The organism is Fusicatenibacter saccharivorans (assembly GCF_027667425.1).
GTDB classification, from domain to species: Bacteria; Bacillota; Clostridia; order Lachnospirales; family Lachnospiraceae; genus Fusicatenibacter; species Fusicatenibacter saccharivorans.
This window is the reverse complement of sequence record NZ_JAQEGR010000016.1, coordinates 489-58,159: the sequence shown is the minus strand read 5'-3', so window position 1 is coordinate 58,159 and position 57,671 is coordinate 489. Positions and strand designations below refer to the sequence as shown.

Here is a 57,671-nt window from a genome sequence, read left to right as displayed (position 1 = left end):
AATCCGGGGAGCGAAAGAATGAGTAAAAAGAAAAATACGTTACTGAGAAATACTTCTATCTTGATGGCTGCAACGATTATCTCGCGTGTGATCGGTCTTTTATACCGGTCGCCGCTCGGCGAAACCATCGGAAATGAGGGACTTGGTTATTACAGTACAGCGAGCAATCTGTATACGATCCTGCTGCTGATCTCGTCCTACAGTATTCCGATGGCAGTATCGAAAATCGTATCCGAACGCCTAGCATTAAAAGAGTACCGGAACGCACACCGCGTTTTCCGCGGAGCCCTCCTTTATGCCGTAATCGTGGGAGGAATCGCTGCACTGGTGGCGTTTTTCGGCGGAAAATTCCTTCTGCCATATAACCAGCAGAATGCCATCCTGGCCCTGCGCGTACTGGCACCGACCATCTTCTTCTCGGCGATTCTCGGCGTCCTGCGCGGCTATTTCCAGGCCCACAGCACGATGATGCCGACTTCGATTTCACAGATCATCGAGCAGATATTCAACGCTGCTTTCAGTATCGGTGCAGCCTGGTTCTTTATCCAGCAGTTTGCGACAAATGACACCGAGCGTGCGAAATTCGGTGCTGCCGGCGGAACCCTCGGAACGGGAGCCGGTGTGCTGGCAGGCCTTTGCTTTATGCTGCTCGTTTACGGGGTAAACCGGAAAAGCATTCTGCGAAAAGCAGCCAAAGACACACGCCACCGCGAAGAATCCTACCGCGAAATCTTTCAGGTACTCTTTCTGATGGTAACACCGGTCATCTTCACGACCTTTATTTATAACTGTAACGCTTACCTGGACAACTATCTGTTCTTTACCATCCTCGGATGGCACGGCGAAAACCAGAAAGCGCTGAACGCTGCATACGGCGAGTTTTCCAACTATTACGTTACGCTGATTAACGTCCCGCTTGCCATGGCAAGCGCATCCGCATCTGCGATGATGCCGGAGGTGTCTTCCTGCTACGCAACCGGTGACCTCGACGAGGCAAACGACAAAATTCTGGAAACGATCCGCCTGACCATGTTCATCTCCATTCCGGCTGCCGTCGGCCTTGGAGTTCTGGCATTCCCGATTACAGGCGTTCTGTTCCCGTCAAGCTCAAGCCTTTCCGGCAAACTGCTGATGATGGGTGCCGTATCGGTTGTCTTTTCTGCACTGTCCACCATTACCAACAGTGTACTGCAGTCGATCGGGCAGCAGAAGAAAGCCCTGCACAATGCGGCAATTTCCCTTGGGATGGATCTTATCGTTCTGGCGCTGATCCTTGCAGTTTTCCCAAAGACAAACATTTATGCTGTCGTCTTTGCGGGAATTCTGTTCTCCCTTAGCATGTGTGTATTGAATAACCTTTCGATCCGCAAGCACCTGAACTTCCGCAATGAGTTCAAAAACACGTATGTAAAACCATTGATCGCCGCTGCCATCATGGGTGTTGTAACCTGGGTTGTTTATTATGGCCTGTTCGCCATCACAAAACGCCCGTCGATCAGTATGCTGGCCGCAATTCTGATCGCAATCGTGGTATACCTGATTGCTTTCGTAGTCGTAACCGGCACAACCGAAGCCGAAATGCGCCGCATGCCAATGGGAACCAAACTGGTAAAAGTTCTCCGTATCCTGCGGATTTACTGATAAAAACAGAAGATACACCTTAACAAAGAAGACCCCGGTCGGAAAACATGAAAAACTGTTTTCCGACTGGGGTCTTTTGAAATGAAAAAGGATTATGTAATTTTTTACGCGTTTTTCTCTCCGTCAAGTTCCTGTTTCAGGTTCTTGTTCGCGGTAGAAAGCATCAGCTTAATACGGTTCAGCTGGTTAACCTCCGAAGCGCCTGGATCGTAGTCAACTGCCACGATATTTGCCTTCGGATACTCCTTGCGAATGGCTTTAATAACACCTTTACCGACAATATGATTCGGCAGGCACGCAAACGGCTGGATGCAGACGATATTGTAAACGTCGCTGTGGATCAGCTCCATCATCTCGCCTGTCAGGAACCATCCCTCACCTGTCTGGTTACCACAGGAAACAATCGGAGAAGCATACTTCGCCAGATCCCGTACATCAGCCGGCGGATCAAAGTGTTCGCTCTTCTTGAACTCTGCAACTGCCGCGCTCCGCAGCCAGTTGATCAGCTTAATGCCCGTATTTCCGAGCATCGAAGAGCTCTTCTTGAATCCAAGGTGCTCTACCTTGAAATTCGTATTGTAGAAGCAATAGCAGAAGAAATCGATCAGATCCGGCACAACCGGCTCGGCGCCTTCGCTTTCGAGAAGCTCCGCCAGATGGTTATTGGCCGCCGGAAGGAACTTAACCAGAATTTCGCCGACAATACCGACACGCGGTTTTTTCTCGTCCGTAATCGGAATATGGTCAAAGTCGCGGATCATCGTGCGGCAGATCTGTTTAAACCGGGTATGGCTCAGGTGTTTGGAAGAAATGAAATCAATACAGATTTTCTCCCATTTTTTGTGAATCCGGTCTGTTGTACCCTTCTTCTGCTCATAAGGACGCATCCGGTAAATACATTTCATCATGATATCGCCGAATTCTGCCGCATAGCAGAGACGGATCGCAAGATCCGGTGTAATCTTAAAGCCCGGATTTTCTTCCAGACCGCTTAAGTTAATGGAGATTACCGGAATCTGTGTCATATCGGCTTTCTCCAGGGCACGGCGGATAAATCCGATATAGTTCGAAGCACGGCAGCCGCCGCCGGTCTGGCTCATGATGACAGCCACTTTGTTCAGGTCATACTTGCCGGAGAGCAGCGCCTGCATAATCTGTCCGACTACCATCAGAGACGGATAGCAGGCATCGTTGTTAACGTATTTCAGTCCGACATCAACCGCCTCTTTGTTGTCGTTCGGAAGCACTTCCAGATTGTATCCGGCTGCGTTGAACGCCGGCTGCAGAATCGAGAAGTGGATCGGTGACATCTGCGGGCAGAGGATGGTGTAGTCTTTCCGCATTTCTTTCGTGAAGACCGGTTTCTGGATCGAGGACGGAAGAATCTCGCGTACCGCCTGTTTCCGGTCATGTGCACGGAGGGCAGCGAGCAGAGAGCGGACACGGATTCTGGCAGCGCCGAGGTTGTTGACCTCATCAATCTTCAGGCAGGTATAAATCTTGCCGCTTCTGGTCAGAATCTCATAAACCTCATCGGTGGTAACGGCGTCGAGACCGCAGCCGAACGAGTTCAGCTGAATCAGGTCAAGATCGTCGCGTGTCTTTACATAGTTTGCAGCTGCATACAGACGGGTGTGGTACATCCACTGGTCATTGACACGGAGCGGACGCTCGAGCGGTGCCAGATGGGAAACAGAGTCCTCCGTCAGCACGCACAGTCCGTAGGAGTTGATCATATCCGGGATACCGTGATGGATTTCTGGATCGATGTGGTACGGACGGCCGGCAAGCACGATGCCTCTGCGGCCGGTTTCTTTCATATACTGAAGCGTTTCCTCGCCTTTTTTCTGCATATCGCGTCTTGCAGCGCCAAGCTCTTCCCATCCGGCATGAACAGCAGCACGGACTTCATCCTCCGGCAGACCGGAGAACTCTTTGACAAGACCATCGGCAAGCACCTTTTCACTCGTAAACGCAAGGAACGGATTGCGGAACGTAATGGAATCGTCCTGCAGCTCGTCCACGTTGTTTTTGATATTTTCCGCATACGAGGTAACGATCGGGCAGTTGTAGTGGTTGATGGCTTCCGGGAACTCGGTGCGCTCGTACGGGATACACGGGTAGAAGATGAACTTCACACCGTGGCGTAAGAGCCAGGTCACATGGCCGTGCGCCAGTTTGGCCGGATAGCACTCGGATTCACTTGGAATCGACTCAATACCGAGCTCGTAGATCTTGCGGCTCGAGGTCGGAGAGAGTACCACGCGGTATTTCAGCCGCGTAAAGAAGGTGTACCAGAACGGATAATTCTCAAACATATTGAGGACTCTCGGAATGCCGACCTCTCCGCGGATCGCTTCATCCTGCGGCAGCGGCTGGTAGCCGAAGATCCGTTTGTATTTGTATTCGAACAGGTTCGGAATATGATCTTTGTTTTTCTCTTTTCCGATACCGCGCTCGCAGCGGTTTCCGCTGATGTACTGACGGCCGCCGGAGAATTTGTTGATGGTCAGACGGCAGCTGTTCGTACATCCCTTACAGTTTGCCATCGTGGTCGAATATTTCAGCTCGTTGATCTTTTCAATGGAGAGCATCGTGGTCTCCTGATCGGCGGAGTAGCGCTCTCTTGCGATCAGCGCCGCACCGAACGCACCCATGATGCCGGCGATGTCCGGGCGGATGGCTTCGCAGTTGGCGATCCGCTCAAAGCTTCGGAGAACAGCGTCGTTGTAGAATGTACCGCCCTGTACGACGATGTGGCGTCCCAGCTCGGTGGCATCCGAAACTTTAATTACCTTATATAATGCGTTTTTAATAACGGAGCAGGCAAGTCCGGCAGAAATATCGGCGACGGATGCGCCCTCTTTCTGCGCCTGTTTTACCTTGGAATTCATAAATACGGTACAGCGGGTACCAAGATCGATCGGGTGTTTTGCAAACAGCGCCTCATGCGCGAAATCCTGCACGCTGTAGTTCAGGGACTGCGCGAACGTCTCGATGAAGGAACCGCAGCCTGAGGAACATGCCTCGTTCAGCTGTACGCTGTCTACGGTGCCGTTTTTGATCTTGATGCACTTCATATCCTGGCCGCCGATGTCGAGAATACAGTCGACTTCCGGATCGAAGAATGCGGCAGCGTAATAATGGGAAATCGTCTCTACCTCACCCTCGTCCAGCATCAGTGCAGCTTTGATGAGCGCCTCGCCGTAACCGGTCGAACAGGACCAGGCGATCTGTGCGGAATCCGGCAGTTTGGAGTAGATCTCCTGGATCGCGCGGATCGATGTGCCGAGCGGATTTCCGTGGTTGTTGCTGTAGAAGGAATAGAGAAGAGCACCATCTTCGCCGACGAGAGCAGCTTTGGTCGTCGTGGAACCGGCATCAATACCGAGATAGCAGTTTCCTTCGTAGGTGGAAAGATCGGCGGTCACGACGTTGTTGACACTCTGGCGCGCCAGAAATTCGTCATACTCGGCCTGATCTTTAAACAGCGGCTCAAGACGGGCAACCTCAAAATCGATAGCAACTTTCTCTTCGAGCCGTTTTTTCAGTGCGAGAAGGGAAATTTCGGTTTTTCCGTCTGCATTCATCGCAGAACCGATGGCTGCAAACAGGTGGGAGTTGTCCGGTACGATTGTATGCTCGTCATCCAGTTTTAAGGTACGGACGAATGCTGTCTTTAATTCCGAGAGGAAGTGCAGCGGGCCGCCGAGAAAGGCAACGTGGCCGCGGATCGGTTTACCGCAGGCAAGACCAGAAATGGTCTGGTTGACAACTGCCTGGAAAATGGAAGCGGAAAGATCCTCTTTTGTTGCACCGTCGTTGATGAGCGGCTGGATATCGGTTTTTGCGAATACACCGCAGCGTGCTGCGATCGGATAAATCGCCTGGTAATGCTTCGCGTATTCGTTGAGTCCGGTTGCATCGGTCTGCAGAAGAGAAGCCATCTGGTCGATGAACGAACCGGTGCCGCCGGCGCAGATACCGTTCATACGCTGCTCCACATTGCCGCCTTCAAAATAGATGATCTTGGCATCCTCACCGCCGAGCTCGATGGCAACGTCGGTCTGCGGAGCGAGTGCTTTTAACGAAGTGGAAACCGCGATAACTTCCTGCGTGAACGGGATGCCGAGGTGGTTGGCAAGAGCAAGTCCGCCGGAACCAGTGATGACCGGCTGCAAGGTCAGTTCGCCCAGCTTTTCGTGTGCTTCCCCGAGCAGGTGGGCAAGGGTTTCCTGAATGTTTGCAAAATGGCGCTCGTAATCGGCAAAGAGAAGCTGGTTCTCTTCGTCGAGGATCGCAATTTTAACAGTGGTGGAACCGATGTCGATTCCGAGAGTATATTTTTTATCAGTCATGAATCAAACTCCTTTTATAATAAGAAACAATCTCAACCCATTATACGACAAAAAATAAGGAAATACAATTGGAAAAAAGGCGATGTCTTATGAAAAAAGTATAAAGCCCTTGTGAAAAATGGAGAAACCAGGAGGGAAAAAGGCAGAAAAAAGAAAATTCAGGCATTGTCAAAAACGGGTTTTGCCTGTATACTAAAAATAGTATGCCCTGTATGAAAAACAGGCGGCAGGGATCATGAGAAAGGATGAAAAGCGTTATGTATAAAATTCTGAAAATGGAAGGAAGAGCGAAGCGCGCCCACATGGAAACCGTGCACGGCAATATCGAGACGCCGGTATTCATGAATGTCGGAACCGCGGCAGCGATCAAGGGAGCCGTTTCCACTGAGGATCTCCAGCAGATCGGCACGCAGGTAGAGCTCTCCAACACGTACCACCTCCACGTGCGTCCGGGCGATGAGGTTGTAAAGAAGATGGGCGGACTCCACAAGTTTATGGTCTGGGATAAACCGATCCTGACCGACTCCGGCGGATTCCAGGTATTCTCTCTTGCAGGCCTTCGGAAAATCAAGGAGGAGGGAGTTTATTTCCACTCCCACGTAGACGGAAGAAAGATCTTCATGGGACCGGAGGAGAGTATGCAGATTCAGTCCAACCTGGCATCCACGATTGCGATGGCCTTCGACGAGTGCCCATCGAGTGTGGCGGACCGCCGTTATGTGCAGAATTCCGTGGACCGTACGACAAGATGGCTGCAGCGATGCAAGGATAAAATGCAGGAACTGAACCAGAGAGAGGATACCATCAACAAGCACCAGCTGCTGTTTGGTATCAATCAGGGAGCAATCTATGAAGATATCCGTATCGATCATGCAAAACGGATTTCCGAGATGGGTCTTGACGGATATGCCGTCGGCGGTCTTGCGGTAGGAGAGACACACGAGGAGATGTATCATATTCTCGATGAAGTGGTTCCGTATCTGCCAAAAGAAAAACCGACATATCTGATGGGTGTCGGAACACCGGCCAATATTCTCGAGGGTGTAGAGCGCGGCGTTGATTTCTTCGACTGTGTATATCCGAGCCGGAACGGACGTCACGGTCACGTTTATACAAATCATGGAAAAATGAATTTGTTCAACCAGAAATACGAATTGGATCCGCGTCCGATCGAGGAAGGCTGCCAGTGCCCGGCGTGCCGTCACTACAGCAGAGCCTACATCCGTCATCTGCTGAAAGCAAAAGAGATGCTCGGCATGCGGCTCTGTGTTCTGCACAACCTGTATTTCTACAACAATATGATGACAGAAATCCGGACCGCGCTGGACGAGGGCAATTTTGCTTCCTACAAACGGGCAAAACTCGCAGGATTTGAGGAATACGACAAAAAGTAATCGGGAAAGTATGAAATCTTTGGAAAATATCCGAAAAAGACTTGCCCATCGGTTCCGGATTGTGTATTATGATAGGTGTGTCTAAAGAACGGGATGTACTCTCGAATAACAGGAGGAAAGAAAATGTTTTTAGCAACAACAACAGCAGCAAACAGCGGTGTGATGAGCACTGGTATGTTAATTATGTGGCTGGTCATCATGTTCGGTATGATGTATTTCTTAATGATCCGCCCGCAGAAGAAAGAGCAGAAAAAACTGCAGGCAATGCTGAATGACCTCGCAGTCGGCGATGCAGTCATCACAACAAGCGGTTTCTACGGCGTAGTCATCGATATCACAGACGACGATGTCATCGTAGAGTTCGGAAACAACAAAAACTGCCGTATCCCGATGCGCAAAACAGCCATCACAGAGGTTGAAAAACCGGAGACAGCAGTCGTTGAAGAGAAAACAGAAAAGAAAAAATAATTTCACACGGCGAAAAGCCAGGAAAAACGCAGGTATTCAAAAAGAACGAATGCCTGCGTTTTTTTCGCCCCCGAAACTTCTTCGGCGGAACACGGCGAAAACGGGGAAAAATGCCGCGTATTTTTCTTTTAAATGGCAAAAAAGCAAAAAGATTATTGCGTTTCGTCCGATGCAAAGAAATTTCGTGTTGAAATTACCGGAAAAATGGCGTATAATTTAGAAATGCTATAGACGCAGAGAAAATAGAACGGTTTTTCAGCCGGAAGAAAAGAGGGAGAAAGATATGGAATACCGTATTGGATTAATTCACGGTGACGGAATCGGACCGGAAATTGTAAAGGAAGCAAAAAAAGTTCTGGACGCTGTCTGCGAGAAATATGGACATAAGTTTGAATATACCAACCTTCTGCTGGGCGGAGCCTCCATTGATGTGCACGGCGTGCCGCTGACAGATGAAACCATAGAAGAAGCAAAGAAATGCGACGCTGTCCTGATGGGCTCCATCGGAGGAGATGCAAAAACATCCCCATGGTACAAATTAAGCCCGGACAAGCGCCCGGAGGCAGGACTCTTAAAAATCCGGAAATCGTTAGGTCTGTTTGCAAACCTGCGTCCGGCTTACCTGTATCAGGAATTGAAAGATGCCTGCCCGTTAAAAGAAGAGATCATCGGCGAGGGCTTCGACATGCTGATTATGCGTGAGCTGACCGGCGGCCTGTACTTTGGAGAGCGCAGCACTGTAGAAGAAAACGGCATCCGGAAAGCAACCGATACGCTGACCTACAGCGAGACCGAAATCCGCCGCATTGCAATCCGTGCATTCGACATCGCCATGAAGAGAAAGAAAAAAGTAACGAGTGTAGATAAAGCAAACGTTCTCGATTCCTCCCGTCTGTGGAGATCCGTGGTAGAGGATGTTGCAAAAGATTACCCGGAAGTTACCTTAGAGCATATGCTGGTCGACAACTGTGCGATGCAGATCGTCCACAATCCGTGCCAGTTTGACGTCGTTCTGACCGAGAACATGTTCGGAGATATTCTTTCCGATGAGGCAAGTATGGTAGCAGGCTCGATCGGAATGCTTTCTTCCGCCAGCCTGAACGAGACAAAATTTGGTCTGTACGAGCCAAGCCACGGCTCTGCACCGGACATCGCAGGAAAGAACATCGCAAACCCGATTGCAACGGTTCTGTCCGCAGCCATGATGCTCCGCTATTCCCTGGATCTCGATCAGGAGGCAGAGGCAGTCGAAAATGCTGTACAGAAAATTTTAAAAGACGGATACCGCACCGTAGACATTATGTCTGAGGGATGTACCCAGGTATCTACATCCGAAATGGGAGATCTGCTGGTAAAAGCACTGGCATAAAACTGTAAGATAAGAAAAGAGGAAAAAATCATGAGAAGTGATGCTGTAAAAAAAGGAATCGCACAGGCGCCACAGCGTTCTCTGATGCGTGCGCTGGGTCTGACCGAAGAAGAAATGAAAAAACCGCTCGTAGGAATTGTAAGCTCCTACAATGAGATCGTACCGGGTCATATGAACCTGGATAAAATTACAGAAGCTGTAAAAATGGGCGTTGCCATGGCAGGCGGAACACCGATCGTGTTCCCGGCCATTGCAGTCTGTGACGGTATTGCCATGGGCCACATCGGAATGAAATATTCCCTCGTTACCCGTGACCTGATCGCCGATTCCACCGAGTGTATGGCAATGGCTCACCAGTTTGATGCACTGGTATGTATCCCGAACTGTGATAAGAACGTACCTGGCCTTTTGATGGCAGCAGCAAGAGTCAATGTTCCGACCGTATTTGTCAGCGGCGGTCCGATGCTTGCCGGCCATGTAAAAGGTGAGAAGAGAAGTCTTTCCAGCATGTTCGAGGCGGTTGGATCCTACGCAGCCGGAACTATGACAGAGGAAGATGTTTATGATTTTGAGTGCAATGCATGCCCGACCTGCGGTTCCTGCTCCGGTATGTACACGGCAAACAGCATGAACTGTCTGACCGAGGTTCTCGGCATGGGCTTGAAAGGAAACGGAACGATTCCGGCCGTATATTCCGAGCGTCTGCGCCTGGCCAAGAGAGCCGGTATGCAGGTTATGGAGCTGTTAAAACAGAATATCCGTCCAAGAGACATTATGACAAAAGAAGCATTCTTAAATGCTCTGACCGTCGATATGGCACTTGGATGTTCCACCAACAGTATGCTGCATCTGCCGGCCATCGCGCATGAGGCAGGCGTAGAGCTGAATCCGGAGATGGCAAATGCCATCAGTGAGAAGACCCCGAACCTCTGCCATCTGGCTCCGGCAGGATACCACTACATCGAGGAGCTGAACGAGGCCGGCGGTGTTTATGCCGTTATGAACGAGCTGAATAAACTAGGACTTCTGCACACCGAGTGCATGACCGCAACCGGAAAGACCGTTGGCGAGAATATCAAAGGCTGTGTCAACAAAAACCCGGAGATCATCCGTCCGGTAGAAAATCCATACAGCAAGACCGGCGGTATTGCTGTCCTGAAAGGAAACCTGGCACCGGATACCGCAGTCGTCAAACGTTCTGCCGTTGTACCGGAGATGCAGGTTCACGAAGGACCGGCCAGAGTCTTCGACTGTGAGGAGGATGCCATCGAGGCAATCCGCGGCGGCAAGATTGTGGCAGGCGACGTTGTTGTCATCCGTTATGAGGGACCAAAGGGAGGTCCTGGTATGCGTGAGATGTTGAATCCGACCTCTGCGATTGCAGGTATGGGACTTGGCTCTTCCGTAGCTCTGATTACAGACGGCCGTTTCTCCGGCGCATCCCGCGGTGCATCCATCGGCCATGTCAGCCCTGAGGCAGCAGAAGGCGGTCCGATCGCGCTCGTTGAGGAAGGCGACCTGATCCGCATCAATATTCCGGAGCACAAGCTGGAGCTTGCCGTATCGGATGAAGAGCTGGCACGCAGAAAAGCTGCATGGACTCCGAGAGAGCCGAAAGTAACCACAGGCTATCTGAAACGCTACGCAAAGATGGTTTCCAGCGCAAATAAGGGAGCCATTCTGGAGTTCTAATAGAAAAAAATCATATCAGCCGTCCGAACGTGCATTTTCATCGGATGGCTGATTTCATACACAAAGCCAAAAGATAAGGAAGGAATCATACAGACATGGAATTAACTGGATCACAGATTGTTATTGAGTGCCTGAAGGAGCAGGGCGTGGACACCGTGTTCGGCTATCCGGGGGGAACGATTTTGAATATCTATGATGAGCTTTACCGTCATCCGGAAATCCACCACATCCTGACCTCCCACGAGCAGGGTGCTGCCCATGCGGCAGACGGGTATGCGCGTGCGACCGGAAAAACAGGCGTATGTATGGCAACAAGCGGCCCTGGCGCGACAAATCTTGTCACTGGAATTGCAACTGCCTACATGGATTCTACCCCGATGGTAGCCATCACCTGCAACGTAGGAAAGGCACTGCTTGGAAAAGACAGCTTTCAGGAGATTGACATTGCAGGCGTTGCGATGCCGATCACAAAATACAGCGTGATCGTAAAAGATATCACGGTTCTCGCAGACACGCTGCGCCGTGCGTTTTCGATTGCAAAGAGCGGAAGACCGGGCCCGGTTCTGGTGGATATCACGAAAGATGTCACGGCGGCAACGTATGAATATGAGCCAAAGACACCGGAAGCAATCGCACCGTCTACCGAAAAAATCACAGAAGAAGGACTGGATCACGTTGTATCTCTGATCCGGGAGTCGAAAAAACCGTATATTTTCGTGGGCGGCGGCAGCATCATCTCCGGTGCGGCCGAGGAAGTGCGTGAACTGGCACACCATATACAGGCGCCGGTCTGCGATACCCTGATGGGAAAAGGCGCTTTTCCGGGAACCGATAAGCTGTACACCGGTATGCTCGGTATGCACGGAACAAAAACATCGAACTATGGCGTGACGAAGTGCGACCTGCTGATCGTGCTCGGTGCAAGATTTTCCGATCGTGTCACCGGAAACGCCGCAAAATTTGCAAACAATGCAAAAATCGTTCAGATCGATGTAGATGCGGCAGAAATCAACAAGAATGTTGTTGTCGAGTCGAGCATCATCGGAGACGTCAAAGAAGTCTTAAAACGCCTGAATGCGAAGCTGGAGCCGATGCATCATGACGAGTGGATTGCCGAAATCGAGGCAATGAAAGAAAAATTCCCGTTAAAGCATGAAGAAGGCCTTACCGGACCGTTCGTGATCGAGGAGATCTATAAGGCAACCGACGGCCAGGCTGTCATCACGACCGATGTCGGACAGCATCAGATGTGGGCGGCGCAGTATTATCGGTATACGAGCCCGAGAACCCTTTTAACCTCCGGCGGTCTTGGAACCATGGGATTCGGTCTTGGAGCTGCCATGGGCGCCAAAATGGGACGCCCGGACAAAACCGTTATCAACATCGCAGGCGACGGCTGCTTCCGCATGAATATGAACGAACTGGCAACCCTTTCGAGACACAACATTCCGGTGATCGAAGTCGTTGTCAACAACCATGTACTCGGTATGGTACGCCAGTGGCAGACACTGTTCTATGGAAAACGGTATTCCAACACTGTTCTGCAGGATCAGGCGGACTTTGTCAAGGTTGCTGAGGCGCTCGGCGTAAAGGGCATCCGCGTGACGAAGAAAGAGGAGATGGGACCTGCCATCCGTGAGGCGATTGCGAGCGGAAAACCGGCACTGATCGACGTATGGATCGACTGCGATGAAAAAGTATTCCCGATGGTTCCGGCCGGAGCACCGATTGAGGATGTCTTCGATGCAGAGGATCTGGCAAAAAAGGAACAAGAAAAGGATTGACATATTTCTAACAAAGAGGTATCATAGTTTCAACGTGGTAAAGTAATACCGTATTACCATATGAATTGCAGACTTGTAAGAAAAACTGCAATACAGGTACAAACGATTACAAGGAAAACCACCGGCATAGGAACGGTGGTTTTCCAGTAATATAAAGTAGCAAGAGAAACAGGAGGATGAAAAATGAGCAGAGTTTATAATTTTTCCGCAGGACCGGCAGTTCTGCCAGAGGAAGTGTTGAAAGAAGCCCAGGAGGAAATGCTGGATTACCGCGGATGCGGCATGTCCGTCATGGAGATGAGCCACCGTTCCAAAGTATTCCAGAATATCATCGATGAGGCAGAAGCAGACCTTCGTGACCTGATGGGAATTCCGTCAAATTACAAAGTTCTGTTTCTTCAGGGCGGTGCCTCCCTGCAGTTTTCCATGATTCCGATGAACCTGATGAAAAACGGTGTCGCTGATTACATCGTAACGGGACAGTGGGCAAAGAAAGCATATGCAGAGGCGCAGAAATACGGAAAGGCAAACAAAATTGCCTCCTCTGAGGATAAAACATTTTCCTACATCCCGGACTGCAGCGATCTTCCGATCAGCCCGGATGCCGATTATGTTTATATCTGTGAAAACAACACCATTTACGGAACCAAATACAAAAAACTGCCGAATACCAAGGGCAAAACCCTGGTGGCAGATGTCTCCTCCTGTTTCCTCTCCGAACCTGTTAATGTCTCCGATTACGGCATCATCTACGGCGGTGTCCAGAAAAACATCGGACCTGCCGGAATGGTCATCTCCATTGTCCGTGACGATCTGATTACCGACGATGTCCTGCCGGGAACACCGACCATGATGAAATTTAAAACGCATGCAGATGCCGGCTCTCTGTATAACACGCCGAACTGCTACTGCATCTACATGTGCGGCAAAGTGTTCAAATGGCTGAAGAAAATGGGCGGACTGGAAGTCATGAAACAGCGCAACGAAGAAAAAGCAAAACTGCTGTATGATTTCCTGGATCAGAGCAAGCTCTTCAAAGGAACCGTTGTACCGGAAGACCGTTCTCTGATGAACGTTCCGTTTATCACCGGAAATGCAGATCTGGATGCCAAATTCGTCAAAGAGTCCAAAGAAGCCGGACTTGAGAACCTGAAAGGTCACCGTACCGTCGGCGGTATGCGTGCAAGCATCTACAATGCAATGTCGAAAGAAGGCGTAGAAGCACTCGTAGCCTTCATGAAAAAGTTCGAGGAGGAAAATCTCTAATGTTTCAGTATCATTGCTTAAATCCGATTGCAGGCGTAGGCCTTGCAAATTTTAATGAAAACTATCAGCAGAGTGAAAGCCTGGAGGGAGCCGATGCGGTTCTCGTCAGAAGTGCAGCCATGCACGGTATGGAGCTGCCGAAAAGTATTCTTGCCGTAGCAAGAGCAGGAGCCGGTGTCAATAACATTCCGCTTGCCGACTGCGCAGAGCAGGGTATCGTTGTATTCAACACACCGGGAGCCAATGCAAATGGCGTCAAAGAGCTGGTGCTTGCCGGCATGCTGCTTGCATCCCGCGATATCGCAGGCGGTATTGAGTGGGTGAAGAGCGACAAAGAAGACGGCGACATTGCAAAGACAGCAGAAAAACAGAAAAAGAAATTTGCCGGCTGTGAGATCAGCGGAAAGAAGCTCGGTATCATCGGACTTGGCGCGATCGGTCAGCTTGTAGCAAATGCAGCAACCCATCTTGGCATGGAAGTATACGGATACGATCCGTACATTTCTGTCGATGCGGCATGGAATCTGTCCCGTGACATTCATCATATCCAGAACGTGGAAGATATCTACCGTACCTGCGATTATATCACCATCCATGTTCCGCTGATGGACAGCACAAAAGGTATGATTAACAAGGCAGCGATCGATGAGATGAAAGACGGCGTGGTTCTTCTGAACTATGCAAGAGACCTCCTGGTTGATGAGGATGCTGTTCTGGAAGCATTAAAGGCCGGAAAAATGAAAAAATATGTGACTGACTTTGCGAACCCGAAGGTAGTCGGCGCAGAGGGAACCATCGTTACTCCGCATCTTGGAGCATCGACCAAAGAATCCGAAGATAACTGTGCTGTCATGGCAGTTAAAGAAATCCGTGATTTTCTGGAGAACGGAAACATCAAAAACTCCGTCAACTTCCCGAACTGTGATATGGGTGTATGCACAGGAGCAGGCCGTGTGACCATCTGCCATAAGAATATTCCTGGTATGCTGGGTGCATTTACCACCGTTATGGGTAACGCCGGTGTCAACATTAGCGACATGACAAACAAAGGTAAAGGCGATTACGCTTACACCATGATGGATCTGGAAAGCGAAGCAACAGAAGAGATCGTAAAAGCGCTGGAAGCAGTAGACGGCGTGTTAAGGGTTCGTATTATTAAATAAAGAAACAGCCATCCGAAAGAAACAAAAAAGGCGGTATCCGGAAAATGGATGCCGTCTTTTTTTCGATGCCCTGCATCCGAAGGAAGCCGCAAGCAGCAGGTGAAAAAGCATAAAAAAGAGAACTGCCGCATCAGAGCAGTTCTCTTTGGAAGAAGTTTAATAGAAAGTGCAGCCGCGTTTTCACAGGTAATATACTGGTCGGTTGTTGCTTTCAGCACATGAAATTCCCTGTTTCCTTCGTAGGAAATGAAGAAGAAAATCAGAGTTCCTCTTTCGTGCAGATCAGATCCGTTTCCAGACGGCTCCGCCGCGTACATCAGCAACTTCAATGCCCTGGGATTTCAGGTCATCGCGGATTTTATCTGCTTCTGCAAAGTTTTTGGCTTTTTTTGCCTCATATCGTTTCAGAACAAGAGCATCAATTTCCGGATCTCCTTCGCCGGTAATCTGATAGCCGGACGCGGTGGAAGCAGAAGTTGTCTTTGCAGCCTCTTTTCTCTTCGCATCTGCATGAGCGAGAAGGGAAAGACCGAGTACCTGATCGAAACTGTCGAGAAGCGCCAGCTTTGCAGCATCATGCATGTCTGCTTTTAACACATCGTACAGCGTTGTGATGGCAAGCGAGGTGTTGAGGTCGGCATCGAGCGCTTTCTGGAATTTCTCTTTTAAAGCAGTCATAGAAGCTTCCTCGGCCGGTCCGTCTTTCGGGTCTAAAGCGGCGATGCGGGCGATCAGCTTGTCGTAGGCAATTTTGGCGTTGTCCAGGTTTTCCCAGGTGAAGACAAGCGCCTTACGGTAATGGGACTGGAGGCAGAAGAAACGGTAGACGAGAGGATCATAACCTTTTTCCTCAAGAAGAGAAACGGTTAAAAACTCACCTTTCGATTTCGACATCTTTCCAGTCGATGTATTCAGGTGATGCACATGGAACCACTGCGGGCACCAGGCGTGGCCGAGGTAGCTTTCGGACTGTGCGATCTCGTTCGTGTGGTGCGGGAATGCATTGTCTACGCCGCCGCAGTGCAGGTCAAGGTATTCGCCATTGTATTTCATGGAGATACCGGAGCACTCGATGTGCCATCCCGGATAACCGACGCCCCACGGGGAATCCCATTTCAAGGCCTGGTTCTCAAATTTGGATTTCGTAAACCAGAGAACGAAATCATTTTTGTTGCGTTTGTTTGTATCTTCCTCTACGCCCTCACGCACACCGACCGCGAGGTCATCCTCGTCGTGATCGTTGAACACATAGTAGTGGTCGAGACGGCTGGTGTCAAAGTAAACATTTCCGCCGGCAAAGTAAGCGTAGCCGGTGTCCATCAGTTTTTCAATGATTTTGATATATTCGTCAATGCATCCCGTTGCCGGCTGTACGACATCCGGGCGCTTGATGTTCAGCTTTTTGCAATCCGCAAAGAATGCATCGGTGTAATACTGTGCGATTTCCATGACTGTTTTGTGCTCGCGCTTTGCACCTTTGACCATCTTGTCCTCGCCGGTGTCCGCATCGGAGCTTAAATGGCCGACATCGGTGATGTTCATGACACGGTTGACGTCGTAGCCTTCATAGCGGAGTGCCTTTTCCAGGACATCCTCCATAATATAACTGCGCAGGTTTCCGATGTGCGCAAAATGATAAACGGTAGGTCCGCAGGTGTACATTTCTACACGGCCCGGTGTGTGTGTCAGGAATTCAGCTTTTTTATGGGTTGCAGAATTATAAAGATACATAAAAGAAGTCTCCTTTTTTCTTTTCGTGCGGATACGGATGCAGAAGTGATGATACACAAGAAAGCAAAAAAGCGTCTGCTGTATCCGACAAGGATATCAGAGACGCCGCGTGCGGTGCCTGTTTTCCGTGTACTGCACTGGTTCCTTATTAAAATTAATATTAGCAGGATTTTTTTTTGATGTCAATAGTCCGGAGACTGTCGAAGACAAAAAGTAAGAAAGTGTTACTGTTCACACGCTACTATCCCGCGAGGCGTTTTGGCATGAATATGTCAAAATCCCGAGACATACAGCGCGAATTTATGCGGTTAGCATAAATTCTGTGCATCGCGAAGCGTGTTACTGAGAACGGAGTGAACAGTAACAAGAAAGTGATTTCGGTGTGAGCGGTCTTCATGGAAGGCTTTGCTTTGTAAAAGAAGGAAACGAAAGTAAAAAACGAAAGTAAAAAACGAAAGTAAAAAACAGTATGACGCTCTTAAATAAGAAGAAATGTGATTTTCAGAAGTCTGTTTTTGCGTCCGGCAGGATTCTTTCCCGGAGCAAAATCTGAAACAAATACAAAAAGACAGTGCTGCAGAACGCAAATGGAAAGAAACAATTATTTGTGTAATCTTTTTTTATTATAAAACCGAAGAATACAGGAAAATAGAAAAACAGCATCAGAACAATACCCAAAAAGAGGAAAATAGAGGATTTTGATGACTTTAAATGCAGTTTATACACTTTTCTCCTGCATCGGATATTGACAAACAGAGAGAGTTCTGGTTATAATGAACCCAGTTGTTTTTGGACAAACGGACAAATGTACGGGCATGAGGGATGAAGAAAACAAATCTTGTTGGACGCATCTCCTTTTTGTACTATTCGTTTTGATGTGGTAAAGTGCCAAAATGAAAAACGGTGGAATGGCGAAGCCGTTCCGGTAAATGTCCGGATGATGCAAAAACAACGCGAATCCATGAAAGGAGTTAGGAAGAAATTATGAAAAGAAAAATTGTAAGCGCATTACTTGTTATGAGTATGACTGCAAGCCTGGTTGCCTGTGGAAATTCCGGCAGCGGAAGTTCTGATCCGGCGGATGAGAGTGTAAGCGTAAGCAGCAGCGCATCTTCCGAAAGCAATGCAAGCGCATCTGCAAGCAGTGAGAGCGAAGCCGAGGCAGAGGAGTCCGAAATGCCGGAAGGATACGATGAGACCAGCACAGAGCTCTATAACGAGGCACTGGGCGATTTCAACGATGCACTTGCTACTGCAAAGGAAGCAGAAACGGTGGATGAGAGATATGCCCTGATGGCAGTTGCCGAGGGAAAACTGATGGAGTCCGCCATGATGTACCCGCTCACCTCAAGAGGTGGTACGTACGCGATGTACAGAATGGCTCCGCGCACCAAGGACTATACCCTTTGGGGAAGCGATAAAGACCGTTATCATCAGTATGTTGTAACAACTGACTTTATCAAGGCAGAAGATTACAACGAGATGAGAGCAAAATGGGATGAGCTTAAAGGAACAGGAACCTATGAGAGCTGGGTAAAAGAATATCTGGCAGGAAAAGGTTACACCTTAAAAGACAGCTTCTCCATGCCGTATGCGAGCGATCCGGTAACATGGGACGGACTTGCAACTTCCCGTGCGGCAGATACCGATGCGATCATCAATACCTATGACGGACTGATGGAGTACGATGTAGAGGAAACTCTGCAGCCGGCACTGGCAGAATCCTATGAAGTATCTGATGACGGACTGACCTATACCTTCCACCTTCGTAAAGATGTAAAATGGACCGATTCCCAGGGACGTGAAGTGGATACTGTAAAAGCAGATGACTTCGTGGCCGGAATGCAGCATATGTGTGATGCACAGGGCGGTCTGGAATACCTGGTACAGGGCGTGATCAAAAACGTATCCCAGTACATCAGCCGTGAAGTTACCGATTTCGACGAGGTTGGTGTAAAAGCTGTTGATGACTATACCGTAGAGTACACACTGGAAGAGCCATGCAGCTACTTCATGACCATGCTTGGCTACACCATCTTCATGCCGATGAGCAGAAGCTACTATCAGTCCCAGGGCGGTAAATTTGGTGCTGAGTACGATTCCTCCGCAGCAGATTATCAGTACGGAAAAGATTCCAACTCGATCGCATACTGCGGACCGTACCTGGTAACCAACGCTACAGCGAAAAATACCATCGTATTTAAACTGAGCGATTCTTACTGGAACAAAGACAACGTAAACATTAAAACCCTGACCTGGCTGTTCAATGACCAGTCTGATGTTACCAAAATGTACACAGATGCAAAAGCAGGTACCGTTGACTATGTAAACCTGAACACCTCCACTATGGAGACAGCAAAATCCGAAGGTCTGTACGACCAGTACGCAGTAGTTTCAGATACCGATGCTACTTCTTTCATGGCATTCTACAATATCAACCGTACTGCGACTGCAAATGCCAACGACGGAACAACAGCAAAGAGTACAAAGTCTGACGAAGAAATCCAGAGAACGAACAAAGCACTGCAGAACGTTCACTTCAGAAGAGCGATCAGCTTTGCAGCAGATCGTGGCGCTTACAATGCACAGCAGGTTGGCGAGGATCTGAAGTATACTTCCCTTAGAAATACCTTTACCCCGGGATATTTCGTAAGCCTGTCAAAAGACACTACCATTCAGATCAACGGAACCGACACAACCTTCCCGGCAGGCACCTACTATGGTGAAATCGTACAGAAACAGATCGACGCCGACGGCGTGAAGATCAAAGTATGGGATGCCGAAAACAAGACCAGCGATGGCTTTGATGGATGGTACAATCCGGAAAACGCAGTAGAAGAACTGAATACCGCAATCGAGGAGCTCGCAGAAGAGGGCATCACCATCGATGAGAGCAACCCGATCCAGATGGAATATCCATATCCGTCTGCAGTAGAAGTTTACACCAACAAAGCAAACTCCTACAAGAAATCAGTAGAGGCTGCCCTTGGCGGAAAAGTTGTGATCAATCTGGTTGATGCCGTAGACCTGGATGGATGGTACTATGCAGGATACTATGCAAACTATGGTTATGAAGCAAACTACGACGTATACGATGTCTCCGGATGGGGTCCGGACTTTGGTGATCCGTGCTCTTACCTGGATACCATGCTTCCGGACTACGAAGGATACATGACCAAATGTTTCGGTATCTTCTAATTTTGGAAAAGGTAAAATTGGAAAGATCAGAACAGTTGAAAGCCAATGAATAAACCGGCAGGGGGATGGGAACAAAAAAAGCCATTCCCCTGTCATATTGTGTTAAGGAATGAGAGAATATGACAAAATATCTTTTTAAGCGTTTGTTGCATGGCCTTGTTTCCGTAGTAATCGTTGTTGGATGCGTTATGACTATGATTTATTCTCTGATGGACCGAAATCTGATTTTCGCACAGGACGCCACCTATTCCCATCAGAGCAATAACCAGAAAAAGGTGTACAAATATCAGAAGTGGGAGACATACGGATATCTTGATTATGTAACCTATGCAGATTATTTGAACGCTCTCAAAGCAAAAGGCGAAATTGACGAGGATACGAGATCCAAAGCAGTAGCATTCGGAAGAACGAAAGACCAGGATTCAGAACTGGTATCTGAATATGTAAAAAAATTTACAGCTTATTATAAAGCAAAAGGTTACACCGTAAGAAGATACGATGCGATCATGATGGGTAAGAAAAAATATGCCAACGGCGGACAGCAGCAGCTGTTTGCATACAGGGATATTCCGCTTGCAACGCGTCTCGGAAAATATTTTTCCGGTTTGATTGACATCGACAGCATTCACGATGCTGCAAAGGTAGAAGGTAAGAGGGGGATTACATTTACCTTACACGATCCGGTATATGGGGGAAAGAAATTTTCACCGGCCATCATGGGAAATGGCACAACACACAAGTACTTGATGTACTTTGACTCAAAATTCCCATACTTCCATCAGAATATAATCACCATAAATTTAGGAAAGTCCTATTCCGTAAATGAGGGTGTGGATGTAGCACTGACCATGACCCGCGCGCAGGGATCCTACGTAAAATCGGAGATTACCTACCCAAGCGGTCTGGTGGAATACAGTGCAGACGATCTGCACAGCGCAACGTATATGAGCGAATCTCAGGATGCAAGCGCTGTTCATTCCGATCGGTTCACAGATGACTATACCAACGTGGATACAATTAAGAGTGGTAAATCAAAAATCGGCTATTCCTTTGTAATCGGTATCATTGCCGTAATTCTTTCCTATCTCATCGCGGTGCCGCTTGGCATTCTGATGGCGAGAAAGAAAGACAAACTGGTTGACCAGCTTGGAACCATCTATATTGTATTCATTATAGCAGTACCTTCACTGGCCTATATTTTCCTGTTTAAGGCAATCGGAGGAAAAATGGGTCTGCCAACCACCTTTGACATGGATTCGAAGAGCAAGCTGATGTATATTCTGCCGATCGTTTCTCTGGCACTGCCGCAGGTGGCAAACCTGATGAAATGGCTGCGTCGATACATGATCGACCAGATGAACTCCGATTACGTAAAATTCGCAAGATCCGGTGGTCTGACAGAGGGAGAAATCTTTACGAAACACATTTTGAAGAACGCAGCGATTCCGATCGTGCAGGGTGTTCCGGCGAGCGTACTGTTCGCACTGACCGGAGCCATCATCACCGAGCGTGTGTACGTAGTACCTGGTGCCGGTAATCTGCTGACCGAAGCAATCAGCAAATATGATAATGGTGTTATCGTAGGTGTTACACTGTTCTACGCAGTGCTCTCCGTGATTTCCATCATCCTGGGCGACGTTTTGATGTCCATGGTGGATCCTCGAATCTCATTCTCAACGAAAGACAGGTAGGGACTTATGAATTATGATTTAGATAAATTCGGTCTGTCTGAGGAAGAACTGTTTTCTCCTGTAGATAACAGCTCCCTGGAGTCTGAGAAAATTACGGCTCCGAGATATTCCTACTGGCATTCCGTGTTCCGCGTATTTTTTAAGAAAAAAATCAATATTGCCGTACTTTGCCTCCTGGGTGTGATTCTGCTGATGACGTATGTGTATCCGCTCTTTGTGGAGTACGACCGTTTCGCCAATCTGATGAACGGCGCGACAAAACATCTGTCTCCAAGCAAAGCATTGCAGCAGCTTGGATTCAATATTCACTGGATTTTAGGATCCGGTGCTTCCGGACAGTCGACATTTGACGCTGTCTGGTTTGGTTCCAGAATTTCAGTTTCCCTGGCGTTTATCTGTGCGCTCATCAACCTTTCGATTGGTGTGATTGTCGGATCTGTCTGGGGATTTTCGAAGAAGGTTGACGTTTTCATGATGGAGGTTTACAACATCGTCGGAAATATTCCGTATGTACTTCTGATCTCCGTCCTGGTGCTTATTTTTTCTCCGAGCTTCTGGACCATGGTATTTGCACTGACCGTTACCGGATGGCTTGCCATCGCGTACTTTATCCGTACGCAGGTCGTTATTATCCGGGACAGAGAGTATAATCTGGCATCGAAATGTCTTGGAACTTCGATTTTCCGCATTGCGATGAAGAATATTCTCCCGTTTATGACATCTGTCATTGTTACTCTGGCGGCAACTGAGATTCCGTCCTACATCTCTTACGAGGTGTTCCTGGCTTACATCGGTATGGGACTTTCTGACATGTCTCTGGGAAGACTGATTTATGAGGCTGAGGGTGCCATGCTGACACCGGGATGGGGATTCGAGTTCTGGAGCCCGGTTGTTGTCGCTTCAATCATCACCGTAGTATTATATGTAGTTGGACAGAACCTTGGAGATGCGTCCGACCCGAGAACACATATGTAGGAAGGAAAGCCGCATGGAAGATAAAAAAGTATTATTATCGATTAAGGACTTACAGGTAAAATTCCGTGTCCGCGGCCGTATCCTGACGGCAATCCGGGGCGTAACGCTGGATATTTACGAGAATGAGTCCATTGCTATCGTAGGAGAGTCCGGCGCCGGTAAATCCGTATTCACAAAAGCGTTTGCGGGAATGCTGGACAGCAACGGCTTCATCGACCAGGGAGATATCATTTTTAACGATGCCGAGCTGAGCGATACCGTTGTGCCGCTGAACTCTTATGCGAAAAAGACCATCGCATCCACCTTGGAAAAGCTGAATGACTATTCCAAACTGGAATATGGTTCAGAAGTATTTTTGAAAATGAAGGCTCTGGAGCAGGAAAAAGAAGAAAAAATGACACTGAGCGAGGAAGAGCGTGAGAAAGCAGATGCTGAAATCAGGGAACTCGTAGTAAAGAGAACCGAACTTTTCAACTACAAGCAGACACTCGATACTTCCAAAGAAAAAGCGAAGGTTAAAGAGACATCTGCCGAGATTTCCAGACTGGATGGAGAAATTAAGGCTCTACAGAAAGCAAAAGAGGAAAAAATCAAGGCTCACAAACAGGCTGCCATGAACGATACGGCCTACAATCAGGCATATGATGCAAAAATGGCAGAGTACAAAAAAGAGTACGCCGGCCTGACAGCAAAAGAAATTACGGACGAGGCGAGAAAGAGAAACGAGATTCTTGCCAAAGAGATCTATCTTTCTGTCGGACGTTATAAACTGCGTAAAAAGGTTCGCATGATCAAGAAGCTGCACGAGGCATTCAAAGCTGCGATGGAACGCGGTGTGGATCTGAATGACGAGCAGAAACGGAACAGCGTTTTCGACCAGGCAACTTTCCGTGTACGCTATCTGGATGAAACGCCGGAGCAGCTTCATGGAACCTGTATCATCAACCTGGCAAAAATCCAGGATCCGAATGACTGGGGTCAGATCCGCGGTAAGAAAATTGCAACTGTATTCCAGGATCCGATGACTTCCCTGAACCCGATTATCACAATCGGAAAACAGATTACTTCTGTTATCATGAAGCATCAGAATGTCAGCGAGGTGGAGGCGAGAGCACAGGCGCTTGAGCTGATGGAAAAGGTTGGGATTCCGAACGCAGAGCAGCGTTTCGATGATTATCCGTTCCAGTATTCCGGCGGTATGAGACAGCGTATCGTTATTGCGATTGCACTTTCCTGCCGTCCGAAGATTCTGATCTGCGATGAGCCGACAACTGCGCTGGACGTTACGATTCAGGCACAGATCCTGAAGCTGATCAAGGATCTTCAGAAAGAGTACAACTACACCATCGTGTTTATTACCCACGACCTTGGTGTCGTAGCGAATATCGCAGACCGTGTTGCCGTTCTGTACGCAGGACAGATCATCGAGTTTGCAAACGTAGAAGAGCTGTTCTACGATCCGCGCCATCCGTACACCTGGGCACTGCTTTCTTCCCTGCCGCAGCTTGCGGAGCGGAATACAAAGCTGTTTTCCATTACCGGTACGCCGCCGTCTCTGTACAATAAGATTATCGGAGATCCGTTTGCACCGCGTAACCAGTACTGTCTGAAGATTGATACTCTGGAGGAGCCGCCGATGTTCAAGGTAACGGATACCCACTATGCCAAGACATGGCTGCTGGATCCGAGAGCGCCGAAGACGGAGAAGCCGGAAGCTATTCAGAATATTCACGAAAAACTGTTAAAAGCATATAACTTATAGGAGAGTTTGAAAGTGTCTACAAAGCAGGAAAGCAAGACCACTGTTTCGCATCTGCCGGAGCATGGTCCGATTGACGAAAATGGAAGAGAAATCTTACTGCAGGTAAAAAATGTAGATATCACTTTCGGCAAGGGCGATGACGCAGTCAAAGCGGTAAAAAATGCTTCTTTTGACATCTACAAGGGAGAGACCTTCTCCCTCGTAGGCGAGTCCGGTTCCGGAAAGACAACGATCGGCCGTGCGGTCATTCGTGTCAACCCGTGTTCCGCAGGAGAGATCCTGTACAAGGGTGTTAAAATTTCCGGCAAGATTCCGCATTCCCTGGACCGGGAGGTTATCCGAAACATTCAGATGGTATTCCAGGATCCTGCCGCATCGTTAAATGAGCGTGCGACGGTCGATTATATCGTATCCGAGGGTCTTTACAACTTCCATCTGTACGAGAACGAGGCAGACCGTGTGAAGAAGGTAGAGAATATGATCAACGAGGTTGGTCTTCTGCCGGAGCATCTGACCCGTTATCCACATGAGTTTTCCGGCGGACAGCGCCAGCGTATCGGTCTGGCCCGTGCCATGGTTATGGAGCCGGAGCTGGTTGTAGCCGATGAGCCGATCTCCGCACTGGACGTATCGATCCGTGCCCAGGTCCTCAATCTGCTGAAGAAATTCCAGAGAGAAAAACAGGTTACCTATCTGTTTATTGCTCATGACCTTTCCATCGTACGGTTCATTTCCGACCGTATCGGTGTTATCTACAAAGGAAACATCGTAGAGGTTGCGGACGCAGAGGAGCTGTTCAACTTCCCACTGCACCCGTACACGCATTCCCTGATCTCTGCCATTCCGATTCCGGATCCGCAGCTCGAGAAGAATAAGGTGCTGTACACCTACGACCCGTCCATTCACGATTATTCTGTGGACAAACCGGAGTTCGTGGATATCGGACACAACCACTTTGTATATGGAAATAAAAAAGAGATCGAAGAGTACAAGGCACTCCGTGAAAAGGGAGAGCCGTTGCAGCCGATCACCATCCGAAAGCCTGGCGAGGAAGTAAAAGAGGAGAACCACGAGGTTCATCTTTCCAAGGCAGAAGACGAATTCCTGAAAACTCCGGTTCACGATACCGGAAGCGTCTGGTACAAAGTGCTGTCATTCTTCTTCCCGATCATCGGTATCATCGCAGCGATGGTATACAAAAAGAAACAGTACTATCACAACTACAAAGCATGCAAGCAGGGCGCGCTGTACGGATTTGCTGTACTTGCCGTGATTCTCCTGATCTTTATCATTGCATTGATTTTAGTTGCCCTATAGTGGACAGGAAAGAAAAAGTGGCCCGGAACCAGGAAAAAGGTTCCGGTGCCGCTTTTTTTGATTTACGCTAGCAACGAGCCAAAGTCCGTGCTTGCACGAGACCTTGGCGACTGCCGCGATAACTTGAGAAACTCGCGGAGCGTGTTTCTCATAGTTTACAGGAAACTTCGTTGAAATTTTCTGTAAATTAAAAAAGTTGTGGCTTCCGGAACGAAGTGCGAGATGAATTCCGTTCCGATTTTACTTGACGGGCGATGTGTTTTTTGGGACAATAAATCACAGCGGAAAAGGAAAATTAGAATGAAAGAGGAGCAAAAAAATGGGAAGAACAGTAAAAGATCCGAACAGACGGCTGCCAAAGCCGGTACAGAAGGTCTGGCTTTCCGAAAAAAATGTCGGACGGCGCATCCTGCTTGTAGTACTGCTTCTGGCGATTGGATCCGGTTTTCTGGTGTATGGTTTTATGAACTTTCTGCATGGAGATTCCGGCTGGCGTGAGATCAGTGTAAAGGCAGGCGCGGATTTGAACTGCGGTGAGGATTTTACCTTGAAATATAACGTTGGCGCAAGCGGGGTTTCTGCAGGCGGGGAGGCAAAGGCGCTTTCGCTGCTTTACACAGATGCGGCAGTGAAAGGCTACCGGCTTTTCAATATAGATGAGAGCTTTGAGGATGTGACAAACCTGTATGATATCAACCAGCATCCAAATGAAGTGCTGACGGTAGATCCGGTTTTATACGATGCACTGAAAAAAGTATCCGATGCCAATTGCCGGGAAATTTATCTGGGACCGCTGTATGCGTCCCTGGAAAATCTCTGCGCCAGCAATGATGATGCGGCTGCAGCGCAGTTTGATCCGAACCGGAACGATGCGGCAGCAGAAGAAACGGCAGCAGTTGCTGCCTTTACACAGAACCCGGATGATATTTCACTGGAGCTGTCAGGGGAAAACCAGGTCTGTCTGCATGTGTCAGACGCGTATCAGGCGTATGCCGCAGAGATGGGCTATACCGCATATCTCGACTTTTTCTGGATGAAAAATGCTTTTTTGATTGATTATCTGGCGGATACGATTCGTGGCGAGGGCTATCAGCTCGGCATTATTTCCAGTAAGGACGGTTTCGTGCGCTGTCTCGATGAGACGGGAGAAAAAGAGTACCGGTATCCGCTGTATCATCTTTCCGGGAACGAAATCCAGTCATACGGAACAATGACGTATGAAGGACCGAAAAGCATCGTGTTTTTCCACGCTTACCAGGCGGGCAGCCCGGATGCGTACCGCTATTACCAGTATCAGGACGGAACGATGCGCACGCCGTATCTTAGCGCGGCAGACGGAAAAGACCACACAGCAGCCTCCGAACTGATCGTCTATTCCGGTGAATATGGCTGTGCCAATACGCTGCTTGCAGCATTTTCTGATTATCAGGCCGAATCGCTTTCCAGGGAGTCCCTGGAAACACTGACTTCACAGAACATTTACAGTATCTGGTTTGAGAACGATGAGATGCAGACGACAGATGAAGATCTTGCCGTAATCGTAGGAAATGAATAAAAAACAAACCAGATTTGCATTGTACAATCGCAGTTAGGATGGTAGAATAAAAACAGAATTTGAAAAATCATTTCCACAATCTGCAAGCCCCACTTCGCGATCTGTTTTGACCTTATCCGGTTGCTGCAGACCGTTTGGGCTGAAAATGGGACTCGCAGCTCACGAAAAGCTTTTTTCAAACACGCTCTGGCATGAATGAGTGCTTTTTTATGCGATTTTGTATGGGGGAAGCAGCAGCGAGAGCACGTAAAATAAAAAAGGAGGGGTTATAATTTTGAAAATGGAAGAAAAATTATACGATTATATGGATTGGGCGGAAATAGAAGCCGTGGTCTATTCTGAGGAAAATCATCCAAGAGACATCTTGGGACCGCGCGTAACGGAGGATGGTATTTTGATTCAGGCGTTTTTCCCGGGTGCAACCCGTGCAGCCGTACATACGATCCGCGACGGAAAACAGACCGAGATGGTTTGCGAGGATGAGGCGGGATTTTTCGCTGTGCTGCTTCCGGGAAAGAAAATTCCGTCCTATACGCTGATCTACTGGGACGGCGACGGAAACCAGATGGAGCATTACGATCCATATGCCTATCCGATGCAGTTCACCGAGCAGGAACAGAAACAGTTTGAAAACGGCATCTGTTATTCCATCTATGAGAAGATGGGTGCACACCCGGTAAAGATCGATGGTATCAGTGGTGTTTACTTCGCTGTCTGGGCACCGAATGCGATCCGTGTCAGCGTTGTCGGGGATTTCAATAACTGGGACGGAAGAGCATATCAGATGAATCTTCTGGAGTCCGGGATCTATGAACTCTTTATCCCCGGTGTTCGCGCGGGCGACATCTATAAATATGAAATTAAGGCAAAGGGCGGTCTGACGTATCTGAAATCGGATCCATACGCGAATGCAGCACAGCTGCGTCCGAACAATGCGAGTGTTGTGGTTGATCTTGGAAAATATGCCTGGCAGGATGAGAACTGGATGAAGAAGCGTGGTGTCACACAGGGCGACAAAGCGCCGATTTCTGTTTATGAAGTGCATCTTGGCTCCTGGAAAAAACCGGACGATGGCCGTGAATTTTATAACTACCGTGAGATCGCTCCGATGCTGGCTTCTTATGTGAAAGAGCTCGGCTACACCCATGTTGAGCTGATGCCGGTGATGGAGCATCCACTCGATGAATCCTGGGGTTATCAGGTAACGGGCTATTACGCACCGACAGCACGATACGGAACGCCGGATGACTTCCGCTATTTTATGGATACGATGCACCAGAACGACATTGGTGTTATTCTCGACTGGGTACCGGCACACTTCCCGCGCGATACCTTCGGACTTTCTGCGTTTGACGGAACGTGTCTGTACGAGCATTTTGACCCGAGACAGGGATCCCATCCACACTGGGGCACGCTGATTTACAATTACGGCAGACCGGAAGTAAAGAACTTCCTGATCGCCAATGCGCTTTTCTGGGCAAAAGAGTACCATGCCGACGGAATCCGTATGGATGCGGTTGCATCGATGCTGTATCTTGATTATGGCAAGCAGGACGGGGAGTGGGTCGCAAATATCTACGGCGGAAATGAGAACCTTGAGGCAATCGAATTTTTAAAACATCTGAACTCCATCTTCAAAAAAGAGTTCCCGGATGCGCTTCTTATCGCAGAGGAATCGACTGCATGGCCGAAGGTGACGGGAGAACTCGACGATGAAGGACTTGGCTTCGACTACAAGTGGAACATGGGCTGGATGAATGATTTTACGGAATATATGAAAAACGATCCGGTATACCGCGGGGCACATCACGATCAGCTGACTTTTTCTATGGTATATGCATACTCGGAGAAATTCATGCTGAGTCTGTCGCACGATGAAGTGGTTCACCTGAAAGGGTCTATGTATACCAAAATGCCGGGTACACCGGAGCAGAAAATGGCAAATCTTCGTCTGGCGTACGCTTATCAGATGGTGCATCCCGGAAAGAAGCTTCTGTTTATGGGACAGGAATTTGGACAGGAAAAAGAGTGGAATGAGAAACAGTCCCTGTCCTGGGAGCTTCTTGAGGACAAGAAACATCTGCAGTTAAAGAACTATATGGCGGCACTTCATGCATTCTACAAAGCAAATCCGGCATTGTATCAGCTTGACGAAAAGCCGGAGGGCTTTGAGTGGATCAATGGCATGGAGTGGGAAAAGAATCTTCTGATCTTCCTTCGCAGAACAAGGAAGAAAGAAGATACGCTGCTTGTCATATGCAACTTCTCGAATGTCGAGTACGATGATTTCCGCATTGGTGTGCCGTATCCAGGAAAGTACAAAGAGATGTTCAACAGCGATGCGGAAAGCTATGGCGGAACAGGCGTCGGAAATCCACGCGTGAAAATGTCGAAAAAAACAGAGTGCGACGAGCGGAAAAACTCGATTACCGTAAAACTCGCACCGCTTTCTGTTCAGGTATTTTCTTATACGAAGCCGGAGACGGGCGCTGCAAGCAATAAGAGCGCAAAGGCAAAAACTGCAGCGAAAGCGGCAGCAGAGAAGAAAACCGGAAAGAAGGGAAAACCGGCTGGAAAAACGGAAGAAGCAGTAAAAGCAGTAAAAGCAGTAAAAGCAAAGAAAACAACAAAGACTGCTCAAAAAGCAGAGAAAAAAGCAGAGAAAAAGGTATCGGAAAAAACGGTGAAAACCGCAGAGAAAAAGCAGGGAACTACGACTGCGACAGAGAAGGTGGAGAAAGCCGTAAAGCAGGCGATCGACAGCAAACCGGTGAAAACGGTAGAGCAGACGGTGGACAAGCTGGTGAAAGCCGGAAAATCCGCAGCGGCAGAGGCAGCAAAAGCCGTGGAAAAATACCGCGCAGCCGCCGATCCGGAAAAGAAGCCGGCTACAAAGCCGGAAACCAAGTCGGAAGCAAAATCAGAGGCAAAACCAGAGACAAAAACGAAAAAAAGCACAGGCATGAGTGAACTCGGCGAGGAGCTGCAGAGAAAATTCGAGACAGAGGAGAGATAACACATGGTGAATCTGACAGCGGCGGAACGCGTCTATGAATACTGGATCGACAAGGCCTCTTCGGCTGCCGATCTGGTGCTGAAGATTGTGTTTGCAGTAATTCTGTTTCTGGTTGCACGCAAACTGATCCTGTGGCTCTGTGGTCTGATCCGGAAAAACATGCGGCGTTTTCACACGGAGGAGGCGGTGGTCAGTTTCACCGTTTCCATGGTGAAATACAGTCTGAACACGCTGCTGGTGCTGACCATTATCGTTCAGCTCGGCATCGTATCCGAAGCGTCGATCGCAGCAGCCATCGCCTCCGCCGGCGTTGCCGTATCCCTGGCATTGCAGGGCGGCCTCTCAAACTTTGCAGGCGGGGTGATGATTCTGCTGCTGAAGCCATTTAAGGTCGGTGACTACATCATTTTCCCGGGCGAAGGCCAGGAGGGAACGGTCAAAAAGATTGAGATGTATTACACGACAATCAACAGCATCGACAACCGTACCATCATGATCCCGAACGCCAATCTTACGAATCACACCATCATCAACGTGACGGCAATGGACCGCAGAAAGCTGGAAATCAAAGTCGGCATTTCTTATGAGTCCGATATCAGAAAAGCGAAGGATATCCTGCGCCGCCTCGTTGAGGAGGAGCCGCATTTTCAGTCGGAGGAGCAGCAGTTTTTCGTAGATGAGCTGGGCGAGAGCGCGATCACGGTCGGTCTGCGCGCCTGGGTCGCAACGGAAAATTACTGGCCGGTCAAATGGAAAATGAATGAGCGCATCAAAGAAGAGTTTGACGCGGCGGGAATTTCCATCCCGTATAACCAGCTCGATGTCCACATCTGCCCGGAACCGGCGAACAAAAAAGCCGGAAAAGGCGATAAATAAAGGATATTTTGAAAATTAACCCTTGCAATTGCACGGAAAAGGTGCTATAGTAAAGTTGTTAATAAGTGACTGTTAAGGAGTGGACGATTTCGTCCACTCTTTCTTGTGTACAGGGAAATGAAAGAATTTTTCGAAAGTTTCCCTAAATCAAAAAAGGTGGTGAGGATTTGAGCAGAAGAGAAGAATACGAACAGAAGGCAGAAGAACTGATCACTCCGATTGTAGAAGCCAATGGTTTTGAACTGGTGGATGTGGAGTATGTCAAAGAGGGCGGTACCTGGTACCTGCGTGCTTACATCGACAAAGAAGGCGGAATTACCGTAGATGACTGCGAAATCGTCAGCCGTGCATTTTCTGACCGGCTGGACGCAGAGGACTTTATCGATGACGCCTATATCATGGAGGTCAGCTCCCCGGGCCTTGGACGTCCGCTGAAAAAAGAGAAAGACTATAAGAGAAGCATGGGAAAAGAGCTGGAAATCCGGACATACCGTGCGATCGAGAGAAACCGGGAATTTTACGGAATACTCACCGCATATGATGATAACAGTGTGACCATTTTGGAGGAGGACGGAACAGAGCGCGTCTTCCAGAAAAGCGATATTGCATTGATCCGTTTAGCATTTGATTTCTAAACAGACGCAGATACAGGAGGAAAAGAGAAAAATGAATACAGAATTAATGGAGGCCCTTGAAGTTCTTGAGAAAGAGAAGAATATCAGCAAAGATACCCTGCTTGAGGCAATTGAGCAGTCGCTGATCCAGGCCTGTAAAAACCATTTTGGCAAAGCAGATAATGTAAAGGTAAGCATTAACGCCCAGACTGGTGATTTCAAAGTCGTAGCAGAGAAAACCGTTGTTGATCTGGTACAGGATCCGATCATGGAGATCGCCCTTTCCGATGCAAAACGTGCAGACTCCCGCTATGAACTCGGCGATATCGTTCCGGTAGAAATCAAATCCAAAGAGTTCGGCCGTATTGCAACCCAGAATGCCAAAAACGTCATTCTTCAGAAGATCCGTGAGGAAGAGCGTAAAGTTCTGTTTGATCAGTACTTCGAGAAAGAGCACGATGTGGTTACCGGTGTGGTACAGCGCTATGTGGGACGCAACGTCAGCATCAACCTCGGTAAAGTAGACGCTCTGCTGACCGAGAACGAGCAGGTCAAAGGCGAGAAATTTGAGCCGACCCAGCGTGTGAAAGTATACGTTCTGGAAGTAAAGAATACAACCAAGGGACCGAAAGTCATGGTATCCCGTACCCATCCGGAACTCGTAAAACGTCTCTTTGAGTCTGAGGTTTCCGAGGTTGCAGAAGGCATCGTAGAGATCAAGAGCATTGCCCGTGAGGCAGGAAGCCGTACGAAAATGGCAGTATGGTCCAACGATCCGAACGTCGATGCAGTCGGCGCATGCGTCGGTATGAACGGAAGCCGTGTCAACGCGGTTGTCAATGAGCTGAACGGAGAGAAGATCGACATCATTACATGGGATGAGAACCCGGCACTCCTGATCGAGAACGCACTGAGCCCGGCAAAAGTTATCTCCGTTATGGCAGATCCGGATGAGAAGACCGCAAAAGTAATCGTTCCGGATTACCAGCTTTCCCTTGCCATCGGTAAAGAGGGACAGAACGCAAGACTTGCCGCACGTCTGACCGGATTCAAGATCGACATTAAGAGCGAGACCCAGGCACGCGAGGCAGGAGACTTCGACTACGTAGAAGAAGAGGAATACGAGGAAGAGGACAATTACGATGAGTCCGCAGCAGAGGAGGAAACCATCTCTGCAGAAGAAAACTTCGACGAGAATGATGTAGAAACAGCAGAGAAAGCCGGAGACGAAGAGTAATTAAAATAAAAACAAAGGCGGGATGAGCATTTGAGTACAGTTCGTAAAGTGCCGCTGCGTAAATGCATTGGCTGCAATGAAATGAAAAACAAAAAAGAAATGATCCGCGTGGTGAAAACCACCGAAGGAACGATTGTTCCGGACACAACCGGAAGAATGAACGGACGCGGTGCTTATGTCTGCTCTCTGGAATGTCTGGGGAATGCAATGAAAAACAAAGGACTTTCCCGTTCTCTGAAGGCAGAAATTCCATCAGAGGTTTATGAGCAGTTAAAGGAGGCATTTGCGAAGATTGAACAGTCAAAGTAAAGGATTATCCATGCTGGGCCTTGCCATGAAGGCGGGTAAGGTATCGAGCGGCGAATTTGCGACCGAGCAGGCCGTAAAGAGCGGCAGCGCATACCTTGTCATTCTGGCGGAAACGGCGTCGGCCAATACACAGAAGAAATTTCGCAATATGTGTGCATACTATAAAGTGCCATGCATTCTTTTTGGGGACAAAGAGCAGCTTGGAAGAGCCATCGGAAGAGAATACCGTTCTTCCCTTGCCGTATGTGAAGCGCATTTTGCAGAAAAAATAGCAGCATTGTTGGCAGAAGCGTAAGGCGTAAGGCCGGAAAGGTCGGTGGATGGATGCAGGAAACACGAAAACCGCAGAAAGAGGAGAAAAGATCATTGGAAAAGAAAGATACAGAAAATATGGAAATGAAGAAACCGGAAGAGCAGGCAAAACCGAAGAAAAAGAAAATTATTTCCGTTGTGCGTCCGCAGAACGCAACAAGTAAAGAAGCAAAAGAGTTCACAAAGAACCAGGGACAGAAAAAAGACCGTCCGTCCCGCGGAAACGGCCGTCCGGAAGGAAACCGCAATGGAAACGGAAGAAGCGAGGACCGTCCGAACCGTGGAAACGGAAACGGCGGAAATGGAGATCGTCCGAACCGCAATGGAGACCGTCCGCAGGGAGAGCGCCGTTTCAACAATAACGGAGACCGTCCGAACCGCAATGGAGACCGTCCGCAGGGAGAGCGCCGCTTCAACAATAACGGAGACCGCCCGAACCGCAGCGGAGACCGTCCGCAGGGAGAACGCCGCTTCGGCGGAAACAATGGAGACCGCCCGAACCGCAGCGGAGACCGTCCGGGAGGAGACCGCAATAACGGCGGAAGAAGTGGAAACGGTGAGAGAAGCGGAAGACCATTCGGTGAGCGTTCCGCACGTCCAAACGGAGGCAGACCGGGAAATAATGGCGGAAGACCGTTCGCAGGAAAGGATGATGATTCCCAGAATCAGAACCGCCGTCCGGGAGGAGACCGCCGCAGAACCGAGCATAAGAGCTCTGCAGGCGATACAATGAGCCTTGGCATCAAGAAGCCAGGCCGTGATACAGGAAGAAAAGAAAAAGACAAAAACAAAGATTCTTTAAGAGAAAATAAATTCAGTGAAGACAGAGGAAGAGGCGGAAACCGTCCGAACCAGGGACATCATCAGCAGTCCAGACTCCCGAAAGCGCTCCAGAAACCGGTCAACAAACCGAAACAGGAAGCACCGAAGGATGAGGTAAAGGAGATTACCCTGCCGGAGAAAATGACCATCCGCGAGCTGGCTGAGAAGATGAAAATGCAGCCGGCAGTCATCGTAAAGAAACTGTTCATGGAAGGAACGATGGTTACCGTAAACCATGAGATCGATTTCGAAAAAGCACAGGAAATCGCGCTTGATTATAACATCATCGCTGAGCCGGAAGAGAAAGTCGATGTGATCGAAGAGCTCTTAAAAGAGGACGAAGAGGATGAAAAAGACATGGTTCCGCGTCCGCCGGTAGTCTGCGTTATGGGACACGTTGACCACGGTAAAACATCTCTTCTGGACTGCATCCGGAACACCCATGTCACCGACCGCGAGGCTGGCGGTATTACCCAGCACATCGGTGCATACACCGTTTCGATCAACAAACAGAAGATTACGTTCCTCGATACCCCGGGACATGAGGCATTCACCGCTATGCGTATGCGTGGAGCCAATGCAACGGATATCGCCATTCTCGTTGTCGCAGCAGACGACGGTGTGATGCCGCAGACCGTTGAGGCAATCAACCATGCAAAAGCAGCCGGCGTTGAGATCATCGTTGCGATCAATAAGATCGATAAACCAGGCGCAAACGTAGAGCGTGTAAAACAGGAGCTCTCCGAGTACGAACTGATTCCGGAGGACTGGGGCGGAAGCACCGTATTCGTTCCGGTATCTGCAAAGAACAACGAAGGTATCGACGATCTGCTGGAGATGATCCTTCTGACTTCCGAAGTGCTCGAGCTGAAAGCAAACCCGAACCGGAAAGCAAGAGGTCTTGTCATCGAGGCTGAGCTGGATAAAGGAAAAGGACCGGTTGCTACCATTCTGGTACAGAAAGGTACCCTGCATGTCGGCGATTACATCGCAGCAGGCGCATGCTCCGGTAAAGTCCGTGCGATGATGGATGATAAGGGACGCCGCGTCAAAGAGGCAGGCCCGTCTACTCCGGTTGAGATTCTCGGACTTTCCGATGTTCCGAACGCAGGAGAGATCCTCGTTCAGACCGATAACGATAAAGAAGCAAAGAACTTCGCAGCAACCTTCGTGGCAGAGAACAAGAAGAACCTGCTTGAGGAGACAAAAGCGAAGATGTCCCTGGATGATCTGTTCAACCAGATTCAGGAGGGTAACTTAAAAGAACTGGCACTTGTTGTCAAAGCCGATGTACAGGGATCTGTCGAGGCAGTAAAACAGAGTCTTGTCAAACTCTCCAACGAGGAAGTTGCCGTACGCGTCATCCACGGCGGTGTCGGTGCGATCAACGAGTCCGACGTTATGCTGGCAACCGCATCTTCCGCCATCATTATCGGATTTAACGTACGCCCGGATGCGAACGCAAAATCCATGGCAGAGCAGAACGGCGTAGACATCCGTCTGTACCGTGTCATCTACCAGGCAATTGAGGATGTTGAGGCAGCCATGAAGGGTATGCTTGAGCCGGTTTACGAAGAGAAAGTTATCGGCCATGCCGAGGTACGTCAGCTCTTCAAGGCATCCGGTGTCGGAACGATCGCCGGAAGCTATGTACTGGACGGAACGTTCCAGAGAGGCTGCAAAGTTCGAATCAGCCGCGAAGGAAACCAGATCTTCGAAGGAAATCTGGCATCCCTCAAACGTTTCAAAGACGATGTCAAAGAAGTGCGCTCCGGCTATGAGTGCGGTCTTGTATTTGAAGGATTCAACGATCTTCAGGAGTTCGATCAGGTCGAGGCTTATATCATGGTAGAAGTGCCGAGATAGAAATGAGGAATTAAGTTGAGAAAAAACAGTATTAAAAACACCAGGATCAACGGGGAAGTACAGAAAGAGCTTTCCAACATCATCCGGAACGAGATCAAGGATCCGCGCATCGGAATGATGACCTCTGTCACAGCGGCAGAGGTAGCGCCGGATCTGAAGACGTGTAAAGTATATATCAGTGTGTTTGGCGATGATGAGGCGAAGAAAGAAACCATCCGCGGCTTAAAGAGCGCGGAGGGCTTCATCCGCCGTATGCTGGCCAAGACCATTAACCTCCGCAATACACCGGAGCTGACCTTTGTCCTGGATGAGTCGATTGAATATGGCGTTACGATGTCGAAACTGATTGATGAAGTAACACACAAAGAAGACAAAAAGGATGAGGAAAATGAAGAAAATTGATGAAATTCTAAACGGAGTCTCCTGCATGGCCATCGCCGGACACGTTCGTCCGGACGGTGACTGCATCGGTTCCTGCCTGGGATTATACCAGTATCTTCGCGACAATCGGCCGGAGATTCAGGCAGATGTCTATCTTGAGGATCCACGGCCGGAATTTTCCTATCTTCCGGGTTTTTCTGAGGTAAAGACAAGCTGTGAAGAGAAAGCGTACGACCTTGTGGTCCTTCTGGATGTATCCAGCGAGGAGCGCATCGGCGTTGCCGCACCGCTTCTTGCAAAAGCGGGAAAGACGATCTGCATCGATCACCATGTGACGAATACAGAATATTGCGAAATCAATCACGTAGAGCCGGATGCAAGCTCTGCCTGCGAGGTGCTGTTTGGGCTTCTGGAGGAAGAAAAGATCTCCGAGCCGTGCGCCGAGGCGCTGTACACCGGTATTGTGACCGATTCCGGCGTATTCCAGTACAGCAGCACCTCTCCGCACACGATGCGGGTTGCGGCCGCTCTGATGGAAAAGGGAGTTCCGTTTACCAGAATCATCGAGGATGCATTCTTCAAGAAAACATACGTACAGAACCAGATTATGGGACGCACGCTGACAGAGAGCATCATGCTTCTCGACAAGCAGTGTATTGTCGGTATCGTGCGGAAGAAGATCATGGACTTCTATGGCCTGACATCGGGAGATATGGACGGCATTGTCAGCCAGTTAAAAAATACAGAAGGCGTTCACGTAGCGATCTTCCTGTATGAGCTGGAGCCGCAGGTCTTCAAAGTAAGCCTCCGCTCCGACGAGCTGGTTGATGTGAGCAAAATCGCAGCCGTATTCGGCGGCGGCGGCCATATCCGTGCGGCTGGCTGCACGATGTCAGGTTCTCCGTATGATGTAATCAACAATCTGACTCTGTATATCGAAAAACAGCTTCTTGCAGAAGAGGAAGAAGAGACGACAGAGGAAGAAGCATAAACAGGAAACAGCCGGGCGCAGAAAATATATCCACGCCCGGTTTTCTTGTGAAAAAGAGGGAGACAAAACAACATGATAAACGGAGTTCTGAACGTATGGAAAGAGGCGGGATTTACGTCGCATGACGTGGTTGCGAAGCTGCGCGGCATCCTGCACCAGAAAAAAATCGGCCACACCGGAACCCTAGACCCGGATGCGACGGGCGTGCTTCCGGTCTGCCTTGGAAAGGGAACGCGTCTCTGCGATATGCTGACCGATGAAACGAAGACGTATGAAGCGCTGCTTCACCTTGGAATCGCAACGGATACGCAGGACATGAGCGGAACCGTGACAGCAGAAGCGCCAGTGACCGTGACGGAAGAAGAGGTGCGGGACTGCATCGCCTCGTTTGTCGGGGAGCAGCAGCAGGTGCCGCCGATGTATTCCGCGCTGAAGGTTAATGGAAAGAAACTCTACGAGCTGGCGCGGGAAGGCATCGAGATCGAGCGGAAGGCCCGCACGGTGCACTTTTACGAGATCAGCATTCTGGAAATGAAGCTTCCGCTGGTGCGCATGGAGGTAACGTGTTCGAAGGGAACGTATATCCGCACCCTGTGCCACGATATCGGCGAAAAACTGGGCTGCCACGGATGTATGGAGCAGCTGATCCGCACGAGAGTCGGCCAGTTTGACCGAAACGGAGCGCACACGCTTGACGAGATCGCAGCGATTGTCGGTGAGGGCCGCCTTTCGGAGATCCTCGTGCCGGTCGATGAAATGTTTGCCGCGCTGCGCAGCTTTGCGACAGCGGACGATCATGCGAAAAAGCTTGCGGAAAACGGAAATCCGCTGAAACCGGCGCAGATCCGCGAAATCGGGGAAACTGCTTCCGGCGGGGACTTCGCAGAAGACGAGGAGTTCCGCCTTTATCTCGATGGCGGAACGTTTGTCGGTATTTATCAATACAGACCATCACAAAACTTAACCAGACCGGTCAAGTTATTTCTGGAGAGAACATGAGATATCTAACAAAAACACTGGATTTTGACAGCAGAGGGGACAGCGTTGTAACCCTGGGAAAATTTGACGGCCTCCACCGGGGGCATATGCTTCTGATCCGTCGTGTCCTTGCAATCGGCAGAACGGAAGGACTGGAAACGGTTGTGTTTACGTTTGACGTGCCGCCGCAGTCGAAAGTGCAGCATGTCAAGCCGCATCAGCTGCTGACGAATGAGGAGAGAAGAGCCCGCCTCGAACAGCTTGGCATGGACTGCCTTGTGGAATGCCCGTTTGTGGATGAAGTGATGCACATGACGCCGGAAGCCTTTATCAAAGAGATTCTGGTGGATAAGCTGCACGCGAAAAAAGTTGTTGTGGGAAAGGATTTCGGTTTTGGCTACAAGAGAAGCGGCACAGCCGAAATGCTGAAAGAAATGGGCCCGTCCCTTGGTTTTGAAACCGAGATCATCGAAAAAGCAGAGGAAAACGGCCGCGAGATCAGCAGCACCTGGGCACGGGAAGAGCTGGAACAGGGCAATATGGAAGCCGTGAGCGGTCTGCTCGGCTACGATTACGCGGTTCACGGCGAGATTGTCCACGGTCATGCACTCGGCAGAACGATCGGCGTGCCGACCATCAATCAGATCCCGCCGGCAGAAAAGCTGCTTCCGCCGTTCGGCGTCTACGTTTCCGAGGTGAAAATCGAAGGAAAAATTTATTACGGTATCACAAACATCGGTGTTAAGCCGACGGTACAGGAAAAATTTACCGGCGTGGAGACGAATCTTTTTGACTGCAGCGAGGATCTCTATGGAAAACAGGCGGAGGTTTCTCTGTTAAAATTTCTGCGCCCGGAGCAGAAATTTGTTTCGATCGACGCGCTGAAAAACCAGCTCGATCATGATGTTGCGGCAGGAAAAAAATATGTAGAAAAAAAGTTCGCTCAGCAGTGAAACACTCGCTGTTTCGCTGCGTAAGAAAGTGATTCAGGTGTGAGCAGCTCTCCTTTTGCGAAGCAAAACTTAAAATGAGAGCTGCGAAAGTTACAGTTCGGAGAACTGTAACTACGTGAAAATTCATCGCGAAAACATCTGATTTTAGTATTTACAATTCGAAAAGCGTATGCTATACTAATCGAGTATGCGGGACAAAAAAGATCCCCGGACCCTGATTCAGAGGCAGGACACTCCGACCACTTCTTAGTCAGCGGTGCAATCAAAATAACAGGAGGAATTTAAAATGATTTCGAAAGAAAAAAAACAGGCAATCATCAAAGAGTATGCAAGAACTGAGGGAGATACAGGATCACCGGAAGTACAGGTAGCTGTTCTTACCGCAAGAATCGAGGAGCTCACTGAGCATCTGAAAGTTCACCACAAAGATCATCACTCCAGAAGAGGTCTTCTGAAAATGGTTGGTCAGAGACGTGGTCTGCTTGACTACTTAAAGAAAACTGATATTGAAAGATACCGTGCTTTAATCGAGAAGTTAGGAATCAGAAAATAATCAGCTTGGAACAACGGGCGGGATACATTTTCCGCCCGTTTCTTTGCTTGTAAGATCAAAGACGCAAACGACATGGAGCCATTCTGAGCTGCATTGCATCCGTAAGAAGCTGCCAGTGGCAGGTTCTGGAGGTGCAGGAATTTTATCCGAGACCACTGAAAAACACATTGAAAAGCTGCATCCTGTCCGTATTCCGGTGTGCTTTTCAGTTGTTTCGGAAATTCTGCTCAGAAGAAAAAAAGGAGATTATTTATGTACAAGAGTTTTTCTATGGAACTGGCAGGCAGAACCCTGACCGTAGACGTAGGCCGTGTAGCAAAACAGGCAAACGGCGCAGCATTTATGCATTATGGCGATACTGTAGTTCTTTCTACAGCAACCGCATCTGAGAAACCGCGTGACGGCATCGACTTCTTCCCATTAAGTGTTGAGTACGAAGAGAAGATGTACGCCGTTGGAAAAATCCCGGGCGGATTCAACAAAAGAGAAGGAAAAGCAAGCGAGCACGCAATTCTGACCAGCCGTGTCATTGACCGTCCGATGCGTCCGCTGTTCCCAAAAGATTACCGCAACGATGTTACCTTAAACAACATGGTAATGTCCGTAGATCCGGAGTGTGATCCGGAAGTAGTCGCAATGCTGGGTTCCGCAATCGCAACCTGCATTTCCGACATCCCGTTTGACGGTCCGTGTGCCATGACTCAGATCGGTATGATCGACGGCGAGTTCATCGTAAACCCGACTCTCGCACAGAAAGCCGTATCCGACCTGAAACTGACCGTAGCTTCCACCAGAGAGAAAGTCATCATGATCGAAGCCGGAGCAAAAGAGATTCCGGAAGCAAAAATGATCGACGCCATCTACAAAGCACACGAAGTAAACCAGGAAATCATCAAATTCATCGACAGCATCGTAGCAGAGGTTGGAAAACCGAAACACGCTTATGAGAGCTGCGCTATTCCGGAAGAGCTGTTTGCAGCGATCAAAGAGATCGTTCCTCCGGCAGAGATGGAAGAGGCTGTTTTCAGCGATGACAAACAGACAAGAGAAGAAAACATCCGCGTCATCACCGAGAAACTCGAGGAGGCATTTGCCGACAACGAAGAGTGGCTGGCAGTATTAGGCGAGGCTGTTTACCAGTATCAGAAAAAGACCGTTCGTAAGATGATCTTAAAAGACCACAAACGTCCGGACGGCCGTGCGATCACAGAAATCCGTCCTCTGGCTGCAGAGGTTGACATTATCCCGCGTGTTCATGGTTCCGCTATGTTCACCCGTGGACAGACTCAGATCTGCAACGTAACAACACTGGCTCCGCTTTCCGAAGCACAGAAACTGGACGGACTGGATGAGTTCGAGACCTCCAAACGTTACATGCATCAGTACAACTTCCCGTCCTACTCTGTAGGTGAGACAAAACCGTCCCGCGGACCGGGACGCCGTGAGATCGGCCATGGTGCTCTGGCAGAACGTGCCCTGGTTCCGGTACTTCCGACCGAGGAAGAGTTCCCGTACGCAATCCGTACCGTATCCGAGACCTTCGAGTCTAACGGTTCTACTTCCCAGGCAAGTATCTGTGCATCCACCATGTCTCTGATGGCTGCCGGTGTACCGATCAAAAAACCGGTTGCAGGTATCTCCTGCGGTCTGGTAACAGGCGAGACCGATGATGATTACCTCGTACTGACCGATATCCAGGGTCTCGAAGACTTCTTCGGCGACATGGACTTTAAGGTAGCTGGTACCCACGACGGAATCACTGCAATCCAGATGGATATCAAGATCCATGGACTGACCCGTCAGATCGTAGAAGAGGCGATTGCCAGAACGAAACAGGCAAGAGAGTACATCCTGACTGAGGTTATGGAGAAAGCGATCGCAGAGCCGCGTAAGACGGTCGGCGAGTTCGCTCCGAAGATCATCCAGATGATGATCGACCCGCAGAAGATCGGTGAAGTTGTCGGCCAGAGAGGAAAGACCATCAACGCCATCATCGATGAGACCGGCGTAAAGATCGACATCACAGACGACGGTGCAGTTTCCATCTGCGGAACCGAGCAGGCTATGATGGATCAGGCAAAGAAATATATCGAGATCATCACAAGCGACTTTACCGAGGGACAGATCCTGACCGGAAAAGTTGTCAGCATCAAAGACTTCGGTGCTTTCCTTGAGTTTGCACCTGGAAAAGAAGGTCTGGTACACATCTCCAAGCTCGCCAAACAGCGTGTTGAGAAAGTAGAAGACGTTGTCAGCCTTGGCGATGTTGTAAAAGTAGTCTGCATGGGCAAAGATAAAATGGGCCGTGTAAGCTTCAGTATCAAGGATGTTCCGGCAGACGCGAAATAAATAGATCTGCCAGACGATAAAGAGCGGGGAACACAGAAAAAGGGATCTGCAAAACGGTTCGTTTTTCTGTGTTTTCTTATGTCCAATAGGAGTGAAAGCTATGAGATACCATAATATAACGAAAGACGATATGCTGAACGGAGACGGCCTGCGCGTCGTGCTCTGGGTCGCCGGATGCGGTCATCACTGTAAGGGATGTCAGAATCCGATTACCTGGGATCCAAATGGCGGCATCCCGTTTGATGACGCGGCAAAGGCAGAAATTTTTGAACAGCTGGACAAGGACTACATTTCCGGCATCACCTTCTCCGGCGGAGATCCGCTGTATGAGGCAAACCGGGCGGATGTGACGGCTCTGGCAAAAGAGATCAAGGAAAGATATCCGAAAAAAGATATCTGGGTTTACACCGGATATGAGTGGGAATCCGTCTGTGATCTGGAACTGATGGATTACACGGACGTGGTTGTGGACGGTCGCTTTATTCTTGCCCAGAGGGACGTTACCCTGGAATGGAAGGGCAGCCCGAATCAGAGAGTCATTGATGTGAAAAAGACGAGAGCACGCGGCGAAGTCGTACTGTTCGGCGAAAAGTAGTCACGCAAAAAGAAAAGGAGACGCTTTATGGAAACCATTAAAATTCAGTATTTAAACGATGAAATTGAGCGCCTGCGCTATATCGACGGAAAGTCCGACTGGATCGACCTGCGCGCGGCAGAGGAAGTGGAGTTAAAGGCCGGAGAATTTAAGCTGATTCACCTCGGCGTTGCGATGCAGCTGCCGGAAGGCTATGAGGCGCATATTGTGCCGAGAAGCAGCACCTTCAAGAACTTCGGCATTATCCAGACGAACCACTGCGGAATCATCGACGAGAGCTACTGCGGACCGAACGACTGGTTCTACATGCCGGCGTACGCCCTGCGCGACACCGTGATTCATGTGAATGACCGCATCTGCCAGTTCCGCATCGAGAAACACCAGCCGACCATCGGCTTTGAAGAAGTTGACCACTTAAACGGCGAGGACCGCGGCGGAATCGGAAGTACCGGAAAAAGATAACAACAGACGAAATAAAAAGAGCCTCCGGGTGTCAGAAAATCTGACATTTCCGGGGGCTTTTTGTTGCGGGCACACCAAACATGTACATGGTATATCAAACACGATCCGGATCCGGCGAATCTGGTTTATGTTTTGAATGCTATTGTTTCATCTGTACCGTATTGTTTATGATTTTGAATTTTTTGAAACTGTTGATAAAACTTGAAATCCTGCTATACCCATACTGCTTCACATCGAAGCCCGGGAAACGGTTCCGCAGGGCATCGTGAATAATGCTGAGGTTGTCGATATGGCCTCCGTTGGAGCAGATCAGATCCGTGATACATTTTTCGATCTGCTGGCGCGATACGGTGTTCTGGCGTTCCTTTACGAGGTAATTATGACCGGTTTTCAGCACTTCGATATCGTTCATGCTTTCTAGAAACGTGGAAAGTTTGGAATAACCGTAATTTCGAACGTCAAACTCTGAGAATTTCTTCTGCAGGATACTGCCGATCTCACTAAGTGTCGTATTTTTTCCGTGATCATTGTTCTCTGTCAGTACACGGGAAACCGTCCGTTCGATTTCTGCCTTGCTTGTAATGGAAGGGGGTTCGTCCTGAGAAGTGCCGTAGCGCGCCGGATTTTCCGAGACAGCGGTAATCGCAGGGGAGATATCGTCCTCGTTCTGGGAAATGATTTCGAGAATTTTAAAGGCATCGCACGCAACGCGGAAGGAAGAAGGGGTTTTCTGCTCGCCCATGCCGAGCACAAACATGCCGGATTCACGCAGACGCTGCGCCAGCTTGGTAAAATCAGAGTCCGAAGAAACCAGGCAGAAGCCCTCCACATTTCCGGAGTAGAGGATGTCCATGGCATCGATGATCATTGCGGAGTCGGTTGAGTTCTTTCCGTTCGTATTGCTATACTGCTGGATCGGGTTGATTGAGTAGCGTAAGAGCTGCTCCTTCCAGCTTTTCTTCGAGATATCGGTCCAGTCCCCGTAGATTCTCTTGTAAGTAGCGACGCCCTGGTCCGAAACCTCGTCCAGGATATATTTGATGTATTTCGGGGAAACATTGTCCGCATCGATCAATACGGCAAACCGGCTGTCTTTCTGTTCCATAGATTCTGTCCTTTCTGCGGCTTGAATAGTTACGAAAATAGATACCTCTAGTTTAGTACATTTCAGCCCACAAATCAACTGGGAGTTTAACCGAATCAAGTAAGTCCCCTGCTTCCATTGCGAATATCTGCTTGACAATGACAAAAAAACTTGTCAAAACTATTGACAAATAAAGTTGTCAATAGTAGAGTAGTAGATGACAAGAAAAGTTGTCAAATAGAGAGCTCATCTAAAAATAAAGTGAAAGGAGATACTGCGATGCCGCTGTACAATCAGTTAAAAGAGTACCGTTCGAAGCTTGGCATCAACCAAACCGACCTTGGAAAAATGGCGGGAGTATCGAGACAGACCATCAGCCTGATTGAGCGGGGAGACTATTCACCGTCGGTGACACTGGCATTAAAACTTGCAAAAATCTGTGAAGTAAAAGTAGAAGATATTTTTCAATATGAGGAGGATGAACCATGAAAGAAAAACAGGGGAACAAACCAAATTCCTACGGAAAGCTGACGAAGCGGATGCTGATTTATCTGGGAATCGGCGGAGTCTGCGGTTTTTTTGTCGGAATTTTTATGACGTTCGGTGTGAAAAATGGCATGAGTGATCTGAGCGATCTGGTCCGCCCGCTGGCACTGCCGATCATTGCGGTAATTTTCGTTGTAAGCATTGTCCTGATGGAATTTTACAGCCGGAAATTAAAGGATACGATGAAGCATCTCGAAGAAGCAGAGGATGAACAGTACGAAGTCTTAAGCTATGAAGAAGAGAAATACGGCGCGATGCTGATGAACTGCAATGTGATTTCGCAGGTCTGCGATATCATCGTGCTGACATTTACCTTTTCCCGTTCTTGGCTGGAAGAAGCATCGGGAAAAGAGCTCGCCGGATTCCTGGCAACCTGTGCTCTGTTTTGTATCAACTTCTTTCTCTATGGCTATTATCAGATGCGTTATGTAAAAATGGTTCAGGCAGCTCACCCGGAGAAGAGAGGCGATATGAACTCAAAAAACTTCCAGAAAGACTGGATGGCAAGTTGCGATGAGGCAGAAAAAGAGATGGTATATCAGAGTGCCTATAAGGCCTATATGGCGCTGGGCAAGATGATTCAGATCCTGCTGTGTGCGACGATGATCCTGCATCTGGTGTTCCATACCGGTATTCTCGCAGTCATTGTCGTGGGCGTCATTTATCTGACGATGACACTCACATATCATCGTTCCTGTGTAAGTCTGCAGAAAGCAAAACTGAATCTGTAATCCTGTAAATACAAAAAACTGCGTGGAATGCATTTCAGAATCGTGCATTCCGCGCAGTTTTGCGTTTGGTATGAAAAATGTCAGCTGATCGGAGCCGTCGGTATCTTTGAATTATACTTTTTGTCGATATCCTTCATGACAAACAGATACGAAACACCGGTAAAGACAGCTGCCGTCACCCAGGCTGCCGGGTCACAGAAGCAGGCGAGCGGATAGCTGATGACTTTTATGGCAATCACAGCTACAATAAGGCGCGCAAAGAGTTCAGAAACACCGCCCATCATAGGTAGAAAGCCGTAGCCGCAACCCTGCATTGCATTTCGGAAAATAAAGATGGTGCAGAGCGGTACATAAAAAAGAGCACACATATAGGAATAAGTCTTTGCCCATGGCATCATGGCGGCCATATCGACATCACCCGAGAAGAAGAGGGAAAGACATGGCTTCAGAAGAAGGAAGACGAGAACAGCGGCTGCGATCGAATATGTGATGGAAGTCAGAAGTGCAGCGCGAACTCCCTTTTTAATCCGTGGAATATCGCCCTTTCCGAAATTTTGCCCGCTGTAGGTTGCCATCGTCTGTCCCATTGCGGAAAAGCCCTGTGTGACCAGATTCTGCAGCTTACAGGCCGCCGTAAAAGCGGCAACTGCCTCCGAGCCGAACAGGTTAATGGCAGCCTGCATAATCATTGTACCGGATGCGGTGATGGCAAACTGGAGTGCCATCGGAATGCCCATCGAGAGCTGATGGCGGGAATCTGCCGCATGAAGCTTCCAGTGGTGTTTTTCCGGCCACATATCCGGCATGGAGCGATAAATATAAAAAAGACAGAGCACAGCAGAAATTCCCTGGGAGAAAACGGTTGCATATCCGGCTCCCGCAACGCCCATTTTAAAACGAATGATGAGAAGCAGATCCAGAAGAACATTTAATACAGCCGAAAAAATCAGGAACATCAGCGGAGTCTGGCTGTTTCCTACTGCACGCAGATAGGAGGAAAGCAGATTGTAAAAAATCGTAGCGATCAGGCCACCGCAGATAATCATAATATAGGTATAAGCGTCCTGAAAAATATTTTCCGGTGTGTTCATGAGATGCAGCAATGGCCGCATGGAGATCATGCTGAAGAATGTCAGGACAACTGTGAAAAGGAGAGCCAGTAGAATGCCGTTTGCCACACTTCGCTTTACTCCGCGCGTATCCTTTGCACCGAACCGTTGCGATGTCAGAACCGTAAAGCCTGCTGTGATGCCCTGCGCAAATCCAAGCACCAGGAACATAATCGTTCCCGTAGAACCAACTGCAGCCAGTGCATCCGCTCCGACATATCGGCCAACGATAATCGTGTCTGCCATGTTGTAGAGCTGCTGGAAAATATTTCCGATAATCAGCGGCAGCGTAAACTGCAGAATGACCGGAAGCGGACTTCCCTTTGTCATGTCTTTTTCCATGAGAAAACCTCCTCGAAATGATGGTAAAATAAGTTTTATCTTCGCTTAAAACGAAAGTTATTTTATCACATTCTGAAGAGGTTGTCATATCCTTATTTTGACATTTTTTCTGCGAAATTTGACGAAGGGAAAAGTGAACGACTTGAATAGACAGTTATAAAAATTTGTCATATGCAGACTTTATTTTTTCCGCCATTTGCTGCAGCCTTTGCGCGCGTAGACCGAAAATACGAACTGCAAGATCACCGCAGGAAAGTATAGTTGCGCCGCCGTCAATTTTCGGATCGGAGGCAAGAAATTCCCGGATTTCATCCAGAAGGGTATCTGCGTGCTCCGATCGTGAGAGAAAGAGATTTACGTCTCGAGTCCCTGCGAGTGTGAATACGTACCGATTGGAAATAAAGCATCGTTGATCTGAAGAAGATAAAAATTAAGTTCGGACATAAAAAGTCTCCTGAAAATCATAAGATACGGAATGAGCCTGCCCGCGAAAAGAGGTCGGCCCATTCTTCCGAAGGTACGGACAAAAACCGCATCAGTGATGATGGTTGTGGATGGATGCGGAAATCCGCTGGTCAAAATCGAGCTTTTTCACCTCTTTTTCTTCACCGGGCTCAAAACGGACCGAAGTTCCGGAGGGAAGAATCACCGGACTTATCGGAAAAAACGGAGCAGGAAAGAGCACGGCGATCCGCCTGATGCTCGGCCTTGTAAAAGCGGAGAGCGGAACGATCGAACTCTTTGGAAAACCGATCACAGAGATCACACTGCAGGACCTGCAGAAAATCGGTGTATCGCTGGCAGAGTCGGGCTTCAACGGGCAGTTTACGATCGCGGAGCTGCTTGGCACCATCACGGGAAACGTTCCTGGACAGGCGGGAATTTTTGCGGTAAGCATCGCAGTTGTGCTGATTTCGTATGGGATCAGTGTAAGATTTATGGAGAAACGGGAGATTTAGAGAAATTCAAAGACGCCGGATTTCATGTTTGTATGTGAAATCCGGCGTTTTTGACGTGAGGAAAAACAATACGGAAACTTGAAAAAACTGCCGTGATATGGTATTCTCATAGAGTCGTTGACTCGAAAATAATAGAAGAAACAAGAGGAAAAACATGAAGAAATTATTTGCACAGATTGTGAAATTCGGTATCGTCGGCGTTATCAGCTTCGGCATCGACTACGTGACCGGTCTTATTGTCCTGAATCTTGTGATGGCGCTGACTTCCAGCTCTTACTTTGAAGCGGCATCCCTCATCGGTTCCGTTGCCGGATTTACCGTATCGGTCATTGCAAATTACATTTTAAGCTTCAAATTTGTCTTTGAGCGGAAAGAAGAAATGAACAAAAAAGTCGAGTTCATCACCTTTGTCGTCCTTTCCCTGATCGGCATGCTGCTCAACAGTTTCCTGATCTGGATCGTCGTAGGCCCGATCTACGGCGGTAATGTTGCACTGCAGCAGAACATAGGCCATAACCTGATCTACACAATCGCGAAAGTATTCGCGACGGCGATTGTTATGGTATACAATTTTGTGACCAGAAAAATATTTCTGGAGAAAAAGTAATTTTGAAAAGAGTTTGAAAAAGGCAGCGCAGAAAAACGCTGCCTTTTTTGAAAAAAGAAAGGCTGGTGCGTAAAAAATGGAACATTCGATCTTACAGACAGTATTGTGGAGTTACCTGATTTGTATTAATATCATTACCATAGCAGTCTATGGAATCGACAAACGAAGTGCGGTGCGGGGAAAATGGAGAATCCGCGTTTCCACCTTGCTTGGACTTGCGGCAGCCGGCGGCTCGGTGGGAGCCTTGCTGGGCATGCACCTGTTTCATCACAAGACAAGAAAAAAGAAATTCACGATTGGAGTCCCGCTGATGCTGGCGGCGCAGATCCTTCTTCTTTTCTTTCTGGCAAAAGCAGGTCTGCTGTTTTTTGCATAGAGAGCAGCAGAATTTGAAAGAGGGTTAAAAAAATGAGAGAAGAACAAACGAAGGCGACAACAGAACGCCTGATTTTTCACGTAGATGTCAACAGCGCCTTTTTATCCTGGGAGTCGGTGCGGCGGATCAAAGAGGGACTGCCGGATCTGCGGGACATTCCTGCCTGTATCGGCGGCGATCCGACGAAGCGGACAGGAATCGTTGTGGCAAAGTCGATCCCGGCGAAAAAATGCGGTGTCCAGACCGGTGAACCTGTGGCAATGGCACTGCGGAAATGTCCGAACATGGTCATTGTCCCGAGTGATTTCGACCTCTACGTCAGGTGTTCCCGTGCCTTCAAGAAAATCTGCGCCGCCTACACCCCGGTCATGGAATCCTTTTCGATCGATGAGGTATTCCTCGATATGACGGGAACTTCCCTTCTGTATCCGGACCCGATTGCGGCGGCGCACGAAATCAAGGACCGGATTTACGAGGAGCTTGGATTTACCGTCAATATTGGAATCTCCACAAATAAACTCCTGGCCAAAATGGCATCTGATTTCGAAAAACCAAACAAAGTACACACTCTGTTCCCAGAAGAAATCCCCGAAAAAATGTGGCCGCTTCCGGTACGCGAGCTGTTGTTCCTCGGAAAAGCATCCGAAAAGAAACTGATCGAGGCCGGAATCCGCACAATCGGAGACTTGGCGCATGCGCGCGAAGCGGATATCCAGACGCTGATCGGCAAGAAAAACGGCCATCAGCTCTACCAGTACGCCCGCGGCATCGATGATTCCCCTGTAAAAGCGCAGCCCGATGAGGCCAAAGGCTTCAGCGCCGAGACGACCTTCAACGAGGACATCATCTCCATCGAACAGGTGAATCCGATCCTTCTCGCCCAGTGCGACATCGTAGCCGCCCGCATGCGTCGGAAAAAGAAAAAATGCACCTCCGTTTCCGTAACGTTTCGCACTCTCGAGTTTCGAAACCGTTCACACCAGACCAAACTCCCCAATGCGACAGATGTGACAGATGAAATCTACCGCTGCGCCAAACAGCTCTTCCGCGAATCCTGGAAAGGCGAGCCCCTCCGCCTGATCGGCGTCGCCGTGACCGGTCTTACCGAAGACGATTTCGAACAGCTCTCCCTCTTCGAAGATCCCGAAAAGAAGGAGAAAAGCCGTAAACTCGATGCCGCCCTCGACGCGATCCGCCAGAAATACGGCAACGACAAAGTCACCCGCGCGAGCATCCTGAACGGCACACAGGGGATTGCGAGAAAAGCGAAGGCAGAGATGAAAAATGATGCGGAAAGCTGCGAGCTGAGAAATCAGCATAGTTGATTTCCCCTGGTGAGTGGAAGAAATTCTGCGAACCTTGGAAAGCTGATAATCATCTGTGCGAGGTATCTATCCCCAACCGGGAGATTGCTGCAGGAAGGGGTTACGGAAGTCATCAAACTTGGAATCGCCTTTTCTGGAAAAAATGTAAAAATTTGGACGGTATAAAAACAGGAGAAGACAAAACAGGGGGAAGCAAAATGAAAAAATTAACAACGGTAAAGATATGGCAGTTCGCAGCAGGCCAGTTTGGATGGGCGCTGCTGTCTGGTATCATATCGAACTGGCTGGTGTACTTTTATCAGCCGGATGAAACCGCAATCAGCCAGGGACAGACGGTATTCATACCGCAGGGTCTGGTGATTTTCGGGGTTTTTACCATCATTGGAGGGATCACAGCCTTCGGAAGAATTTTTGATGCATTCACTGATCCGATGATTGCGTCCTGGTCAGATCGGTGCACTTCAAAAAACGGACGGCGGATCCCGTTCTTAAAAGGCGCGTCCCTGCCGCTGGCACTTTCCACCGTGCTGGTGTTCTGGTCACCGGTGAATGAAAACAGCTGGATCAATGCGGCATTCTTGTTTGGTATGATTCTGGCATATTACCTTTCGATCACGGCATACTGTACTCCGTACAATGCCCTGATTCCGGAACTGGGCCATACACAGCAGGAACGCCTGAATATATCCACCATCATTTCTTTCACCTTTATTGCAGGAACCGCTGTGGCCTATCTGGCACCGGCGATCTGGGGTACGCTGATTCCTTCCTTCGGAAGAGTAAATGCAATCAGGATCACTTTCACAGCCATGGCAGCGGCAGCATTCGTATGCATGCTTGTGCCGGTATTCTGCATCCGGGAAAAAGATTACGTAGATACCGTTCCCTCGAAGGATTCGGCTTTTCGTTCCCTTACAGCAACCTTTCGGAATGGAGAATTCCGGAAATTTGTAGGATCTGATATCTTTTACTGGATCGCCCTCACCATGTTCCAGACGGGCCTTCCGTTTTTCGTTACCAGTCTGCTGAAACTCCCGGAGACAATGACAACACTGTATTTTGTGGGAATGACCGCACTGTCGCTTGTCTTTTACGTTCCGGTCAACAAGCTGACACCGAAACTGGGCAAGAAAAAGATGATTCTGTTTGCATTTGCTGTTTTCAGCCTTGCATATTTTTACACAGGTTTTATGGGAAACATCCCATTCATCCCGGAAACCGTACAGGGTCTGATTCTGACAGTCGTGGCAGCACTTCCCATGGCGATTTTCGGTATTCTGCCGCAGGCAGTTGTCGCGGATATCGCACAGAGCGATGCAGTTACCTCAGGAAGCAGCCGAGAGGGAATGTTCTACGCAGCCCGGACCTTCGCTTTCAAGCTGGGCCAGAGCCTTTCCATGCTGATTTTTACCGCAGTCTCCACCATCGGAGCGGGAACTGGAACCGGCTACCGGATTGCCGCATTCGGTGCAGCTGTATTCTGCGGCGCAGGCGGACTGATACTGATGTTTTACGATGAGAAAAAGATTAACTGCGTGATCAACGGAAAAGCATAGGTCAGTACTCAGCACGGCGGCCTTTTTTATGTGTAGAAGCTATTCGGCATAAAGGAGAAAGGATCACAGGTGATACAGACCAGATGCTGCGGCAGCTGCAGTTTCACATTATCTCGAAATCAGCTCCTCCGCATGCTTTAACGCATCCGAAATATTCGAACAGAAATTTTCTTCCCCGACAAGATCCACAAAGCCGGATTTTTTCATCACCTTCATCGGCTGCTCATTCACATGAGAGAAGACGAGGGTGATCCCTTTCGATTCGCAGAGCTTCGTCAGATTCTGTAGTGCATTCATGGCTGTACTGTCGATCGCCGGTACGCTCCGCATCCGGAGAACGAGACATTTTGTGAAATCCTTTACCACGATGTGCTCAATCGCATCCGCCGCGCCAAAGAAGAGCGGTCCTGTGATCTCGTATACACGGACTTCCAGCGGCAGCTTCTGCAGATGTTCATCCACCGCCGGGGAATCATCGTCCACATAGACCCAGCTGTCGGCGTGCGTCCGCCGTTTTTGATATTTGCCGCCGTTCTGGCAATCACTCCCGTAGCCGGAATACCGCCGAAAAGCGCAGAAGCAATATTTCCGGCACCCTGTGCAATCAGCTCTGTATCCGAACGATGCTTGCTGTTGATCATGCCGTCCGCAACAACACAGGAGAGAAGCGACTCAATCGCCGCAAGCACCGCGATCGTAAACGCATTTGGAATCGCCGACTGAATCAGTTTCATGTCAAAAACCGGCAGATGAAGCGCCGGAAGCAAGAACCTTTCAAGTATAGCATAAGAGACGGGAAGCAGGAAACCTTAAAAGGAATTGTTTACCTTTCTATACAATCATGTTATGCATGACATTGCACACAGCCGGCAGAAAAATCCGAATGGAAAATTTTTCTGTCACTTTTTTGATTTTTTCAGTGACTTTCCTCTATGATCTATGGTACACTAATCCAAGCGCGTTAAAAACGAGAATAGAATATCAAATGGAGGAAATCTCAAAATATGAGCAAAAAGAAAGGCGAAGGCCTGAAATCATTCAACAGGGGATTTAACGTGCCGGATACCTACATTATCATCTTTTTTGTGGTGGTTATCGCGGCCGTCATGACCTTCCTCGTCCCGAAAGGCTATTACGAGACGGAGGATGTCACGTACCTGATGAACGGGGTAGAAAAGACCCGTACCGTCATCAAAGACGGAAGCTTCCAGTATCTGACCGATGCTGCCGGAAAACCGGTCACAGAAGGCGTTGCACTGTTCAGCGGCGACGGCGGAACCGGATTTTTCAATTACATGTATAACGGAATTATCAGCAGCTCCGCTATCGAAATCATCGCATTTCTGATGGTAGTCGGCGGTGCTTTCGGCATCATGATCCGCACCGGAGCCGTTGAAGCCGGTCTGATCGGCCTGATCCGTAAAGCAAAAGGAGCCGAAAAACTGCTGATCCCGGTCCTTTTCGTCCTGTTTTCCCTCGGCGGAGCCGTGTTCGGAATGGGAGAAGAGGCCCTTCCGTTCACCATGATCCTCTGCCCGCTGTTCGTCGCTGTCGGATACGACACGGTCATTGCCGTGCTTGTCACGTACGTCGCAACACAGATCGGCTTCGGATCCTCCTGGATGAACCCGTTCTCTGTCGGAATCGCACAGGGAATCGCCGGCGTTGACGTCTTCTCCGGCGCAGGTTTCCGTATGGTGATGTGGGTGGTGTTCACCGCTCTTGGCTGCGGCATGACCATGTTCTATGCAGCAAAAGTAAAAAAGACCCCGGAAATCTCCGTTGCTTACGAAAGTGACCAGTATTTCCGTGATCAGAACGAAAAAACAGGCATCGACGAGGGCCATTCCTTCGGCATCGGCCATATCCTAGTTCTGGTGACACTGGCTGTTACCGTTGTCTGGGTTATCTGGGGCGTTATGGCAAAAGGTTATTACATGGCCGAAATCGCAACCCAGTTCTTCATCATGGGAATTGTGGCAGGTGTGATCGGTGTCATTTTCCATCTGAATGACATGAAAGTGAACGACATTGCCGTTTCCTTCAAAGACGGCGCAAAAGACCTGATCGGCGCAGCACTCGTTGTTGCGATGGCACAGGGCATCATGCAGGTGCTCGGCGGTTCCGATCCGACCACACCGACCGTTATCAACACCATTATGTACGGCATCTCACAGGCACTGGCCGGTCTTTCCGGTGCAGCCGCAGCCGTGCTGATGTACGTGTTCCAGTCGGTCTTCAACTTTTTCGTCGTGTCCGGCTCCGGCCAGGCGGCGATCACCATGCCGATCATGGCACCGCTCGCGGACCTTCTCGGCGTATCCCGCCAGACATCCGTCCTTGCGTTCCAGCTCGGTGATGCTTTCACAAACCTGATCGTCCCGACCTCCGGCTGCCTGATCGGCTCCCTGGCGATTGCAAAAATCGAGTGGTCGAACTGGATCAAATTCATGTGGAAATTCTTAGGGATACTGATGATTGGAGCAGTCATTACGATTCTGATTGCGGTTGCCATTGGATTTTAAGAGGAGTGAGAGAAAATGATATTATTTCAGAACATAGACGTCTATGCGCCGGAATACCTCGGAAGAAAAGACGTTCTTACTGTGTATGATAAAATTGTCAAGATCGCAGATGCCGGCACGATAACGGCAGACGGCCTGCTCTTTGGCGCGGAGACCGTAGACGGAACCGGACTTGTCCTGACACCTGGCTTTGTCGACTGCCATGTTCACGTGCTCGGCGGAGGCGGCGAGGGCGGCTTTGCCAACCGCACCCCGGAGGCGACGATGGAAGGCCTGAACAAGTTCGGTGTGACAACCGTTGTCGGCTGCCTCGGAACTGACGGCATTGGCCGTGACATGTGCGCGCTCGTGGCAAAAACAAAAGGCCTCCGGGAGCAGGGCATGTCCGCCTGGTGCTACACCGGCAGCTATCAGGTTCCGGTGCGTACACTGACGGATGGAATTACGAAAGATATCATGATGATCGAAGAAATCATCGGAACCGGCGAAATCGCCATCTCGGACCACCGATCCTCACAGCCGACCTTCGAAGAATTCGCCCGACTGGCAGCAGACACGCGCCTCGGCGGTGTTCTTTCCGGGAAAGCGGGAGTGATCAATGTCCACCTTGGCGACGGTGCAAGATGTATGGAGCTGATCGAACGCGTCATCAGCGAAACCGAAATCCCGGCCAGCCAGTTCCTCCCGACCCATGTCAACCGGAATGAGAAGCTGTTCCAGAAGGCAATTGAATACGCCGTAAAGGGCGGTGCGGTCGATTTCACCGGAAATGAAGAGATCGATTACTGGGAAACTGTCTGTGATGAAGTCCGCGTGTGCAAAGGAATCCGCCGCATGCTGGATGCAGGCGTGAATCCGAAACACATCACCATCTCATCCGACGGTCAGGGCAGTCTGCCGATCTTTAATGAGAAGGGAGAATTCCTGCGGATGGGCATGGGCCAGTCGAGCTGTTTGCTGAAAGAAGTAAAAGAATGCGTGGAGAAAGCGGGAATTCCGCTGGAAACCGCAATTTCGACGATTACGGCAAACCCGGCAGAGATCCTGTCACTGAAAGGAAAAGGAAAAATCCAGGAAGGGTTTGATGCAGATCTTTGCGTACTGGATCAGGGACTGGAGATTCAGGAAGTCGTTGCACGGGGGAAGACGGTGTATCGGAAATAGCATATTGGTAATATTGGGAAAAGGTCACAGCTTTGCGGAGCTGCGGCCTTTTTTGATGGGAATGCCTGCGGAAAGAATGTTTTACAATAGTATTTTGTAAGAAGGTACGATATAATGAACATATATCTTGCGACAGGGAAGGAGAAACTGCAGTGTCGGAAATAAAACTTTTTGAGGTCGGAACGGTTGTGAAAGAGCGCACCTCTTCCACGGTAGTATTGGAGAAACAACTGCAAACAACGATAGAGCAGAACATGGAGACATTTTTCGGCGTTCGTTTTCTGAAAAGTGAATATATGATCACATCCGGAAGAATGGACAGCATCGGAATTGATGAAAATAATAGCCCAGTGATTTTTGAGTATAAGAGAAGCTCGAGCGAGAACGTAATTAATCAGGGATTATTCTATCTGGATTGGCTTTTGGATCACAAAGCGGATTTCAAACTGCTTGTGATTGAAAAACTGGGTATGGAAGTAGCAGACCAGATTGATTGGTCGGTGCCTTGTGTGATTTGTATTGCAAGTGATTTTACGAAATACGACGTGCATGCAGTGAATCAGATGCAGAGGAATATCAAGTTGGTGAAATATCGGAAATATGGGGAAGATCTGTTGCTGTTTGAACATCTGAACACACCGGTGGCAAAGCCAGTAACGGAAACATCAACCATTTCAACAACAAGTAGTACATACACACAGAAAACACATTTAGAGAAGCTGTCATCAGCAAGCAGCCATTTCAAAACATTATATACGGCGCTTTGTGACTACATCGAATCGCTAGGAGACGATCTTGTTCCAAACCAATTGAAGCTGTATTTGGCCTATAAGAAAGTGCAGAACATTTTCTGCATTGAAATTTATAACAAACAGATCCTGCTCCGAATGAAACTCGACCCGGACACTGTTGAACTGGAAGAAGGATTCACAAGAGATACCCGCGGGATTGGACATTACGGAACGGGGGAGCTGGAAGTGTCAATCAAGACGGCAGAAGACTTTCAGAAGGCAAAGAAGCTGATTGATCGGGCGTATCAGGAGACGTTATAAAGCATGGTAAAAACTGGAAAATGATGAAAAAATTTGAATTGTAAAGTCAAATACGTTACAATTTAAAGTTAGAACAGAGAGGATGAAACGGTGAAAGAAGAAATAATACAAAACATAAATCAAGGGTTGGAAGCAGCCTATATCAATGGAAATCTTGCTTCAAATCTGGAATATAAACCGAGTTTTATATCAAACAATCCAGAAGAGGGTAAAAAAGTTATTTCTTCTATTGAAGAAGAGCTACTTCGCTGTGAACAATTCCAGATTAGTGTGGCATTTATCACAATGGGAGGAATTACGCCCCTCCTGCAGACGTTAAAAGAACTCGAGCGAAAGAGAATCCCGGGGCAAATTCTTACAACGAACTACTTAGATTTTAGTGAGCCAAGAGCGTTGGCAAAACTGAATGAATTGAATGAAAAGTCTAATCCCCCAGCTATGCTGGGGAGAATAGAGTAGTCGGAAGTGGTGAGGATAACAAAATAAAGCCTCCTGTGATAGAATGAGAATGGTGTCGCAAGCCAAACTCAAAATCAAAGGAGGCGGTCCAAATGGACAATAAAAGTTTATCACATACTCGTTGGAAATGCCAGTATCACATTGTGTTTATTCCTAAA

General features: G+C 48.9%; 47 protein-coding genes and 2 pseudogenes (1 of these 49 only partly in view). 43 read left to right on the top strand and 6 right to left on the bottom strand.

Going from position 1 to position 57,671, the window contains the following annotated elements; translation table 11 throughout:
* Both PGS38_RS14265 and PGS38_RS14260 read left to right on the top strand, forming a co-directional pair.
* Nucleotides 1-22: the 3' portion of a uracil-DNA glycosylase gene (locus PGS38_RS14265; protein WP_117509201.1), read on the top strand. 671 nt of this gene lie to the left of the window's left edge; 22 of the gene's 693 nt are visible here — the last part of the coding sequence; the start codon falls outside the window, past its left edge; its stop codon occupies nucleotides 20-22.
* Nucleotides 19-1,641, top strand: coding sequence for a putative polysaccharide biosynthesis protein (locus PGS38_RS14260; RefSeq protein ID WP_118640250.1), 1,623 nt, complete (start codon nucleotides 19-21; stop codon nucleotides 1,639-1,641). The genes PGS38_RS14265 and PGS38_RS14260 overlap by 4 nt, the downstream gene beginning before the upstream one ends.
* Nucleotides 1,642-1,745: 104 nt before the next feature.
* Here PGS38_RS14260 and PGS38_RS14255 read toward each other — a convergent pair whose 3' ends face one another.
* Nucleotides 1,746-5,999 (bottom strand): 2-hydroxyacyl-CoA dehydratase, encoded by a 4,254-nt coding sequence (locus tag PGS38_RS14255; protein WP_118640251.1) that lies wholly within the window; start codon nucleotides 5,997-5,999, stop codon nucleotides 1,746-1,748.
* Between the two features lie 257 nt (nucleotides 6,000-6,256).
* Between PGS38_RS14255 and tgt the strand changes: the two genes are divergently transcribed.
* From tgt to PGS38_RS14215, 8 genes are all read left to right on the top strand, one after another.
* A complete protein-coding gene (tgt, locus tag PGS38_RS14250) occupies nucleotides 6,257-7,393 on the top strand; it encodes a tRNA guanosine(34) transglycosylase Tgt (protein ID WP_118640252.1) in 1,137 nt (378 codons plus the stop codon).
* A gap of 123 nt (nucleotides 7,394-7,516) precedes the next feature.
* Complete coding sequence (gene yajC / locus PGS38_RS14245; protein WP_117509198.1) at nucleotides 7,517-7,861, top strand: preprotein translocase subunit YajC; 345 nt, start codon at nucleotides 7,517-7,519, stop codon at nucleotides 7,859-7,861.
* Nucleotides 7,833-8,081 carry a hypothetical protein gene (locus PGS38_RS14240; RefSeq protein ID WP_117509197.1) on the top strand — a complete coding sequence of 83 codons (249 nt, stop codon included), beginning with the start codon at nucleotides 7,833-7,835 and terminating at the stop codon, nucleotides 8,079-8,081. The genes yajC and PGS38_RS14240 overlap by 29 nt, the downstream gene beginning before the upstream one ends.
* A gap of 63 nt (nucleotides 8,082-8,144) precedes the next feature.
* The gene (leuB, locus tag PGS38_RS14235) at nucleotides 8,145-9,230 is read left to right on the top strand and encodes a 3-isopropylmalate dehydrogenase (RefSeq protein WP_117801683.1); all 1,086 of its coding nucleotides are present in this window, start codon (nucleotides 8,145-8,147) and stop codon (nucleotides 9,228-9,230) included.
* Nucleotides 9,231-9,260: 30 nt separating this feature from the next.
* Nucleotides 9,261-10,922, top strand: a complete 1,662-nt coding sequence (ilvD, locus tag PGS38_RS14230; protein ID WP_117801682.1) for a dihydroxy-acid dehydratase — start codon at nucleotides 9,261-9,263, stop codon at nucleotides 10,920-10,922.
* A gap of 95 nt (nucleotides 10,923-11,017) precedes the next feature.
* A complete protein-coding gene (gene ilvB, locus PGS38_RS14225; protein ID WP_118640253.1) occupies nucleotides 11,018-12,706 on the top strand; it encodes a biosynthetic-type acetolactate synthase large subunit in 1,689 nt (562 codons plus the stop codon).
* A gap of 183 nt (nucleotides 12,707-12,889) precedes the next feature.
* Nucleotides 12,890-13,972 (top strand): 3-phosphoserine/phosphohydroxythreonine transaminase, encoded by a 1,083-nt coding sequence (serC, locus tag PGS38_RS14220; RefSeq protein WP_118640254.1) that lies wholly within the window; start codon nucleotides 12,890-12,892, stop codon nucleotides 13,970-13,972.
* Nucleotides 13,972-15,135: a phosphoglycerate dehydrogenase gene (locus PGS38_RS14215; RefSeq protein ID WP_118640255.1), complete on the top strand. Its 1,164-nt coding sequence runs from the start codon at nucleotides 13,972-13,974 to the stop codon at nucleotides 15,133-15,135. Before serC ends, PGS38_RS14215 begins: the two co-directional genes overlap by 1 nt.
* A 282-nt stretch (nucleotides 15,136-15,417) precedes the next feature.
* Here PGS38_RS14215 and cysS read toward each other — a convergent pair whose 3' ends face one another.
* The gene (gene cysS, locus PGS38_RS14210; RefSeq protein ID WP_118640256.1) at nucleotides 15,418-16,866 is read right to left on the bottom strand and encodes a cysteine--tRNA ligase; all 1,449 of its coding nucleotides are present in this window, start codon (nucleotides 16,864-16,866) and stop codon (nucleotides 15,418-15,420) included.
* Nucleotides 16,867-17,850: 984 nt separating this feature from the next.
* Here cysS and PGS38_RS14205 point away from each other — a divergent pair.
* The 6 genes from PGS38_RS14205 to PGS38_RS14180 all read left to right on the top strand — a co-directional run bounded on the left by PGS38_RS14205 (nucleotide 17,851) and on the right by PGS38_RS14180 (nucleotide 27,364).
* Entirely contained in the window at nucleotides 17,851-20,064 is a 2,214-nt protein-coding gene (locus tag PGS38_RS14205; RefSeq protein ID WP_270476386.1) for an ABC transporter substrate-binding protein, read from the top strand.
* A gap of 119 nt (nucleotides 20,065-20,183) precedes the next feature.
* Nucleotides 20,184-21,755 (top strand): ABC transporter permease, encoded by a 1,572-nt coding sequence (locus tag PGS38_RS14200; RefSeq protein ID WP_118640257.1) that lies wholly within the window; start codon nucleotides 20,184-20,186, stop codon nucleotides 21,753-21,755.
* A gap of 6 nt (nucleotides 21,756-21,761) precedes the next feature.
* Entirely contained in the window at nucleotides 21,762-22,730 is a 969-nt protein-coding gene (locus tag PGS38_RS14195; protein WP_118640258.1) for an ABC transporter permease, read from the top strand.
* A 13-nt stretch (nucleotides 22,731-22,743) separates the two neighbouring features.
* On the top strand, nucleotides 22,744-24,492 hold the full coding sequence (oppD, locus tag PGS38_RS14190) for an oligopeptide ABC transporter ATP-binding protein OppD (protein ID WP_118640259.1): 1,749 nt from the start codon (nucleotides 22,744-22,746) through the stop codon (nucleotides 24,490-24,492).
* Nucleotides 24,493-24,504: 12 nt separating this feature from the next.
* Complete coding sequence (locus PGS38_RS14185; RefSeq protein ID WP_270423095.1) at nucleotides 24,505-25,809, top strand: ATP-binding cassette domain-containing protein; 1,305 nt, start codon at nucleotides 24,505-24,507, stop codon at nucleotides 25,807-25,809.
* A 319-nt stretch (nucleotides 25,810-26,128) separates the two neighbouring features.
* The gene (locus PGS38_RS14180; protein WP_117509188.1) at nucleotides 26,129-27,364 is read left to right on the top strand and encodes a hypothetical protein; all 1,236 of its coding nucleotides are present in this window, start codon (nucleotides 26,129-26,131) and stop codon (nucleotides 27,362-27,364) included.
* On the opposite strand, the gene PGS38_RS17855 is transcribed toward PGS38_RS14180, so the two are convergent.
* Entirely contained in the window at nucleotides 27,289-27,543 is a 255-nt protein-coding gene (locus PGS38_RS17855; RefSeq protein ID WP_416388104.1) for a DUF6783 domain-containing protein, read from the bottom strand. The two genes, PGS38_RS14180 and PGS38_RS17855, sit on opposite strands and share 76 nt — an antisense overlap.
* Nucleotides 27,544-27,644: 101 nt before the next feature.
* Between PGS38_RS17855 and glgB the strand changes: the two genes are divergently transcribed.
* From glgB to PGS38_RS14105, 15 genes are all read left to right on the top strand, one after another.
* Nucleotides 27,645-30,380: a 1,4-alpha-glucan branching protein GlgB gene (gene glgB / locus PGS38_RS14175; RefSeq protein ID WP_117804426.1), complete on the top strand. Its 2,736-nt coding sequence runs from the start codon at nucleotides 27,645-27,647 to the stop codon at nucleotides 30,378-30,380.
* Nucleotides 30,381-30,383: 3 nt separating this feature from the next.
* On the top strand, nucleotides 30,384-31,256 hold the full coding sequence (locus tag PGS38_RS14170) for a mechanosensitive ion channel family protein (RefSeq protein WP_022462926.1): 873 nt from the start codon (nucleotides 30,384-30,386) through the stop codon (nucleotides 31,254-31,256).
* A 167-nt stretch (nucleotides 31,257-31,423) separates the two neighbouring features.
* Nucleotides 31,424-31,891 carry a ribosome maturation factor RimP gene (locus PGS38_RS14165; protein WP_022462927.1) on the top strand — a complete coding sequence of 156 codons (468 nt, stop codon included), beginning with the start codon at nucleotides 31,424-31,426 and terminating at the stop codon, nucleotides 31,889-31,891.
* 31 nt (nucleotides 31,892-31,922) lie between these two features.
* Nucleotides 31,923-33,107 carry a transcription termination factor NusA gene (gene nusA / locus PGS38_RS14160; RefSeq protein WP_117804402.1) on the top strand — a complete coding sequence of 395 codons (1,185 nt, stop codon included), beginning with the start codon at nucleotides 31,923-31,925 and terminating at the stop codon, nucleotides 33,105-33,107.
* A 30-nt stretch (nucleotides 33,108-33,137) separates the two neighbouring features.
* Nucleotides 33,138-33,416, top strand: a complete 279-nt coding sequence (gene rnpM, locus PGS38_RS14155) for an RNase P modulator RnpM (protein WP_117804403.1) — start codon at nucleotides 33,138-33,140, stop codon at nucleotides 33,414-33,416.
* Nucleotides 33,400-33,711: a L7Ae/L30e/S12e/Gadd45 family ribosomal protein gene (locus PGS38_RS14150; RefSeq protein ID WP_055221524.1), complete on the top strand. Its 312-nt coding sequence runs from the start codon at nucleotides 33,400-33,402 to the stop codon at nucleotides 33,709-33,711. The genes rnpM and PGS38_RS14150 overlap by 17 nt, the downstream gene beginning before the upstream one ends.
* Before the next feature lie 95 nt (nucleotides 33,712-33,806).
* Complete coding sequence (infB, locus tag PGS38_RS14145; protein ID WP_334291847.1) at nucleotides 33,807-36,416, top strand: translation initiation factor IF-2; 2,610 nt, start codon at nucleotides 33,807-33,809, stop codon at nucleotides 36,414-36,416.
* Nucleotides 36,417-36,431: 15 nt separating this feature from the next.
* Nucleotides 36,432-36,818, top strand: coding sequence for a 30S ribosome-binding factor RbfA (rbfA, locus tag PGS38_RS14140; RefSeq protein WP_022462931.1), 387 nt, complete (start codon nucleotides 36,432-36,434; stop codon nucleotides 36,816-36,818).
* The gene (locus PGS38_RS14135; protein ID WP_117804404.1) at nucleotides 36,805-37,788 is read left to right on the top strand and encodes a DHH family phosphoesterase; all 984 of its coding nucleotides are present in this window, start codon (nucleotides 36,805-36,807) and stop codon (nucleotides 37,786-37,788) included. The genes rbfA and PGS38_RS14135 overlap by 14 nt, the downstream gene beginning before the upstream one ends.
* Nucleotides 37,789-37,860: 72 nt before the next feature.
* On the top strand, nucleotides 37,861-38,787 hold the full coding sequence (truB, locus tag PGS38_RS14130) for a tRNA pseudouridine(55) synthase TruB (protein WP_117804405.1): 927 nt from the start codon (nucleotides 37,861-37,863) through the stop codon (nucleotides 38,785-38,787).
* Nucleotides 38,784-39,719, top strand: a complete 936-nt coding sequence (locus tag PGS38_RS14125; protein ID WP_117760893.1) for a bifunctional riboflavin kinase/FAD synthetase — start codon at nucleotides 38,784-38,786, stop codon at nucleotides 39,717-39,719. The genes truB and PGS38_RS14125 overlap by 4 nt, the downstream gene beginning before the upstream one ends.
* Before the next feature lie 286 nt (nucleotides 39,720-40,005).
* A complete protein-coding gene (gene rpsO / locus PGS38_RS14120; RefSeq protein ID WP_022462935.1) occupies nucleotides 40,006-40,272 on the top strand; it encodes a 30S ribosomal protein S15 in 267 nt (88 codons plus the stop codon).
* 252 nt (nucleotides 40,273-40,524) lie between these two features.
* A complete protein-coding gene (locus PGS38_RS14115) occupies nucleotides 40,525-42,621 on the top strand; it encodes a polyribonucleotide nucleotidyltransferase (RefSeq protein WP_117814395.1) in 2,097 nt (698 codons plus the stop codon).
* Between the two features lie 100 nt (nucleotides 42,622-42,721).
* Nucleotides 42,722-43,216 (top strand): anaerobic ribonucleoside-triphosphate reductase activating protein, encoded by a 495-nt coding sequence (nrdG, locus tag PGS38_RS14110; protein WP_055228610.1) that lies wholly within the window; start codon nucleotides 42,722-42,724, stop codon nucleotides 43,214-43,216.
* Between the two features lie 27 nt (nucleotides 43,217-43,243).
* Nucleotides 43,244-43,678 (top strand): dUTP diphosphatase, encoded by a 435-nt coding sequence (locus PGS38_RS14105; protein ID WP_022462938.1) that lies wholly within the window; start codon nucleotides 43,244-43,246, stop codon nucleotides 43,676-43,678.
* Between the two features lie 139 nt (nucleotides 43,679-43,817).
* Here PGS38_RS14105 and PGS38_RS14100 read toward each other — a convergent pair whose 3' ends face one another.
* A complete protein-coding gene (locus PGS38_RS14100; protein WP_270476385.1) occupies nucleotides 43,818-44,783 on the bottom strand; it encodes an NYN domain-containing protein in 966 nt (321 codons plus the stop codon).
* 258 nt (nucleotides 44,784-45,041) lie between these two features.
* Between PGS38_RS14100 and PGS38_RS14095 the strand changes: the two genes are divergently transcribed.
* A complete protein-coding gene (locus PGS38_RS14095) occupies nucleotides 45,042-45,251 on the top strand; it encodes a helix-turn-helix transcriptional regulator (RefSeq protein ID WP_055228608.1) in 210 nt (69 codons plus the stop codon).
* Nucleotides 45,248-46,039, top strand: a complete 792-nt coding sequence (locus tag PGS38_RS14090; protein ID WP_117509183.1) for a DUF3169 family protein — start codon at nucleotides 45,248-45,250, stop codon at nucleotides 46,037-46,039. Before PGS38_RS14095 ends, PGS38_RS14090 begins: the two co-directional genes overlap by 4 nt.
* A gap of 80 nt (nucleotides 46,040-46,119) precedes the next feature.
* On the opposite strand, the gene PGS38_RS14085 is transcribed toward PGS38_RS14090, so the two are convergent.
* On the bottom strand, nucleotides 46,120-47,490 hold the full coding sequence (locus PGS38_RS14085; RefSeq protein WP_117760895.1) for an MATE family efflux transporter: 1,371 nt from the start codon (nucleotides 47,488-47,490) through the stop codon (nucleotides 46,120-46,122).
* A gap of 554 nt (nucleotides 47,491-48,044) precedes the next feature.
* On the opposite strand from PGS38_RS14085, the gene PGS38_RS14075 reads away from it, so the two are divergent.
* The 5 genes from PGS38_RS14075 (at nucleotide 48,045) to PGS38_RS14055 (ending at nucleotide 52,313) form a co-directional block, all read left to right on the top strand.
* Nucleotides 48,045-48,449 (top strand): ATP-binding cassette domain-containing protein, encoded by a 405-nt coding sequence (locus PGS38_RS14075; RefSeq protein WP_117760897.1) that lies wholly within the window; start codon nucleotides 48,045-48,047, stop codon nucleotides 48,447-48,449.
* A 154-nt stretch (nucleotides 48,450-48,603) separates the two neighbouring features.
* Nucleotides 48,604-49,056 (top strand): GtrA family protein, encoded by a 453-nt coding sequence (locus PGS38_RS14070; RefSeq protein WP_117509180.1) that lies wholly within the window; start codon nucleotides 48,604-48,606, stop codon nucleotides 49,054-49,056.
* Nucleotides 49,057-49,132: 76 nt separating this feature from the next.
* Nucleotides 49,133-49,432, top strand: a complete 300-nt coding sequence (locus PGS38_RS14065; RefSeq protein ID WP_055228600.1) for a DUF1294 domain-containing protein — start codon at nucleotides 49,133-49,135, stop codon at nucleotides 49,430-49,432.
* A 32-nt stretch (nucleotides 49,433-49,464) separates the two neighbouring features.
* A complete protein-coding gene (locus PGS38_RS14060) occupies nucleotides 49,465-50,757 on the top strand; it encodes a DNA polymerase Y family protein (RefSeq protein ID WP_117760899.1) in 1,293 nt (430 codons plus the stop codon).
* 197 nt (nucleotides 50,758-50,954) lie between these two features.
* Nucleotides 50,955-52,313 (top strand): MFS transporter, encoded by a 1,359-nt coding sequence (locus PGS38_RS14055; protein WP_117760901.1) that lies wholly within the window; start codon nucleotides 50,955-50,957, stop codon nucleotides 52,311-52,313.
* Nucleotides 52,314-52,421: 108 nt separating this feature from the next.
* Here PGS38_RS14055 and PGS38_RS17850 read toward each other — a convergent pair.
* A pseudogene (locus PGS38_RS17850) lies at nucleotides 52,422-53,077 on the bottom strand (SulP family inorganic anion transporter); the annotation flags it as partial.
* Nucleotides 53,078-53,317: 240 nt separating this feature from the next.
* Here PGS38_RS17850 and yfcC point away from each other — a divergent pair.
* From yfcC to PGS38_RS14025, 5 genes and pseudogenes are all read left to right on the top strand, one after another.
* Complete coding sequence (yfcC, locus tag PGS38_RS14045; protein WP_022462924.1) at nucleotides 53,318-54,838, top strand: putative basic amino acid antiporter YfcC; 1,521 nt, start codon at nucleotides 53,318-53,320, stop codon at nucleotides 54,836-54,838.
* Nucleotides 54,839-54,853: 15 nt separating this feature from the next.
* On the top strand, nucleotides 54,854-56,002 hold the full coding sequence (iadA, locus tag PGS38_RS14040; protein WP_117760903.1) for a beta-aspartyl-peptidase: 1,149 nt from the start codon (nucleotides 54,854-54,856) through the stop codon (nucleotides 56,000-56,002).
* Nucleotides 56,003-56,154: 152 nt separating this feature from the next.
* Nucleotides 56,155-57,054 (top strand): endonuclease NucS domain-containing protein, encoded by a 900-nt coding sequence (locus PGS38_RS14035; protein ID WP_117760905.1) that lies wholly within the window; start codon nucleotides 56,155-56,157, stop codon nucleotides 57,052-57,054.
* Between the two features lie 90 nt (nucleotides 57,055-57,144).
* A complete protein-coding gene (locus PGS38_RS14030; RefSeq protein ID WP_330411378.1) occupies nucleotides 57,145-57,513 on the top strand; it encodes a hypothetical protein in 369 nt (122 codons plus the stop codon).
* A 92-nt stretch (nucleotides 57,514-57,605) separates the two neighbouring features.
* Nucleotides 57,606-57,671, top strand: a pseudogene (locus PGS38_RS14025) (IS200/IS605 family transposase); the annotation flags it as partial.

Coding starts and splice junctions, on each gene's coding strand:
- PGS38_RS14060 (WP_117760899.1), top strand. CDS start 49,465: ATGAGAGAAGAACAAACGAAGGCGACAACAGAACGCCTGATTTTTCAC.
- iadA (WP_117760903.1), top strand. CDS start 54,854: ATGATATTATTTCAGAACATAGACGTCTATGCGCCGGAATACCTCGGA.
- PGS38_RS14170 (WP_022462926.1), top strand. CDS start 30,384: ATGGTGAATCTGACAGCGGCGGAACGCGTCTATGAATACTGGATCGAC.
- glgB (WP_117804426.1), top strand. CDS start 27,645: ATGGAAGAAAAATTATACGATTATATGGATTGGGCGGAAATAGAAGCC.
- PGS38_RS14180 (WP_117509188.1), top strand. CDS start 26,129: ATGGGAAGAACAGTAAAAGATCCGAACAGACGGCTGCCAAAGCCGGTA.
- PGS38_RS14100 (WP_270476385.1), bottom strand. CDS start 44,783: ATGGAACAGAAAGACAGCCGGTTTGCCGTATTGATCGATGCGGACAAT.
- ilvD (WP_117801682.1), top strand. CDS start 9,261: ATGAGAAGTGATGCTGTAAAAAAAGGAATCGCACAGGCGCCACAGCGT.
- yfcC (WP_022462924.1), top strand. CDS start 53,318: ATGAGCAAAAAGAAAGGCGAAGGCCTGAAATCATTCAACAGGGGATTT.
- rpsO (WP_022462935.1), top strand. CDS start 40,006: ATGATTTCGAAAGAAAAAAAACAGGCAATCATCAAAGAGTATGCAAGA.
- PGS38_RS14065 (WP_055228600.1), top strand. CDS start 49,133: ATGGAACATTCGATCTTACAGACAGTATTGTGGAGTTACCTGATTTGT.
- oppD (WP_118640259.1), top strand. CDS start 22,744: ATGGAAGATAAAAAAGTATTATTATCGATTAAGGACTTACAGGTAAAA.
- PGS38_RS14055 (WP_117760901.1), top strand. CDS start 50,955: ATGAAAAAATTAACAACGGTAAAGATATGGCAGTTCGCAGCAGGCCAG.
- PGS38_RS14255 (WP_118640251.1), bottom strand. CDS start 5,999: ATGACTGATAAAAAATATACTCTCGGAATCGACATCGGTTCCACCACT.
- truB (WP_117804405.1), top strand. CDS start 37,861: ATGATAAACGGAGTTCTGAACGTATGGAAAGAGGCGGGATTTACGTCG.
- PGS38_RS14195 (WP_118640258.1), top strand. CDS start 21,762: ATGAATTATGATTTAGATAAATTCGGTCTGTCTGAGGAAGAACTGTTT.
- nusA (WP_117804402.1), top strand. CDS start 31,923: ATGAATACAGAATTAATGGAGGCCCTTGAAGTTCTTGAGAAAGAGAAG.
- nrdG (WP_055228610.1), top strand. CDS start 42,722: ATGAGATACCATAATATAACGAAAGACGATATGCTGAACGGAGACGGC.
- PGS38_RS14200 (WP_118640257.1), top strand. CDS start 20,184: ATGACAAAATATCTTTTTAAGCGTTTGTTGCATGGCCTTGTTTCCGTA.
- serC (WP_118640254.1), top strand. CDS start 12,890: ATGAGCAGAGTTTATAATTTTTCCGCAGGACCGGCAGTTCTGCCAGAG.
- PGS38_RS14260 (WP_118640250.1), top strand. CDS start 19: ATGAGTAAAAAGAAAAATACGTTACTGAGAAATACTTCTATCTTGATG.
- PGS38_RS14085 (WP_117760895.1), bottom strand. CDS start 47,490: ATGGAAAAAGACATGACAAAGGGAAGTCCGCTTCCGGTCATTCTGCAG.
- PGS38_RS14205 (WP_270476386.1), top strand. CDS start 17,851: ATGAAAAGAAAAATTGTAAGCGCATTACTTGTTATGAGTATGACTGCA.
- infB (WP_334291847.1), top strand. CDS start 33,807: ATGGAAATGAAGAAACCGGAAGAGCAGGCAAAACCGAAGAAAAAGAAA.
- leuB (WP_117801683.1), top strand. CDS start 8,145: ATGGAATACCGTATTGGATTAATTCACGGTGACGGAATCGGACCGGAA.
- PGS38_RS14105 (WP_022462938.1), top strand. CDS start 43,244: ATGGAAACCATTAAAATTCAGTATTTAAACGATGAAATTGAGCGCCTG.
- PGS38_RS14125 (WP_117760893.1), top strand. CDS start 38,784: ATGAGATATCTAACAAAAACACTGGATTTTGACAGCAGAGGGGACAGC.
- PGS38_RS14090 (WP_117509183.1), top strand. CDS start 45,248: ATGAAAGAAAAACAGGGGAACAAACCAAATTCCTACGGAAAGCTGACG.
- ilvB (WP_118640253.1), top strand. CDS start 11,018: ATGGAATTAACTGGATCACAGATTGTTATTGAGTGCCTGAAGGAGCAG.
- PGS38_RS14135 (WP_117804404.1), top strand. CDS start 36,805: ATGAAGAAAATTGATGAAATTCTAAACGGAGTCTCCTGCATGGCCATC.
- PGS38_RS14215 (WP_118640255.1), top strand. CDS start 13,972: ATGTTTCAGTATCATTGCTTAAATCCGATTGCAGGCGTAGGCCTTGCA.
- PGS38_RS14075 (WP_117760897.1), top strand. CDS start 48,045: ATGGATGCGGAAATCCGCTGGTCAAAATCGAGCTTTTTCACCTCTTTT.
- yajC (WP_117509198.1), top strand. CDS start 7,517: ATGTTTTTAGCAACAACAACAGCAGCAAACAGCGGTGTGATGAGCACT.
- cysS (WP_118640256.1), bottom strand. CDS start 16,866: ATGTATCTTTATAATTCTGCAACCCATAAAAAAGCTGAATTCCTGACA.
- PGS38_RS14115 (WP_117814395.1), top strand. CDS start 40,525: ATGTACAAGAGTTTTTCTATGGAACTGGCAGGCAGAACCCTGACCGTA.
- PGS38_RS14070 (WP_117509180.1), top strand. CDS start 48,604: ATGAAGAAATTATTTGCACAGATTGTGAAATTCGGTATCGTCGGCGTT.
- PGS38_RS14095 (WP_055228608.1), top strand. CDS start 45,042: ATGCCGCTGTACAATCAGTTAAAAGAGTACCGTTCGAAGCTTGGCATC.
- tgt (WP_118640252.1), top strand. CDS start 6,257: ATGTATAAAATTCTGAAAATGGAAGGAAGAGCGAAGCGCGCCCACATG.